Origin of the sequence: Burkholderia perseverans (assembly GCF_022870505.1) — a bacterium.
In the GTDB taxonomy this organism is placed as follows: Bacteria; Pseudomonadota; Gammaproteobacteria; order Burkholderiales; family Burkholderiaceae; genus Burkholderia; species Burkholderia plantarii.
This window is the reverse complement of the sequence record NZ_CP045094.1, coordinates 6514-61925: the sequence shown is the minus strand read 5'-3', so window position 1 is coordinate 61925 and position 55412 is coordinate 6514. Positions and strand designations below refer to the sequence as shown.

General features: G+C 69.3%; 53 protein-coding genes (1 of these 53 running past the window's edge). 31 read left to right on the top strand and 22 right to left on the bottom strand.

All coding sequences use genetic code 11. The features are described 5' to 3' along the window. The 4 genes from BpN12_RS14820 to BpN12_RS14805 form a co-directional block, all read right to left on the bottom strand. A protein-coding gene (locus BpN12_RS14820; RefSeq protein WP_246796348.1) for an ABC transporter substrate-binding protein crosses the window boundary here: on the bottom strand, positions 1-127 show its 5' end (the start). It extends 1082 nt beyond the left edge of the window; 127 of the gene's 1209 nt are visible here — the first part of the coding sequence; the start codon lies at positions 125-127; its stop codon lies off the left edge, out of view. An 83-nt stretch (positions 128-210) separates the two neighbouring features. Next, positions 211-1002: an ABC transporter ATP-binding protein gene (locus BpN12_RS14815; protein ID WP_246796347.1), complete on the bottom strand. Its 792-nt coding sequence runs from the start codon at positions 1000-1002 to the stop codon at positions 211-213. Beyond that, on the bottom strand, positions 999-1763 hold the full coding sequence (locus BpN12_RS14810) for an ABC transporter ATP-binding protein (protein ID WP_246796346.1): 765 nt from the start codon (positions 1761-1763) through the stop codon (positions 999-1001). Before BpN12_RS14810 ends, BpN12_RS14815 begins: the two co-directional genes overlap by 4 nt. A 403-nt stretch (positions 1764-2166) precedes the next feature. After that, positions 2167-3888, bottom strand: a complete 1722-nt coding sequence (locus BpN12_RS14805; RefSeq protein ID WP_246796345.1) for a GMC family oxidoreductase — start codon at positions 3886-3888, stop codon at positions 2167-2169. A 170-nt stretch (positions 3889-4058) separates the two neighbouring features. On the opposite strand from BpN12_RS14805, the gene BpN12_RS14800 reads away from it, so the two are divergent. Further along, positions 4059-4958 (top strand): LysR family transcriptional regulator, encoded by a 900-nt coding sequence (locus tag BpN12_RS14800; RefSeq protein WP_246796344.1) that lies wholly within the window; start codon positions 4059-4061, stop codon positions 4956-4958. 224 nt (positions 4959-5182) lie between these two features. Beyond that, positions 5183-5710, top strand: coding sequence for a class IV adenylate cyclase (locus tag BpN12_RS14795; protein WP_246796343.1), 528 nt, complete (start codon positions 5183-5185; stop codon positions 5708-5710). Positions 5711-5787: 77 nt separating this feature from the next. On the opposite strand, the gene BpN12_RS14790 is transcribed toward BpN12_RS14795, so the two are convergent. Next, complete coding sequence (locus tag BpN12_RS14790; protein WP_055137834.1) at positions 5788-6279, bottom strand: Lrp/AsnC family transcriptional regulator; 492 nt, start codon at positions 6277-6279, stop codon at positions 5788-5790. 139 nt (positions 6280-6418) lie between these two features. Between BpN12_RS14790 and phhA the strand changes: the two genes are divergently transcribed. After that, positions 6419-7324, top strand: coding sequence for a phenylalanine 4-monooxygenase (gene phhA, locus BpN12_RS14785; RefSeq protein ID WP_246796342.1), 906 nt, complete (start codon positions 6419-6421; stop codon positions 7322-7324). A 113-nt stretch (positions 7325-7437) separates the two neighbouring features. After that, a complete protein-coding gene (locus BpN12_RS14780; protein ID WP_198250672.1) occupies positions 7438-7749 on the top strand; it encodes a 4a-hydroxytetrahydrobiopterin dehydratase in 312 nt (103 codons plus the stop codon). A 261-nt stretch (positions 7750-8010) separates the two neighbouring features. On the opposite strand, the gene BpN12_RS14775 is transcribed toward BpN12_RS14780, so the two are convergent. Then, complete coding sequence (locus BpN12_RS14775; RefSeq protein WP_080937041.1) at positions 8011-8241, bottom strand: DUF3717 domain-containing protein; 231 nt, start codon at positions 8239-8241, stop codon at positions 8011-8013. A 110-nt stretch (positions 8242-8351) separates the two neighbouring features. On the opposite strand from BpN12_RS14775, the gene BpN12_RS14770 reads away from it, so the two are divergent. Together BpN12_RS14770 and BpN12_RS14765 are read left to right on the top strand one after the other, a co-directional pair. Then, positions 8352-9044, top strand: a complete 693-nt coding sequence (locus tag BpN12_RS14770) for a response regulator transcription factor (protein ID WP_012734156.1) — start codon at positions 8352-8354, stop codon at positions 9042-9044. A gap of 107 nt (positions 9045-9151) precedes the next feature. Beyond that, positions 9152-10708 carry a sensor histidine kinase gene (locus tag BpN12_RS14765; RefSeq protein ID WP_246796341.1) on the top strand — a complete coding sequence of 519 codons (1557 nt, stop codon included), beginning with the start codon at positions 9152-9154 and terminating at the stop codon, positions 10706-10708. A 97-nt stretch (positions 10709-10805) separates the two neighbouring features. Here BpN12_RS14765 and BpN12_RS14760 read toward each other — a convergent pair whose 3' ends face one another. The 8 genes from BpN12_RS14760 to mnmC all read right to left on the bottom strand — a co-directional run bounded on the left by BpN12_RS14760 (position 10806) and on the right by mnmC (position 20165). After that, positions 10806-11363: an SET domain-containing protein gene (locus BpN12_RS14760; RefSeq protein WP_246796340.1), complete on the bottom strand. Its 558-nt coding sequence runs from the start codon at positions 11361-11363 to the stop codon at positions 10806-10808. A 157-nt stretch (positions 11364-11520) separates the two neighbouring features. Continuing rightward, positions 11521-11700 carry a hypothetical protein gene (locus BpN12_RS14755; protein ID WP_246796339.1) on the bottom strand — a complete coding sequence of 60 codons (180 nt, stop codon included), beginning with the start codon at positions 11698-11700 and terminating at the stop codon, positions 11521-11523. A 39-nt stretch (positions 11701-11739) separates the two neighbouring features. Continuing rightward, entirely contained in the window at positions 11740-12852 is a 1113-nt protein-coding gene (locus BpN12_RS14750; RefSeq protein WP_246796338.1) for an NADH:flavin oxidoreductase/NADH oxidase, read from the bottom strand. Positions 12853-13057: 205 nt separating this feature from the next. Next, the gene (locus BpN12_RS14745) at positions 13058-13768 is read right to left on the bottom strand and encodes a glutamine amidotransferase (protein WP_246796337.1); all 711 of its coding nucleotides are present in this window, start codon (positions 13766-13768) and stop codon (positions 13058-13060) included. A 37-nt stretch (positions 13769-13805) separates the two neighbouring features. Beyond that, on the bottom strand, positions 13806-14447 hold the full coding sequence (locus BpN12_RS14740) for a MarR family winged helix-turn-helix transcriptional regulator (RefSeq protein ID WP_246796336.1): 642 nt from the start codon (positions 14445-14447) through the stop codon (positions 13806-13808). A 511-nt stretch (positions 14448-14958) separates the two neighbouring features. Continuing rightward, on the bottom strand, positions 14959-16074 hold the full coding sequence (locus BpN12_RS14735) for a YbdK family carboxylate-amine ligase (protein WP_246796335.1): 1116 nt from the start codon (positions 16072-16074) through the stop codon (positions 14959-14961). A gap of 50 nt (positions 16075-16124) precedes the next feature. Continuing rightward, positions 16125-17339, bottom strand: a complete 1215-nt coding sequence (locus BpN12_RS14730; RefSeq protein ID WP_246796334.1) for a cation:proton antiporter — start codon at positions 17337-17339, stop codon at positions 16125-16127. An 819-nt stretch (positions 17340-18158) separates the two neighbouring features. After that, positions 18159-20165, bottom strand: a complete 2007-nt coding sequence (gene mnmC / locus BpN12_RS14725; protein ID WP_246797909.1) for a bifunctional tRNA (5-methylaminomethyl-2-thiouridine)(34)-methyltransferase MnmC2/FAD-dependent 5-carboxymethylaminomethyl-2-thiouridine(34) oxidoreductase MnmC1 — start codon at positions 20163-20165, stop codon at positions 18159-18161. Between the two features lie 382 nt (positions 20166-20547). Between mnmC and BpN12_RS14720 the strand changes: the two genes are divergently transcribed. Continuing rightward, positions 20548-20826: an HU family DNA-binding protein gene (locus BpN12_RS14720; RefSeq protein WP_006401505.1), complete on the top strand. Its 279-nt coding sequence runs from the start codon at positions 20548-20550 to the stop codon at positions 20824-20826. Between the two features lie 169 nt (positions 20827-20995). Here the strand turns inward: BpN12_RS14720 and BpN12_RS14715 are convergent, their stop codons facing one another. Together BpN12_RS14715 and BpN12_RS14710 are read right to left on the bottom strand one after the other, a co-directional pair. Next, positions 20996-22345, bottom strand: coding sequence for a GTP-binding protein (locus BpN12_RS14715; protein WP_246796333.1), 1350 nt, complete (start codon positions 22343-22345; stop codon positions 20996-20998). Positions 22346-22734: 389 nt separating this feature from the next. Then, entirely contained in the window at positions 22735-23193 is a 459-nt protein-coding gene (locus BpN12_RS14710) for a lytic transglycosylase domain-containing protein (protein WP_246796332.1), read from the bottom strand. Between the two features lie 380 nt (positions 23194-23573). Here BpN12_RS14710 and gspD point away from each other — a divergent pair, with 380 nt between their 5' ends. From gspD to gspF, 3 genes are read left to right on the top strand one after another with little or no spacing between them, the layout of a single operon-like run. Then, on the top strand, positions 23574-25934 hold the full coding sequence (gene gspD / locus BpN12_RS14705) for a type II secretion system secretin GspD (protein ID WP_246796331.1): 2361 nt from the start codon (positions 23574-23576) through the stop codon (positions 25932-25934). Further along, positions 25931-27415, top strand: a complete 1485-nt coding sequence (gene gspE, locus BpN12_RS14700; RefSeq protein WP_246796330.1) for a type II secretion system ATPase GspE — start codon at positions 25931-25933, stop codon at positions 27413-27415. The genes gspD and gspE overlap by 4 nt, the downstream gene beginning before the upstream one ends. A 4-nt stretch (positions 27416-27419) precedes the next feature. After that, positions 27420-28637, top strand: coding sequence for a type II secretion system inner membrane protein GspF (gene gspF, locus BpN12_RS14695; RefSeq protein WP_055137824.1), 1218 nt, complete (start codon positions 27420-27422; stop codon positions 28635-28637). A 104-nt stretch (positions 28638-28741) separates the two neighbouring features. Here the strand turns inward: gspF and BpN12_RS14690 are convergent, their stop codons facing one another. Then, positions 28742-29152, bottom strand: a complete 411-nt coding sequence (locus BpN12_RS14690) for a type II secretion system protein N (RefSeq protein WP_246796329.1) — start codon at positions 29150-29152, stop codon at positions 28742-28744. Positions 29153-29301: 149 nt separating this feature from the next. On the opposite strand from BpN12_RS14690, the gene gspG reads away from it, so the two are divergent. From gspG to BpN12_RS14650, 8 genes are read left to right on the top strand one after another with little or no spacing between them, the layout of a single operon-like run. Further along, positions 29302-29754, top strand: a complete 453-nt coding sequence (gspG, locus tag BpN12_RS14685; RefSeq protein WP_042623457.1) for a type II secretion system major pseudopilin GspG — start codon at positions 29302-29304, stop codon at positions 29752-29754. 46 nt (positions 29755-29800) lie between these two features. Then, a complete protein-coding gene (locus tag BpN12_RS14680) occupies positions 29801-30292 on the top strand; it encodes a GspH/FimT family pseudopilin (protein ID WP_246796328.1) in 492 nt (163 codons plus the stop codon). Next, the gene (gene gspI, locus BpN12_RS14675) at positions 30289-30708 is read left to right on the top strand and encodes a type II secretion system minor pseudopilin GspI (RefSeq protein ID WP_425306364.1); all 420 of its coding nucleotides are present in this window, start codon (positions 30289-30291) and stop codon (positions 30706-30708) included. Before BpN12_RS14680 ends, gspI begins: the two co-directional genes overlap by 4 nt. Further along, positions 30686-31363, top strand: a complete 678-nt coding sequence (locus tag BpN12_RS14670; RefSeq protein ID WP_246796326.1) for a PulJ/GspJ family protein — start codon at positions 30686-30688, stop codon at positions 31361-31363. Before gspI ends, BpN12_RS14670 begins: the two co-directional genes overlap by 23 nt. Before the next feature lie 2 nt (positions 31364-31365). Then, on the top strand, positions 31366-32517 hold the full coding sequence (gene gspK, locus BpN12_RS14665) for a type II secretion system minor pseudopilin GspK (protein WP_246796325.1): 1152 nt from the start codon (positions 31366-31368) through the stop codon (positions 32515-32517). A gap of 24 nt (positions 32518-32541) precedes the next feature. Continuing rightward, the gene (gspL, locus tag BpN12_RS14660) at positions 32542-33954 is read left to right on the top strand and encodes a type II secretion system protein GspL (protein ID WP_246796324.1); all 1413 of its coding nucleotides are present in this window, start codon (positions 32542-32544) and stop codon (positions 33952-33954) included. Further along, complete coding sequence (gene gspM, locus BpN12_RS14655) at positions 33951-34454, top strand: type II secretion system protein GspM (protein WP_246796323.1); 504 nt, start codon at positions 33951-33953, stop codon at positions 34452-34454. Before gspL ends, gspM begins: the two co-directional genes overlap by 4 nt. 52 nt (positions 34455-34506) lie before the next feature. Then, positions 34507-35283 carry a type II secretion system protein N gene (locus BpN12_RS14650; RefSeq protein ID WP_246796322.1) on the top strand — a complete coding sequence of 259 codons (777 nt, stop codon included), beginning with the start codon at positions 34507-34509 and terminating at the stop codon, positions 35281-35283. Positions 35284-35420: 137 nt separating this feature from the next. Here BpN12_RS14650 and BpN12_RS14645 read toward each other — a convergent pair whose 3' ends face one another. Beyond that, a complete protein-coding gene (locus tag BpN12_RS14645) occupies positions 35421-36980 on the bottom strand; it encodes an efflux transporter outer membrane subunit (protein WP_246796321.1) in 1560 nt (519 codons plus the stop codon). Between the two features lie 313 nt (positions 36981-37293). On the opposite strand from BpN12_RS14645, the gene BpN12_RS14640 reads away from it, so the two are divergent. Next, complete coding sequence (locus BpN12_RS14640; protein ID WP_246796320.1) at positions 37294-37743, top strand: MarR family winged helix-turn-helix transcriptional regulator; 450 nt, start codon at positions 37294-37296, stop codon at positions 37741-37743. Between the two features lie 89 nt (positions 37744-37832). Here the strand turns inward: BpN12_RS14640 and BpN12_RS14635 are convergent, their stop codons facing one another. After that, complete coding sequence (locus BpN12_RS14635) at positions 37833-38786, bottom strand: LysR family transcriptional regulator (RefSeq protein WP_246796319.1); 954 nt, start codon at positions 38784-38786, stop codon at positions 37833-37835. 569 nt (positions 38787-39355) lie between these two features. Between BpN12_RS14635 and fliL the strand changes: the two genes are divergently transcribed. From fliL to BpN12_RS14590, 9 genes are all read left to right on the top strand, one after another. After that, positions 39356-39853 (top strand): flagellar basal body-associated protein FliL, encoded by a 498-nt coding sequence (gene fliL / locus BpN12_RS14630; protein WP_246796318.1) that lies wholly within the window; start codon positions 39356-39358, stop codon positions 39851-39853. A gap of 18 nt (positions 39854-39871) precedes the next feature. After that, the gene (fliM, locus tag BpN12_RS14625) at positions 39872-40870 is read left to right on the top strand and encodes a flagellar motor switch protein FliM (protein ID WP_198250699.1); all 999 of its coding nucleotides are present in this window, start codon (positions 39872-39874) and stop codon (positions 40868-40870) included. Then, entirely contained in the window at positions 40863-41315 is a 453-nt protein-coding gene (gene fliN, locus BpN12_RS14620; protein WP_042623446.1) for a flagellar motor switch protein FliN, read from the top strand. Before fliM ends, fliN begins: the two co-directional genes overlap by 8 nt. Next, a complete protein-coding gene (fliO, locus tag BpN12_RS14615; protein WP_246796317.1) occupies positions 41312-41941 on the top strand; it encodes a flagellar biosynthetic protein FliO in 630 nt (209 codons plus the stop codon). Before fliN ends, fliO begins: the two co-directional genes overlap by 4 nt. 2 nt (positions 41942-41943) lie before the next feature. Then, a complete protein-coding gene (gene fliP, locus BpN12_RS14610) occupies positions 41944-42744 on the top strand; it encodes a flagellar type III secretion system pore protein FliP (RefSeq protein ID WP_425306342.1) in 801 nt (266 codons plus the stop codon). 13 nt (positions 42745-42757) lie between these two features. Then, positions 42758-43030 (top strand): flagellar biosynthesis protein FliQ, encoded by a 273-nt coding sequence (gene fliQ / locus BpN12_RS14605; protein WP_198250703.1) that lies wholly within the window; start codon positions 42758-42760, stop codon positions 43028-43030. A 32-nt stretch (positions 43031-43062) separates the two neighbouring features. Then, the gene (gene fliR / locus BpN12_RS14600) at positions 43063-43842 is read left to right on the top strand and encodes a flagellar biosynthetic protein FliR (RefSeq protein ID WP_246796316.1); all 780 of its coding nucleotides are present in this window, start codon (positions 43063-43065) and stop codon (positions 43840-43842) included. Positions 43843-44284: 442 nt separating this feature from the next. Beyond that, positions 44285-46297 carry a site-specific DNA-methyltransferase gene (locus tag BpN12_RS14595; protein WP_425306341.1) on the top strand — a complete coding sequence of 671 codons (2013 nt, stop codon included), beginning with the start codon at positions 44285-44287 and terminating at the stop codon, positions 46295-46297. A 44-nt stretch (positions 46298-46341) separates the two neighbouring features. Further along, positions 46342-49389, top strand: a complete 3048-nt coding sequence (locus BpN12_RS14590; RefSeq protein ID WP_246797906.1) for a type III restriction-modification system endonuclease — start codon at positions 46342-46344, stop codon at positions 49387-49389. 123 nt (positions 49390-49512) lie between these two features. On the opposite strand, the gene BpN12_RS14585 is transcribed toward BpN12_RS14590, so the two are convergent. Beyond that, a complete protein-coding gene (locus BpN12_RS14585; protein ID WP_246796315.1) occupies positions 49513-50412 on the bottom strand; it encodes a LysR family transcriptional regulator in 900 nt (299 codons plus the stop codon). A 168-nt stretch (positions 50413-50580) separates the two neighbouring features. On the opposite strand from BpN12_RS14585, the gene BpN12_RS14580 reads away from it, so the two are divergent. After that, positions 50581-51510 (top strand): aromatic alcohol reductase, encoded by a 930-nt coding sequence (locus BpN12_RS14580; protein ID WP_246796314.1) that lies wholly within the window; start codon positions 50581-50583, stop codon positions 51508-51510. A 312-nt stretch (positions 51511-51822) separates the two neighbouring features. On the opposite strand, the gene BpN12_RS14575 is transcribed toward BpN12_RS14580, so the two are convergent. Both BpN12_RS14575 and BpN12_RS14570 read right to left on the bottom strand, forming a co-directional pair. Then, on the bottom strand, positions 51823-52611 hold the full coding sequence (locus tag BpN12_RS14575; RefSeq protein ID WP_246796313.1) for an anti-sigma factor: 789 nt from the start codon (positions 52609-52611) through the stop codon (positions 51823-51825). Beyond that, positions 52608-53123 carry a sigma-70 family RNA polymerase sigma factor gene (locus BpN12_RS14570; RefSeq protein WP_246796312.1) on the bottom strand — a complete coding sequence of 172 codons (516 nt, stop codon included), beginning with the start codon at positions 53121-53123 and terminating at the stop codon, positions 52608-52610. The genes BpN12_RS14575 and BpN12_RS14570 overlap by 4 nt, the downstream gene beginning before the upstream one ends. A 224-nt stretch (positions 53124-53347) precedes the next feature. Here BpN12_RS14570 and BpN12_RS14565 point away from each other — a divergent pair, with 224 nt between their 5' ends. Beyond that, positions 53348-54421 (top strand): catalase family peroxidase, encoded by a 1074-nt coding sequence (locus BpN12_RS14565; RefSeq protein ID WP_246796311.1) that lies wholly within the window; start codon positions 53348-53350, stop codon positions 54419-54421. After that, a complete protein-coding gene (locus BpN12_RS14560; protein WP_246796310.1) occupies positions 54418-54963 on the top strand; it encodes a cytochrome b in 546 nt (181 codons plus the stop codon). Before BpN12_RS14565 ends, BpN12_RS14560 begins: the two co-directional genes overlap by 4 nt. Positions 54964-55412: the final 449 nt, after the last annotated feature.

The following is a 55412-nucleotide window of genomic DNA, read 5'->3' as shown; positions in this document are numbered from 1 at the left end:
GCCCGGACAGATCGGTGATGAAGCCGATCTTCACGACATCGCCGGCCGCCTGCGCCGGAGCGGCCGCGACGGCGGCAACCGCAAGCGCGGCGCCGAAGCACGCGCGCGCAAGGATCTTCAGTTTCATTGACGTCTCCTGAGGTGCTGCGTTGTGGTTATGTCGTCGTGTCGTCCGGCGGGCGCCGTCGGCGGGCCGTTCGCGTGGCGCGCTCAGACGCCGAGCAGCGCGTGCAGCACCGGCATCTTGCCGTCGAGTTCCGACGCGCCGAAGTGCTCGACGACGCGGCCGTGCTCCATCACGTAGAAGCGGTCGGCGAGCGGCGCGGCGAAACGGAAGTTCTGCTCGACCATCACGATGGTGTAGCCGCGCGCCTTCAGCGCGACGATCATGCGCGCGAGCGTCTGCACGATCACCGGCGCGAGGCCCTCGGAGATCTCGTCGAGCAGCAGCAGGTTCGCGCCGGTACGCAGGATCCGCGCGACCGCGAGCATCTGCTGCTCGCCGCCCGAGAGCCGCGTGCCCTGGCTGTGCCGGCGCGTGGCGAGGTTCGGGAACAGCGCGTAGATCTCGTCGAGCGACATCGCGTGCTCGCGCGCGCCGACGGCGGGCGGCAGCAGCAGGTTCTCCTCGCACGACAGGCTCGCGAAGATGCCACGCTCCTCGGGGCAATAGCCGACGCCGCTGCGCGCGATGCGGTGCGTGGCCAGCCCGATCGTCTCGCGTCCGCCGAGGCGGATCGAGCCGCGCCGCCGGCCGGTCAGGCCCATGATCGCGCGCAGCGTGGTGGTGCGGCCCGCGCCGTTGCGGCCGAGCAGCGTGACCACCTCGCCGCGCGCCACGCGCAGGTCCACGCCGTGCAGTATGTGGGACTCGCCGTACCAGGCTTCCAGCTCGGAGATCGCGAGCGCCGGCACGTCGGCCGCGGCCCGCGCCGTGTTCAGCGCGGCGGTGGTCCGCTGCAGGCCGCCCGGTTCCGGTTCCATCCGCTCGCCGCCGCTCATCGGTGCGCTCCCGCGCTCCCCATGTAGGCCTCGATCACGAGCGGATTCTTCGATACTTCGGCATACGAACCTTCGGCCAGCACCTCGCCGCGCTGCAGGACGGTGATCGTGTCGGAGATGCCGGCGATCACGTTCATGTTGTGCTCGACCATCAGGATCGTGCGTCCGCTCGATACCTTGCGGATCAGCGCCGTCACGCGATCGACATCCTCATGGCCCATGCCCTGGGTCGGTTCGTCGAGCAGCATCAGTTCGGGCTCCATCGCGAGCGTGGTGGCGATCTCGAGCGCGCGCTTGCGGCCGTAGGCGAGCTCGACCGTCGGCACGTGCGCGAAATCGGTCAGGCCGACCTGGGTCAGCAGATCCATCGCGCGATCGTCGAGACGGCGCAGCGTGCGGGCGCTGCGCCAGAAATGGAACTCGCTGCGCAGGCTGCGCTGCAGGCCGACGCGCACGTTTTGCAGCGCCGTGAGATGCGGGAATACCGCGGAGATCTGGAACGAACGGATGATGCCGCGCCGCGCGATCTGCGCGGGCCGCTCGCGCGTGATGTCGATACCGTTGTAGACGATCTCGCCGGCGGTGGGCCGCAGGAATTTGGTCAGCAGATTGAAGCAGGTGGTCTTGCCGGCGCCGTTCGGGCCGATCAGCGCATGGATCGAGCCGCGCCGCACGCGCAGGTTCACGCCGCTCACGGCCGTGAATCCCCGGAACTCCTTGGTGAGCCCGTGCGTCTCCAGAATCGTGTCGCCGAGAATCATGCCCGCTTCCATCCGATGTGACGCGCCACACTCCCAATCTCGCGCGAGCGGCCACGATTCCCTCAGCCGAATGAGGGTTGCCCCCGAGCTCGATACCGGTGCGCCGACGATCCGGATCGAACGGCGCACGCTGCCTGCTGCGCGCATTGTCGCGCCGTTGATGCAGTGCATTCATCGGGATTTGCACTGAGGCTCCGCGCACCGCCGACGCGGGCATGTGCCGGCCGGGATTAGGCATGCGAAGCGATTTGCATTCCCCGCATGCGGCTCATCAGGGTTCATACCGACGCGCGCGCGGCGCAGGCGACGCGGGTATCCGGCAGCGCATCGCGCGTTCCGTCATCGCGCGGGCGCGCAATGCGGATCGGTCGGGGAATCGGCCAGGAACGGGACGCGCGTTGCATCAGGCCGCGGCCGTATCGCTGCGCGACGGCGCGTCGGTGTGAACCTGCGCGGCAGGCGCGATCACGGCGTCGGGCCGCCCCTGCCCCGCGCGCCGGTCGGCACGAATCATCTCGCTCGCGCGCTCGGCGATCATCAGCGTCGGCGAATTCGTATTGCCCGAGGTGATGGTCGGCATCACCGAGGCGTCGACGACACGCAGGCCGTCGACGCCGCGCACGCGCAGCCGGCTGTCGAGCACGGCGCGCGGATCGTCGGCGCGCCCCATCCGGCAGGTGCCGACCGGATGGAAGATGGTGGTGCCGACCGCGCCGGCCGCGATCGCCAGTTCCTCGTCGGTCTGGTAACGATGCCCCGGCAGCACCTCGTCGGGCCGGTAGCGCGCGAGCGCGGGCGCGGCCGCGAAGCGCCGCGTCAGGCGCAGCGCGTTGGCGGCCACGCGCCGGTCCGCCTCGGTGGCGAGATAGTTCGGCGCGATGCGCGGCGCCGCGAACGGATCGGGCGAATCGATGTGGATGCTGCCGCGCGAGGTCGGCCGCAGGTTGCAGACCGAGGCCGTGAACGCGTCGTAGCGGTGCAGCGGCTCGCCGAAGCGGTCGAGCGAAAGCGGCTGCACGTGGTATTCGAGATCGGCGCGCGTGATCGACGGATCGTGCGGATCGGACTTCGTGAACACGCCGAGCTGCGACGGCGCCATCGACATCGGCCCGCTCTGCCGCAGCAGGTATTCGGCGCCGATCCAGAGCTTGCCCCACCAGTGCGCGGACAGCGTGTTCAGGGTCCGCACGCCGGCCACGCGAAACGCCGTGCGCAGCTGCAGGTGGTCCTGCAGGTTCTCGCCCACGCCGGGCAGGTCGCGCACCACTTCGATGCCGAGCGCGTGCAGCCGCGCCGCGTCGCCGATCCCGGACAGTTCCAGCAGCGCCGGCGAATTGACGGCGCCGGCCGCGACGATCACCTCGCCGCGCGCCCGCGCGACGAACGGCTGGCCGCCGCCGCGATACTCGACGCCGGCGCAGCGCGCGCCGTCGAACGCGAGCCGCTCGACCTGCGCGCCCGTGATGATGGTCAGGTTCGTGCGCGACAGCGCCGGGCGCAGGAACGCCTTGGCCGCGTTCCAGCGCACGCCGCGCTTCTGGTTCACCTCGAAGTAGCCGACCCCGCTGTTGTCGCCGCGATTGAAATCGTCGGTGGCCGGGATGCCGCTCTGCTGCACGGCCTCGGCGAACGCGTCGAGGATCTTCCAGCGCAGCCGCTGCTGCTCCACGCGCCACTCGCCGCCGGCGCCGTGCGCGTCGCTGCCGCCGCCGTGGTGGTCCTCGCTGCGCCGGAACACCGGCAGCACGGCGTCCCAGGCCCAGCCCGCGTCGCCGGTCAGCTCGGCCCAGCCGTCGTAGTCCTCGCGCTGGCCGCGCATGTAGATCATGCCGTTGATCGACGACGAGCCGCCCAGCACGCGCCCGCGCGGATACGACAGCGCGCGGCCGTTCAGCGCCGCCTCGGGCTGCGTCTTGTAGAGCCAGTCGGTGCGCGGGTTGCCGATGCAGTAGAGATAGCCGACGGGAATGTGGATCCAGTGATAGTCGTCCTTGCCGCCCGCCTCGAGCAGCAGCACCGAGACCTCGGGATCTTCGCTGAGGCGGTTCGCGAGCACGCAGCCCGCGGTACCCGCGCCGACGATCACATAATCGAATTCGCCCTCGAGCGTGCGTTCGGATGTCACGATTCGTCTCCTTCCATGTCATCCCGGCATCGGTGGCCGGGCTATGTCCGGTTATGGTCGGACCGGGACGCGTCGCCCGGCCGGTATGGAATCGAAGCGTACCCGTGCCGCGCGCTCGCGATCCAATGAGTTATGCTCAAGCGCATCATAAGCCCGGCAAATGTTGCTCGATGGATCTGATCCTGCTCCGCGCCTTCGCCGCGGTGGCCCGTGAAGGCAACCTGACGCGCGCCGCCGCGCAGCTGCGCCTCACGCAGCCCGCGGTCAGCCTGCAGATCAAGCATCTGCAGCAGGTGCTCGGCGTGGTGCTGTTCGCGCGCAGCTCGCGCGGCCTGGTGCTGACGCGCGACGGGCAGGCGCTGCTGCCGCACGCCGAACGCGCGTTGTCGGCGGCCGGCGAGGTGTTGCGCGCGGCCAGCGCGCTGCGCCAGGAGGTGCGTGGCCGGCTGCGGATCGGCACGGTGCTCGATCCCGAATTCCTGCGGCTCGGCGGCTTTCTCAGGCAGCTCGTGGAAACCCATCCGCGGCTCGAGACCGAACTGCGGCACGGCATGTCGGGCTGGGTGCGCGACGCGGTCCGCGCGCACGAACTCGACGTCGGCTATTCGATCGGCCGCCCCGACGACGACGATCCACAACACGGTGCGCTGTTTTACACCCGCACGCTCACCCGCTACCAGTATCGCGTGCTCGCGCCGGCCGGCTGGAAGGAACGCGTGCAGCGCGCCCGCGACTGGCGCGCGCTGGCGGCGCTGCCGTGGATCTGGACGCCGCCCTCGTCGGCGCATCACCGGCTGCTGTCGCGGCGCTTCGCCGAGGCCGGCGTGCAACCGGTGAAGGTCGCCGAGGTCGATCAGGAACCGTCGATGCTCGATCTCGTGAAGTCCGGCGTCGGGCTCACGCTGGCGCGCGATTCGATCGCGCTGCGCGAGGCGCACGCGCATGCGCTCGTGATCGTCGAGCCGGTCACGGTGCCGACCGAGCTGACCTTCGTCACGCTGGCCGCGCGCCGCGAGGAGCCCGCGATCGCGGCCGCGCTGCGGCTCGTCGAGGCGCAGTGGGCCGACTGACGCCTGCATGCGGCCCCGGCCGCGTCTGCGCGGGCTTATCAACAGGTGGTACGTTTTTCGACGGTGAACCCGGCGTTTCGCGCACGATCACCGCACGGCATGCGGCCGGCACCGCGGCGCCATGCGAAGCGAAGCGCGCGCGTCACGCCACGGTCGCCGAGTTTTTGCTAGATTGGCTGACCCAACCCAAGCGATTTCGCATCGCCAAGACTGAGGAGAACGGCATGGCACGCAACATCGAGATCAAGGCTCGCGCCCGCGACTTTGACGGCCTGCGCGACAAGGCGGCATCGCTCGCCACCGAGGAACCGCTCTTTTATCGTCAGCAGGATTTCTTTTACGACGTGCCGCGCGGCCGCCTCAAGCTGCGCCGCTTCGAAGACGGCACGCCGGCCGAGCTGATCTTCTACCAGCGCGACGATCGCGACGGCCCGAAGGCGTCGTACTACACGCGCAGCCCGGTGACGAACCCGGAGGCAATGCATGCGCTGCTCGCCGCCGCGCTGACCACGCGCGGCATCGTCACGAAGGAGCGCCACGTCTACCTGGCCGGCCGCACGCGCATCCACCTGGACCGCGTGGACGGGCTCGGCGATTTCGTCGAACTCGAAGTGGTGCTGGCCGAGGACGACGACGAAGCGGGCGGCGAAGCCGAGGCGCACGAGGTATTCGCGAAGCTCGGCGTGGCGGGCGAGGATCTGGTCGCGGTAGCCTACGTCGACCTGCTGGCGCAGGAGCCGACGGCCGCTTGAGCCGCTTGAGCCGCCTGGCCTGGCCTGGCCCGGAAAGGAATCGCATCGTCCGCCCCGGCCCGCCATCCAGGCCCGGCTCAGGCCGGCGCCGCGCCCGGCTCCAGATGCGACAGCGGCAGCGGGCCGTTGCGCTTGAAGGTGGTCAGCACGATGTTCGAGCGCACGCTGTCCACGCCGGGCACGCGCATCAGCTTCTTCATCACGAACGACGACAGCGCGTTCAGGTCCGGCGCCACGATCCGCAGCAGATAGTCGGCGTCGCCCACCACCGCATGGCATTCGAGCACCTCGGCCAGCACGTCGATCTGCTGCTGGAACTGCTCGATGATCGAATCGCCATGATGCTTGAGCTTCAGGCTCGTGAACGCGGTCACGCCGAGCCCGAGCCGCTCCGGGCGCAGCACCACGCGATAGCCGTCGATCACGCCGGCCGCTTCGAGCCGCTGCAGGCGCCGGCCGATCTGCGACGGCGATAGCGGCACCTGTTCGCCGAGCTGCTGGTGGGTCGCGCGTCCGAAGCGCTGCAGCACGTCGAGCAGCGCCAGATCGAAGTGGTCGAGTTCCAACATGAAGATTCTCCGCGTGATTTTATTCATTGATGCGAGATTATCGCATTAATCAGGTTCTCGACGTCGAAATTGCGCCCTTCCCGCGCGTTACCCGCTCTACACTGGCAGGCATCGTCACCGCAGCCATTCAGAGCCAGCCATGTCCACCGTCGTCACCGCGATGCTGCAGGAGCAGTTCGACGCGGGTCTCGAGACTCGCCCGGATTTCACCATCGATCAGCCGCTCGAGCGCTATACGCGCGTCGATCATGCGGTCTGGTCGCAGCTCTACGCGCGGCAGACGGCGCTGCTCGAAGGCCGCGCGGCCGACGCGTTCGTGGCCGGCATGAAACGCCTCACGCTGCCGGCCGACCGCGTGCCGTCGTTCGAGGACGTGAACCGGCAGCTGAAGCCGGCCACCGGCTGGGAGATCGTCGCGGTGCCGGGGCTCGTGCCCGGCGACGTATTCTTCGCACACCTTGCGAATCGCCGCTTTCCCGTCACCTGGTGGATGCGCCGCCCGGACCAGCTCGACTACCTGCAGGAGCCGGACTGCTTCCACGACCTGTTCGGCCACGTGCCGCTGCTGATCGATCCGGTGTTCGCCGACTACATGCATGCCTACGGCCAAGCCGCGCTGGCCGTGTCCGACGATCCGTTCGCGTTGTCGCTGCTGGGCCGGCTCTACTGGTACACGGTGGAATTCGGCCTGATCCGCAGCCGGCACGACCCCGACCAGCTGCGCATCTACGGCGCCGGCATCGTGTCGAGCCGCGGCGAATCGGTCTACAGCCTCGAGAGCGACGCGCCGAACCGGATCGGCTTCGATCTCGACCGCGTGATGCGCACCGCCTATCGCATCGACACGTTCCAGAAGACCTATTTCGTGATCGACGATTTCGAGCAGCTGTTCGCGCTCGCGAAGGTGGATGCGCGCGCGCTGGCCAAACGGCTCGCCGGGCTCGTCGAGCATCCGGCCGGCGCCGTGCTGGCCGGCGACCGGGTCCTGCATCGCGGCACCGGCGAAGGCTGGGCCGCCGACGACGACACCACCGGCCGCTCCTGAATCAACGCCGTCCCGCGGCAAATATGAAAGAATGTGTCGATGGCGCGCCGCCGCTTCGCGAGGTTCGTGCGACGGCGGCCGGGCGCGCGTCACCCGCACACGAGGGCACTGTCATGATCCACAAACTCACATCAGAAGAACGCAAGACGCAACTCGAGACGCTGCCGCACTGGTCGGCCGTGCCCGGCCGCGACGCGATCCAGCGCAGCCTGCGCTTCGCCGATTTCAACGCGGCGTTCGGCTTCATGGCGCGCGTGGCGATCAAGGCGCAGGAAATGGATCACCATCCCGAGTGGTTCAACGTCTACAACCGCGTCGACATCACGCTGTCCACACACGACGCGAACGGGCTCACCGAACGCGACATCAAGCTCGCGCGCTTCATCGACGAAGTCGGCCGCGACGCCCACGCGCAGCTCGGCTGAACGGCCTGCCCGCGCGGGCACCTCGGCCATGCATGGCCCGCGGTCTTCGCATCGCGTCGCGCCGGCGCGATGCGGCCCGCTTTCCTATCCGCTCTCCACTCCACGCTTCGTTACGGCCCGCTCGTCACGCGCCGCTCTCGATTCGCCGCACGCTCGTAACAAACCGCAAAACAAATGGCCGCGGACAAACCCGCGGCCACGTCAACGCTTCGGCTCCGCCGCACGTTGCTTGATGCAGAACCTGGTTGACGGCGCGAGCCTTCAGCTTTCCAAGCCGTTCTTAAGGCGCGCGTAAGACTCCCAGGCACGACGTGCAATGGGGTCCAAACCTTCCAGTTTTAGCGCGCTTTGCCGCTGTACAATCAGCAACGCATACGGCTTGGAAAGCGCGCTCGCCTCTTCGCACAGCTTGAGTTCATCGCCGCTCGACGGTGAGCGGGCGCGCCAGAAATTGATCGCGGCTTCGAGTTCGTGGATCGAGATGTCGGACATATAGTTGGAATTTCGTTCGCTAGCCGCCTTGCCTGTCGTCGGCCACGCGACATGCTGTTGGAAACGGCGTCGTGATGTCCCAGCCAACCCATTGTACTTGAGCGAATCTCATGCGACTCCTCCTCATCGAAGACGACCGCCCCATCGCACGCGGCATCCAGAGCAGCCTCGAACAAGCAGGCTTCACCGTCGACATGGTCCACGACGGCATTTTCGCCGAGCAGGCGCTCGCGCAGAATCGCCATGAACTCGTGATCCTCGACCTGGGCCTGCCCGGCATCGACGGCATGACGCTGCTGTCGCGCTTCCGCCAGACGAATCGCCACACGCCGGTGATCGTGCTGACCGCGCGCGACGAACTCAACGACCGCGTGCAGGGCCTCAATTCCGGCGCCGACGACTACATGCTGAAGCCGTTCGAGCCGGCCGAGCTCGAGGCACGCATTCGCGCGGTGATGCGCCGCAGCGGCCCGCACAGCGACATGCCGCGTCCGGAAGTCTCGCTCGGTGGCGTGCGCCTGTCGGGCGTCGATCGCCGCATCTTCAACGACGACAAGCCGCTCGAACTCTCGCCGCGCGAATTCGCCGTGCTCGAAATGCTGCTGCTGCGCCATGGCCGCGTGGTCAGCAAGGCGCAGCTGCAGGACCACCTGACGCACTTCGGCGGCGATCTCGGCGACACCGCGATCGAAGTCTACGTCCACCGCGTGCGCAAGAAGCTCGAACAGTGCCGCGTGGAAATCGTCACGGTGCGCGGCTTCGGCTACCTGCTGCAGGAAATCCGCCAGCCGGCGAGCGTCTGAGGCCGCGCCCGGCGTCGCCCGGGCACCGCCAGACGGCGCACCGCGCCCGCACGTTCCACGTCTCGCCCGGCCCCGGCCGGGCGCTGCTTTTTTCGATGGTTGAAGCGATGTCCTCCGAACCGGCCGCCACCAGCCTGCGCCGCTCGCTGCTCAGGCGGCTCGCCGCGCCCCTGTCGATGCTCGCGCTGATGAGCGGCCTGATCGCCTACTGGCTCGCGTGGCAATACACGCAGCACGTGATCGATCGCTCGCTCGCCGATCTCGCCACCGCGATCTCGAAGCAGATCCAGATCGCCGGCCCCGACGCGCCGTTCACGGTGCCGCCGCTCGCGCAGGCGATGTTCTCCGACCCGGCCGAACAGCTGATCTACCGGATCAGCGACGGCGAGCACGAGCTGGCCGGCGACCCGAAGCTGCCGCTGCAGGGCACGAGCGTGCGACGCATGCATTACGCGTATGTGTTCGAGGCCGACTACGAAGGCCAGGCCGTGCGCGTCGCGCAGGTGCGCGTGGAGCAGACCGACGACGGCAACCCGATGATCGTGGAGGTGGCGCAGCCGGTGCGCCACCGCTACCAGATCGCGGCCGAGTTCCTGGTCGCGATCATGATGCCGCTGCTGTTGCTGCTGCTGGCCGGCTGGGGCATCGTCTGGCGCGTCGTGAACCAGCAGCTGGGGCCGCTCACGCACCTGGCCGATTCGCTGAACCGGCAGACCCACACCTCGCTCGAACCCGTCGATGAAACCGAGGTGCCGCTCGAGATCCGGCCGCTGACGAGCGCGATGAACGCGCTGCTCGGGCGGCTCAAGACCGCGCTCGACGCGCAGCGCAAGTTCATCGCCGATGCCGCGCACCAGCTGCGCACACCGCTGACGGCCGTGAAGCTGCATGCCGAACACGCCGCCGTGGCGCGCGATCCGCAGCAAACGCTGGCCGCCGTCCACGAGCTGCGCGCGGCCGCCGACCGCGCGGTGCGGCTCTCGAACCAGTTGCTGTCGCTCGCGCGCGCCGAGCCGGGCGAACAGGCCGCGCGCTTCGTCGACGTCGATCTGGCCGCGCTCGCGTTCGAGACCGGCGCCGAATGGGTGCCGCGCGCGCTGACCGCGCACGTCGATCTCGGCTTCCAGACCAGCGACGATCCGGGCAGCGCCGAATCGATCGCGAATCGCGCGAAGTCCGGCGACGACGAGCTGCCGCCCGACGATTTCGATCTCGCCAGCGTGCCGCCGCTGGTGGTGCGCGGCAATCCGGTACTGTTGCGCGAGGTGATCGCGAACCTGCTCGACAACGCGCTGAAGTACGTGCCGCTGGCCCGCCCCGAAGGCGCGCGGATCACCGTGAACGTTTCGCAGGTGATGCTCGACAATGGCCGCGAGGCCGGCGAGATCGTGGTGGAGGACAACGGCTCGGGCGTGCCGCCGGGCCAGCAGGCGGACCTCTTCAAGCGCTTCTTCCGCGGCGACGCGCAAAGCGGCAACGGCGTGGAGACGGGCGCGGGCCTTGGCCTCGCGATCGTCCACGACATCGTCGCGATGCACGACGGCGACGTGCTCTATGCCGATGCGCCCGAAGGCGGCTCGCGCTTCATCGTGCGGATTCCGCTGGCCGCGAAGCCGGCCGATGCGGCGCCCAACGCGTCCGAACCCTCGACGCTGCACGCCTGACGGCACCGGGGGCCGGGTCGAAGCCCGGAGGCTGGACGCCGCCGCAATGGCGGCCGGCGCGATCGCTCTCACGCAGCGGATCGCGCCCGCCGCGGCCTCATTTCTTCTTCCTGCCGTCCTTGTCCTTGCGGTCGGCCTTATCGGCCTTCGCGGCTTTCTCGCCCTTGCCGTCCTTGCGGGCCTTCTTCTTTTTCTTCTTGTCGGACTCGTCGCTGACGGCCAGCATCGTGCCGCGGCAGGTGCTCGCGCCGCAATGGCAGGCGTAGTCGCGCTTCAGCTGCCTGGTCAGCTTCGCGTCGATCACGAGCCCGTAGTCGTAGAACAGCTCCTCGCCGGCCTCGACGTCGCGTAGCGCGTGAATGTGTACGCGGCCCGCGGTTTCCTCGGCCTCGCAGTTCGGCGCGCACGAGTGGTTGATCCAGCGCGCGCTGTTGCCGTCGACCTTGCCATCGATCACGCCGCCTTCTTCGAGCGCGAAATAGAACGTGTGATTCGGATCGTTCGGGTCGTGCGGATGGCGGCGCAGCGCCTCCTTCCAGGAGATCCGCTCGCCCTTGTATTCGACCACGCGCTCGCCCGCCTTGATCGGCGCGGCCGCGAATACGCCCTTGCCGTGAACGCCGGAACGGCGCACCACGATCCTGCGTGAACTCATCGATGAATCCTTGTGAAGACGATGGGATGGCGCGATACCGGCGGCCAGCACGGCGCGGTTCGCTCAGCGACGCGCGCGATGCCGCGCGCGTGCGGGGACGTCCGGGCACGCACCCGCGACGGATCAACCGAATGCTACACGCTCGGCAATGCTTCGTTCAACCGATCAGGTGCAGGAACGGTGGATTTCCCGACAGATCCGGTGAAGAAATCGGCGGAAACGGGCCGAAATCGCCGGAATGCGGCCGGCTCGAGCCAGGGAAGGTGTCGCGCGACCGGATCGGTGCATCGCGCGGCGGCGGCGGACGGGCCGCCGCCGGCCCGTCACTGATCGTCATTCATCGTCGAACGCGGGCCGTGCGCCCGGAGCGAACACCTCAACGCTGGCCGAACGACACCTCGCCGAACAGCGCTTTTTGTTCGCGCGGCTGCGAGCGCCAGTATTGCGGCGGCGCCGTCACCGTCGCACCGAGTTCGGCCGCCGCATGCCACGGCCAGCGCGGGTCGTAGAGCATCGCGCGGGCCAGCGCCACGCAATCGGCGTCGCCGTCGGCGATGACCTTCTCGGCCTGCGCGGGTTCGGTGATGAGGCCCACCGCGAACGTCGTCAGCTCGACCGCATGGCGCACCGCGCGCGCGAACGGCACCTGGTAGCCGGCCGACAGCGGGATCTTCTGCAACGGCGAGACGCCGCCCGAGGACACGTCGATCCAGTCGCAGCCGCGCGCCTTCAGTTCCTTCGCGAACGCGATCGTCTCGTCGAGCGTCCAGCCGCCGTCGACCCAGTCGGTGGCCGACACGCGCACGCCCACCGGCCGCTCGGCCGGAAACGCCGCGCGCACGATCTCGAAGATCTCGAGCGGAAAGCGCAGGCGGTTCTCGAGCGAGCCGCCGTACTCGTCGGTGCGATGGTTCGCGAGCGGCGAGAGAAACTGGTGCAGCAGGTAGCCGTGCGCGGCATGCACCTCGAGCGCGTCGATACCGAGCCGCGCGGCACGCTTCGCGGTCGCCTCGAACGCGCGCCGCAGCCGGTTCAACCCGGCCGCGTCAAGCGCGAGCGGCGGCGTCTCGCCGTCCTTGTGCGGCACCGCCGACGGCGCATGGGGCAGCCAGCCGCCATCGGCCACCTCGATCTGCGAGCCGCCTTCCCACGGCGAGCGGCTCGATGCCTTGCGCCCCGCGTGGCCGATCTGCATCGCGACGCGGATCGGCGAATGCCGGCGGATCGCGGCGAGCAGCGGCTCATAGGCGGCTTCGGTCGCGTCGTCCCACAGTCCGAGATCGCCCGGCGTGATGCGCCCGTCCGGCTCGACGGCCACCGCTTCGGTGCAAAGCAGCGCGGCGCCCGACAGCGCGAGATGGCCAAGGTGGATCGTGTGCCAGGCGGTCGGCTCGCCGCGCTCGGCCGAATACTGGCACATCGGCGATACGACGATCCGGTTCGGCAGCGTCAGGCTGCGCAGCGTCAGGGGGGAAAACAGGGCGCTCATCTCGTGTGGCTCGCTACAAGGGGGAACGGGAGCGGACGAGGTTAGCACGCGGTGCGCAACGCTGCTGACGGCGCGCACGGCCCGGTCGCGCCGGCGGTTCGCGCGATGGGTACGGGAAAACAAAAACGGCACGCCAGGCGTGCCGATCGATATTTCCACATTTTCCGCGCGCAGGGAACGGGCCCCGCAGCGTCCGCGTTTCCGCTCAGAGCCCGACCGAGGCGAGCCACTCGCCGAACATCCGCGCGGCGGCCGGCTCCAGCTGCGGGCCGTGGCGCGCGGTGTCGGCGCGCAGCTGCCGCGCATCCACCCCGGGCGTCGCGGCGATCTCGCCGGCATGGCCGATCAGCCAGGCCTCGAAGCGCTCGACCGCCACTTCGGGATGGCATTGCAGCGCGAGCACATGCTGGCCCCACGAGAACGCCTGATGCGCGCAGTCGGGTGTCGAGGCGAGGTGGATCGCGCCGGGCGGCAGGTCGAAGGTATCGCCATGCCAGTGCAGCATCGAGGTGGCGGTGCCCGCCAGATGGCGCAGCGGCGAGGCCTGGCCGGCCGCGGTCAGCGTGAGCGGGGTCCAGCCGAGTTCGCGGGTCTTGCCGGCGTAGACGCGCGCGCCGAGCGCACGCGCGATCAGCTGCGCGCCGAGGCAGATCCCGAGCGTGGGCAGCCCGGCGTCGATGCGCCGGCGGATCAGTTCGACGAGCGGCGCGGTGGTCGGATAGAGCGCGTCGTCGTAGGCGCTGATCGGGCCGCCCAGCACCACCAGCAGCGACGGCCCGCAGGCGTCGAGCACCTCGACGCGCGACGTGCCGACGTCGACGTAACGCACGCGCCGGCCGCGTTCCCCGAGCACGCGCTCGAAGCTGCCGAGATCCTCGAAGTGAACGTGGCGGATCGCTACGACTTCTGCATTCATCAACCAGACTCCGTCTGACGCGCCACGCGCGGCGAATTTACAGCTGCGCGAAAACCTTCCAGGTCTTCTTCTGCGTCAGCGCATCGGCTTCCTCATGCACCGAGCAGTCGAGGCGCAGGTCGCTGTCGGCCATCGTCAGATCGAGCAGCGAGCAGCGGTACGACGGCTTCCTGACCGACTTGCCGGGCTGGAAATGCTTGCAGGTCACGCACATGCGGTGCTGGGGCGCCTCGCCGGCCACCTGCAGCTCGCGCAGCACCTTCAGCAGCGAGCGGTACAGCGCGCCCTGCTCGTCGTTGCCGAGCACGCCGACCGCCTTCGACAGGAAATCCGGCCATTGCAGCGCCTTCTTCGCCGCGGTACGGCCGCGGGCGCTCAGGCGCACCGCGAGCGCACGGCCGTCGTCGAGCGCGCGACGCTTTTCCACCAGGCCCTTGCCCTCGAGCGTGCTGACCGCATCGCTGGTGGTAGCCGCGGTGAGCTGGGTTTCGCGTGCGATCTCACCGAGCCGCATCGGCCCCCTGCGCTGGAGCAGCAGCACCAGGATCTCGCCCTGCGTCGGCGTCAAGCCGGCACCTTCCGCCCAATCCCATGCCTGGCTCCGCATGGCCGTACTTAATCGCAACAGGCTGTGGGTCACACGACCCGCCGCCTCGTTCCCGTAAACGCCTTCGCTCATAGTCTTTTCGCTGTTGCCGGCCTCGGATCCATCCGACGGCCTTTGTGGGGAGATCCGTGTCCGGTCTCTGTCATCAAAATGCAGTACCCGGAACGGCGCACCGACGCCCGTTCACCGTGACCTGATTCGCCACGAACCGGCATGCGAGCGCGGCACTATCCGGTGCCGTCGATCGCAAAGCCGACATTCTAAGCGAGAGCGGAAAATCGCACAGCTAAGTTATCCAAATAAGTCTGTGGATAAACGCGGGATAAGCGAGTGTTTTCGCTGTGCTTTTCAGTAACGAATCTCATGTACGGCCGCCGCCACGCTTTCATTCGACAAACAATTTCACGCTGGCGGGCCGGCGCGGCGCCCCGGAGAATCATCCCAGGCCTTTGACTTTGCACGTAAACCTATGGTTATCCACAGCGGCGGATCGGCAATTGTTTGCGACTACTATGTTTGTTCGCGCCGGCCGGCTGATCGATGGCAATTCGACCAGTGCCACCGGCGCGGGAAATAGTCTTTTTCATTCGCGCCAGCGCAGGCACTGCTGGCGGACCGTCTCGTTCAGCGATTTTTCCTGTTTGAAAACGGTGCGCAGCCATGAGGCGTCGTTCACGCGCGCCCGGGCCAGCGAACCGATCTCGTCGAGCGCCGCGCGCGAGCCGAGCGCGGCCGCGTGCGGCGCGAGCCGGTCGAGCGTGGCGAGGATGTCCTCGGCGATGGTACGGCGCTCGCCCGTCTGCGGGTTCACGCAGGTGCCGTCCAGCCCGAAGCGGCAGGCCTCGAAGCGGTTGAAGGTGTAGACCAGGTAATCGTCCTCGGACAGCGTGAGCGGCTTGTCGAGCAGCAGGTAGCGCGCGAGGGTCTGGATGTAGCAGGCGATCGCGGCCGCGCGGTCGACCGACAGTGGCGTGTCCATCACGCGCACCTCGATCGTGCCGAAACCGGGCTTCGGCCGGATGTCCCAGTAGAAGTCCTTCATGCTGTTGACCACGCCGGTGTTGACCATCTTCGAGAAATACTCCTCGAAACCGTCCCAGGTCAGCGTATACGGCGCGCGGCCCGACATCGGGAACGCGAACACCGAATTCAGGCGTGCCGAATGAAACCCGGTGTCGACGTTCTGCACGTAGGGCGAGGACGCCGACAGCGCGATGAAGTGCGGGATGTAGCGCGACATCGAATGCAGCAGGAACAGCGCGCTGTCCGCGTCGGGGCAGCCGATGTGGACGTGCTGGCCGAACACCGTGAACTGCTTGGCCAGATAGCCGTACAGCTCGGACAGGTACTGGAAGCGCGGCGCGTCGTAGATCTGCCGGTCGCTCCACTGCTGGAACGTATGGGTGCCGCCGCCGCACAACCCGACGTTCAGATGATCGGCCGCTTTCACGAGCACGTCACGAATCGCGTGCAGCTCGCCGAGCGCCTGATCGTGCGAATGGCAGATGCCGGTCGACAGCTCGATCATGCTCTCGGTGATTTCCGGCGTGATGTTGCCGGGATGCGATTCGTTCTCGACCAGCCGCATCAGGTCGGAGGCGGCCTTGGTCAGGTCGTAGTTGTGGGTGTTGACGATCTGGATTTCCAGCTCGACGCCGAACGTGAACGGCTCGGAATTGTTGAAGGTTTCGAGTGCCATGGCGAATTCCGGATAACGGGTGGGACGCCGCCGCGCAAGGGCGGCGCCGGTCAGCTCTCGTCGCGTCGTTCGCCGACGGCCGACAGGCTGCGGTAGACGAACAGCGGTCCGACGATCTGCAGGATCACGATCGCGCAGAGCACGGCCGAGCGCAGATGCGGATCGAAGTTGGGATAGAGCTGATAAGTATCGTCGACGAGCAGGTAGGCGAGCGCCGACATGGGCGCGAGCGACAGGCCGAGCGCCACGCCCTGCTTCACGCCGATGCCGCTCTTCTTCGCGAACGCCACCACCCCGATCAGCTTCGCCACGATCCGCGTGACGATCAGCACGATCGCGATCAGGCCGCCCGCGGCGAGGTCGTGCCAGCTGAACGAGGTCAGCGTCAGCACGAACAGAATCACGGTCAGCAGCCAGCCGGCGGTGCCGAAGTGCTCGGGCCAGAGCTGCGGGCGCACCTCGAGGTTCTTCACGATGATGCCGGCCAAGAGCAGCGTGAGCACGGTGGAGAGCTTGAGCGCCTGGGCGATCGCGATGGCCAGCACGACCAGGCCGAACAGCGCGACGAACGAGTGCTCGTCGCGCATCACCGGGGCGATGTGGCGGAACAGGTAGTTGCAGGCGCGCGCGAGCAGGTAGGCGAGGATCAGCGAACCGGCGATCAGGTAGACGGGCTGCAGGATGGTGGCGAACACATTGCCGTATTCCTCCTGATGCAGCCAGCTGGTGAGCAGCTTGGTCAGCACCACCGAGTAGACGCTGTTGAGCGCGGTGAGCGTCAGCAGCCGCTGCGACACCTGCCCTTCCGCGCGCAGTTCGGTCTTCAGCTGGATCGCCATGGCGGGCGAGGTGGCCACCGCGATCGCCGCCAGCACGATCGACACCATCGCCGGCACGCCGAGCACCAGCAGCACGGTCAGCACCAGCGCGAAGGTCAGCACCGCCTCGGCCACGCTGCTCGCGATCAGCCAGGGGTTGCGCCGGATCCAGCGCAGGTCGAGCCGGCTACCCAGCTCGAACAGCAGCAGGCCCAGCGCGACGTTGATCAAGAGGCGCGCGGTGTCGCTGGTGCTCGCGTCGATCGCGCCGAACCCGGCCGAGCCCGCGATCAGGCCGATCACGCCGTAGCCGGTCACGCGCGGCAGACGCCAGGCGCGATAACACAGTTCGCCGCACAGGCCCGCCGCGAACAGCGCAATGCCGGCCCAGAACACGGCGTCGGGCACGAACGGCCAATTCGGTAGAAACGAGAATGCCGACTTCATCGTGGTGACTGCTCCTTATTCGAAGACAACCGGCAGCGACGCAGGGTCGAGCATCTCGAACGAGTTGGCGCGCGCTGGCTGGCTGTGGTCGCCCCGTCGTGAGGATTCGCTGGTCTAAGGCTTCAGGACGCGGGGCAGCCCGATTCGCGGCTGACTGACATGCCGCTCGGGCCATGGCCGATCTGGACGTCGGCCTGAGGTGTGACGGAAACAGCGCGATCTCTCATCCTCGGATTCTGATACGCACGAACTGTTCCAGGGGTGCCGCCCCGATAACGGACCGGGGTGGCGCGAAGGTGTTCGATTGTGCCACATCTATTTCGCTCCGGATCGTATTTCTCCGGGGGCCTGGCCGGCTGGCCGATGCGCTGCCGTTCGGTTTTATAGGTTTACCTGTATGTATACGTAGTAGAAGTTAACAAGGGCACGGGCTTTCTGTGGATAACTGCTGTAAACACTGAAAATTCAACGGTTTGAGAAATGCGTAAACGGTCGCACAGACTGTGCGGACCCACAGGGATTCACAGAACAACTTTTGCCCTCCTGTGCAGCGAGCCCGAGTTACCCCGTTTACGTCCACTGTGGTTGCACAGAGAATTCGCAGGCAATCCGCGCGCTTATCCACAGATTCCGGTGGATAAAAACCTGTGCCCTGCCCGGCTGGCTGACGACGGTGGGAAACGATCGGAGGCGCGGCGGACGCGCTCAGGGCACGTCCGCCGGTGGCGGCAACAGGTAAAAAGGTGAAAGGCGGGACAAATTGAAGCAATAAGGGAGGCAGCACGTGCCGCTTCCCTCATGGCGGATCGGCGGACCGATTCAGCCGGCGCGGCCCTGGCGCAGCGCGCGCAGCAGGAAACGCGCGGGATCGATCGCCTCGGCCAGTTCGCGTTCGACCGGCCACGGTTCGCCCTCGATCTGCGAGGCGATCAGCTCGGCGCAGAGCGAAGCCCAGACGAAGCCGCGCGAGCCGAAACCGAACGCGCCGTAGAGGCCGGCCGCGCGCGGCAGGTCGCGCGCCTGCGCGCCCGCCAGGCTTCGCGCGTCGGCCGCGGCGGCGGTTTCGTCGCCGAGCGCGCCGGCCATCGGCAGGCGGTCGCTGGCGACGCAGCGGAACGCGACGCGTCCGCTGAGCGTTCCGGCGTCGAGTCGCGCACCGGACGTATCGACCGCGTTGGTCGCGGCGTCGAAGCGCGGCAGCAGCGTCGCGAGCCGCGCGAGATTTTCCCGGTGGCCGGCTTCGCATAGTTCGGAATCCGTAGCGTCGGGCTCGTAGGTCGCGCCGGTCAGCAGCGTGCCGTCGGCAAACGGGATCAGGTAGCCGTCACCGATTGCGGGCATCGTGACCGCCGGGGCGACGCCGGGCGGCAGCATCGTCAGCTGGCCGCGCACGCGCTGCACCGGCGCATGCCGCAGGCCGGCGACGCGCGGCGCGTCGGCCGCGTTAGCGACGATCGCGATCGCGGCGCTCGCCAGCGTGTTGCCGGCCGCGTCGAGCGCGAGCCAGCCGCCGCCCTCGCGCGGCGCGAGCCGGGCCACCTCGATGTCGGCCAGCCGCGTGAGCCGCTCGCCCGCCGCGGCGCACCACGCTTGCGCGAGCGCGGCCGGATCGAGCGAGCCGGCCTGCGGATACCACCAGCCGCCGTGCGCGACCTCGCTGCCCAGGCGCGCGGCCGCCGCGTCGCGCGACATCAGCACGGCGAGTGATTCCGGCATCGCGAGCGCGTCGGCGGCCGCCTGCATGCGGGCGAATTCGTCGTCGTCGCAGGCCAGCTGCAGCAGGCCGTCGCGGCTGCGCGCGAAGTCATGGCCGGCCGCTTCGAGCGCGCGCCAGCGCGACAGCGCATAGAGATAGCCGGCGCGCGACAGCCGCGCGCCGAAATTGTCGTCGCGCGCGATCAGCGGATGAAACACGCCGGCGGGATTGCCCGACGCCTCGCTGGCCGGCCGCGCGTGACGCTCGATCAGCGTGACGTGCCAGCCGCGCGCGCTCAATCGCTCGACGAGCGCGCAGCCGGCCAGGCCCGCGCCGATCACGATCGCATCGCGCGTCGCGACCTCGGCTGCGCGCGGCGGCTCATGGCGCCGCACCTTCCAGCGCGGCGCGAACTCGCCGGCCAGCATCGCGCGCTTGCCGGCGAAACCGTCCACCTTGCGCCACGCGAAACCGGCCGCCTCGAGCGCGCGTTTCACGTCGCCGGCGCTGGTGTAGGTGGCGAACGTCGCGGCTTCGTCAGCCAGCTTCGCGAGCGCGCGGAACATCTCCACGGACCAGGGCCCGGTGTTCTTCGTCGGCGCGAAACCATCGAGATAAAACGCATTGGCGCGCAGCACGAGCGAGGGCAGCAGTGCGAGCGCGTCGCCGAACGCGAGCGTCAGCACCACGCGCCCTTCGTCGAATTCGAGACGATGCAGACCGGGCGTGAGCATCGGCCACGCATCGACGAGCGAATCGATCAGCAATGCGAAGGATTTCGCATCAGTCGTTGCGTGAGCAACGAGATGGGCGGCTGCCGCGCGCAGGTCTTCTCGCGAGAACGGATGCTTTTCGATCGACACGAAATGCAACCGTTCGCCGCGCGCCGGATCGGCGCGCCATGCGGCCCAGGTCGCGAGGAAGTTGCAGCCGATGCCGAAGCCGGTCTCGACGATCGTGAAGCAGCGCCGGCCGCGCCAGCGTTCCGGCAGTCCGTTGCCGTGCAGGAATACGTGCTCCGCCTGGGCCAGCGCGCCGGCCGCGCTGTGATGGATGTCGCCGTAGGCGGGCGAGACGAGCGTGCCGTCGTCACGGAATACGAGCGAGGCGGGAACGATTCGGTCGGTCATGCGAACTATTCGAAAAAGCCGGTTGACGCCGCCGGAGGCCCGCCCCGCCTGGGCGTTGGCAAAAACCAACGTCATTGCGAAGCGGCGGCGCCGCATGCTTGACAACGTTGGTGGCCACGCGGCAAAAATGCGGGCGACGGCTCGGAGATCCGGCGAAATCCGGATGAAAATCTTTGAAACCCTTGTCGTTATTGGGTTTGCGCTGCGCTATCATAGCAAGCGCCGTACTGCGGAAGCGCCTCAGGGCTCACCCGCAGGTACGAGGCGCGGCGCGCACCGAGTGCGCCCTGCCGTCGCCGCGAACTGCGTTGCAACGGCTTGCGCACGTATAATCGGCGCGTCTGCGCTGTTCGTGTCAACTTAACCTGAGAAAGGAACCTTAATGAACAAACAGGAACTGATCGACGCCGTCGCCGCACAGACGGGCGCCAGCAAGGCTCAAACCGGCGAAACGCTGGACACGCTCCTCGAGGTGATCAAGAAGGCCGTGTCGAAAGGCGACGCGGTTCAGTTGATCGGCTTCGGCAGCTTCGGTTCGGGTAAGCGTGCAGCACGTACCGGCCGCAACCCGAAGACGGGCGAAACCATCAAGATTCCGGCAGCCAAGACCGTCAAGTTCACGGCTGGCAAGGCATTCAAGGATGCAGTGAACAAGCGCTGAGCGACGCGCTTGTGAGCGAAAAACCCGCCTGTCGGCGGGTTTTTTTTCGTCCATGCGGCCGGTGGCCGGCGTCGCCGTCGCGGCGGTTTCGCGACCGGCGCGGCCGTCTTGACGAAGCTTCACAGTCTTCAACCGGCCGTGCGCGGTGCGTCGCGCGCGGCGATCATGCTCAGTGGCGATGGACGATTTCGTCGTCACCGTCGTCACCGTGATGGCCGTCGTGATGGTCGTGATGGTCGTGGTGGTGCTCGTCATCGTGATCGTGTTCGTCGAGGTCCCAGGCCGGGAACGGATCGGGCAGCGCGCGCCAGGCCGCTTCGCCCGCCGCGTATTCGGCATCGTCGAGCAGGCACGCATCGAATTTCGCGCGCCACGCGTCGGAGTCGAGGCCGATGCCGATCAGCACCAGCTCCTGGCGGCGGTCGCCGATCGTGGTGTCGTCGGGCTCGCCATGCCAGTCGGCGGCAATCTCGTCGAGCAGCGCGGGATCGTCCTCGGGCCATTCCGCGCGATCCTGCGCGGCCCACCAGAGTCCGGCCGGTCCGTGCCGGCAGACGCCACCCGCCTGCGACAGCGAGCCGCCGATGTCGTGGCGCGTCGCGAGCCAGAAAAAGCCCTTGCTGCGCAGCACGCCCTGCCATTCCTCGTGCAGCAGCGTCCAGAAACGTTGCGGATGGAACGGCCGCCGCGCGCGATAGACGAAGCTGCCGATGCCGAATTCGTCGGGCGTGCCGTGCGCGTGATCGGCGCCGCCATCGTGATCGCGATCGTGGCGATGCTCGAGCGAGGCGAGCCAGCCGGGCGCATTCGCCGCCGCTTCGAAATCGAAGCGCCCGGTATCGATCACCTCGGCGATCGGCACCTCGCCGAAGCGGCTCACCACCTGCCGTGCACGCGGATTGAGGCTCGCGAGGATCCGTTGCAGCCGCGCGAGCTGGTCGGCGTCGACGAGGTCGGCCTTGTTGATCACCAGCACGTCGCAGAACTCGATCTGCTCGATCAGCAGCTCCACCAGCGTGCGGTCGTCCTCGTCGCCGCTGACGAGGCCGCGATCGGCGAGGCCCTCGTCGGAGCCGTAGTCGCGCAGGAAATTGAACGCGTCGACCACGGTGACCATCGTGTCGAGCCGCGCGACGTCCTCGAGCGCGACGCCGTCGTCGTCGACGAACGAGAAGGTTTCGGCGATCGGCATCGGCTCGGCGATGCCGGTCGATTCGACCAGGATCGCGTCGAGCGGACGCTCGGCGCGCCCGGCGGCGAGCCGGCGGATCTCGACGAGCAGATCGTCGCGCAGCGTGCAGCAGAGGCAGCCGTTCGACATCTCGATGAACCGCGCCTCGACATGCGACAGGTCGGCCGCGTCCTTGACGAGCGACGCGTCGATGTTGACGTTGGCGAGGTCGTTGACGATCACGGCCACCCGCAGGCCCTCGCGGTTCGCGAGGACGTGGTTCAGCAGCGTGGTCTTGCCGGCGCCGAGGAAGCCGGACAGCACGGTGACGGGCAGCGGCGAGTTCATGGCGGTGCGGTCCCAGGGAAATTGACGGAAGCGGCGCCGCCGGTGCCCGGCAACCGTCGGCGGCCCGGGCGCGGCGGCGCGAATGCCGCACATTGTGCATCAAACGGGAAAACCGTCGCGCGCATCGGGCCGCCGCGGCGGCGCCGGTGGACGGCGGCGTGCGCGGCGCAACGAATGTCACCGGTGTCTGGTGGCCCGCGACGGAGCGTGATGAACCGCGACCAACCGGATCGGCGGCAACACGCGGCGCGGTGCCGGGCACGGGTTCAGGAGAGACGGAAAGTCAGGTCGCCGCGGTGGCGGCCGCACCGGGAAACCATGCGCCGCGATGCGTCGAAGCGGCTCGGCGCGCCGAACCAAATCCAGGCGAATCCGCCGGCTTCACGCTTTCAGTGCGGCTCGTTCTCTTCCGGCAGCAGCCGCCATTTCGACAGGATCGCGGCGATTTGCCTTGCGTACTTGTCTCGCAGCGACGGCGTTTCCGAATGGTAGGAGCCGATCGCGGCCCAGGTGTTGCCGTACTTGTTCATTTTCTGGCGCAGGTGCCAGGCGGCGATGTAGACGTTCTTGCACGGCTGCATCAGCGTGTCTTTCGTGATGCCGTATTGGGCGAGCCGGGACAGGTGGATCGAGTTGATCTGCATGATCCCGTAATCGGTCGATCCGTTCGCATTCCGGTTGATCGCGTCGGGTGTGTTGTGGGATTCCTGCCACGCGATCGCCCGCAGGATCAGCGGATTGACCTTCTGGTATCTGGCCGCCTCGTCATAGCAGTCGGCGTGTGCGGGCGCGCTGACCGCGCCGGCGGCCAACAGCGAGAACGCGAGGAGAACAGGCCTAATTCGCATTAGGAAGCCATCCAAAGACGGGAGAAGACAGTGATTCAGGGTGGGAAAACCCGCACACGGTTTTTGCGCCGGGACCGCGCGCCGCCCGTATCATACCGGTGCCTCATTGCATTGCGCCACCGTCCGCGGGCGCGCGGGCGGCGCCCCGGACGGCGGTGCTTTCTGACTTTTTATTCCGATTTCTTGCAAAGTCTTTCCGAATCAAACGTCGCGGACATCGGCCGGGTTCGGGAATGGCGCGCGCGGCTCGAAAAAGTGAGAAAGCTCTCGGTCCGATGTGATATTTCGGACACGAAAAGCTGCTAATGTCCGTTTTTCGCTCAATGTCATCACGCTCTACCGTCGGATACGGCCATACCCCGGCATCGATCACCCACCTCATGACAACCATTCGTTTTGCTATGCGGCGCGCCGCCAAGGCGCTCGTCGTCGCCGGAATCGTCGCCTCGCAGGCCGCGCACGCCCAGGTGACGCTCAACTTCGTCAATGCCGACATCGACCAGGTCGCGAGGGCGATCGGCGCCGCGACGGGCAAGACGATCATTGTCGATCCGCGCGTGAAGGGCCAGCTGAACCTCGTCTCCGAGCACTCGGTGCCCGAGGAGCAGGCGCTCAAGACCCTGCAGTCGGCGCTGCGCATGCAGGGCTTCTCGCTGCTGCAGGATCACGGCGTCCTCAAGGTGGTGCCCGAGGCCGACGCGAAGCTGCAGGGCGTGCCGACCTTCGTCGGCAACACGCCGCGCGCCAACGGCGACCAGGTCGTCACGCAGGTGTTCGAGCTGCACAACGAATCGGCCAACAACCTGCTGCCGGTGCTGCGTCCGCTGATCTCGCCGAACAACACCGTGACGGCCTACCCGGCCAACAACACGCTGGTGGTGACCGATTACGCCGACAACGTGCGGCGTATCGCGCAGATCATCGCCGGCATCGATAACGCGGCCGGCACCCAGGTGGTGGTGGTGCCGCTCAAGAACGCCAACGCGATCGACATCGCGAGCCAGCTCGGCAAGCTGCTCGACCCGGGCGCGATCGGCAACACCGACGCGACGCTGAAGGTCAACGTGAGCGCCGACCCGCGCACCAACTCGATCCTGCTGCGCGCCTCGAACGGCTCGCGCCTCGCCTCGGCGCGGCACCTGCTCGCGCAGCTCGACGCGCCGAGCGCCACGCCCGGCAACATGCACGTGATCCGGCTGCGCAACGCCGACGCGGTGAAGCTCGCGAAGACGCTGCGCGGCATGATGGGCAAGGGCGACAGCGGCAGCAGCTCGGCCTCCTCGAACGACGCCAACTCGTTCAACCAAGGCAACTCGGGCGGCAGCAGCTTCTCGACCGGCACGTCCGGCACCGCGCCGCTGCCGTCGGGTTCGTCGTCGCTGTCGTCGTCGGGCTCGGGGTCGAGCACCGGCTACGGCAGCGGCAGCGGCGGCAAGAACGACGGCTTCCTCAGCAGCGACAAGGACAAGAGCGACGACAACCAGCCCGGCGGCATGATCCAGGCCGACGCGGCCACCAACTCGCTGATCATCACCGCCTCGGACCCGGTCTACCGGAACCTGCGCGCGGTGGTCGACCAGCTCGACGAACGGCGCGCGCAGGTCTACATCGAGGCGCTGATCGTCGAACTGAACTCGACCACCTCGGCGAACCTCGGCATCCAGTGGCAGGTCGCCAACAACGCGCTGTACGCGGGCAGCTCGCTCGGCACCAACGTCTCGGGCCTCGGCAACACCATCACCGGGCTGACGGCCGCGGCGGCCACCGGCTCGACCGGCGGCGTCAACGGCGCGGCCGCGGCGGCGGCCTCGCTGACGCCGGGCCTCAACATCGGCTGGCTCAAGAACATGTTCGGCATCACGGGCCTGGGCGCCCTGCTGCAGGCGTTCTCGGGCTCCAGCGACGCGAACGTGCTGTCCACCCCGAACCTCGTCACGCTCGACAACGAGGAAGCGAAGATCGTGGTGGGCCAGAACGTGCCGATCGCCACCGGTTCGTATTCGAACCTGACGAGCGGCACCTCGAGCAACGCGTTCAACACGTTCGACCGCCAGGACGTGGGCCTCACGCTGCACGTCAAGCCGCAGATCACCGAAGGCGGGATCCTCAAGCTGCAGATCTATACCGAGGATTCGGCCGTGGTGCCGACCACCACGTCGTCGACCACGGTCGGCGTGCCGACCTTCAGCAAGCGCTCGATCCAGTCGACCGTGCTCTGCGACAACGGCGAGATCATCGTGCTCGGCGGCCTGATGCAGGACAACTACCAGATCGGCAACAACAAGGTGCCGCTGCTCGGTGACATCCCCTGGATCGGCCAGCTGTTCCGCTCGGAAGGCAAGCAGCGCCAGAAGACCAACCTGATGGTGTTCCTGCGTCCGGTGATCCTGACCGACCACGCCACCACGCAGGCCGTCACGGAAAATCGCTACGACTACATCCAGGGCGTGCAGGGCGCGTACCGCTCGGACAACAACCTGATCCGCGACAAGGACGATCCGGTCGCGCCGCCGATGCCGCTCGGCCCGAGCGAAGGCGTCGCGCCGGCCGCGAACCTGTTCGACCTGACGCGCATGACGCGCACGCCCGGCTATCCGCAGGCGCCGGCCAACGCCCCGGCGAACGCGCCGGCCGGCACCCAGCCCGCGCCCGCGGTGGTCGCGCCGACCCCGTCGCCGGCGCCGGCCGTGACGACGCCGGTGCCCACGCCGGGCCTCACGTCGCCGGGAGCGCAGCCGTGAGCGAGCTCGCCAGCGCCGCGCCGGGCGAGCCGGCGGCACCGTCCGCGGTGGCCGCGCGGCTGCTGCCGTATGGCTTCGCGCGGGCCGGCCAGATCCTGATCGCGCAGCAGGAAGGCGACGCGCTCGAAGTCTGGATCAGCGAGCGCACCACCGACGCGGCGCTCGCCGAGGTGGCGCGCAATTTCGGCGCGCTGACGGCGCGCCGGCTGCCCGCCGACGAACTGGCGCAGGCCATCAACACCGCCTATGCGCGCCAGGACGGCAGCGCCGCGCAGGTGGTCGGCGAGGTCGAGGGCGAGGTGGACCTGTCGCGGCTGATGCAGGACATCCCCGAGGTCGAGGACCTGCTCGAATCGGAAGACGACGCGCCGATCATCCGCATGATCAACGCGCTGCTGACGCAGGCCGCGCGCGAACAGGCCTCGGACATCCACATCGAGCCGTTCGAGAACGCCTCGGTGGTGCGCTTCCGCGTGGACGGCACGCTGCGCGACGTGGTGCGCCCGAAGAAGGCGCTGCACGGCGCGCTGATCTCGCGGATCAAGATCATGGCGCAGCTCGACATCGCCGAGAAACGCCTGCCGCAGGACGGCCGCATCACGCTGCGCGTCGGCGGCCGGCCGGTGGACGTGCGCGTCTCGACGCTGCCGACCGGGCACGGCGAGCGCGCGGTGCTGCGTCTGCTGGAAAAGGATGCGCAGCGCCTGAACCTCGAGGCGCTCGGCATGGGGCGCGACACGCTGGTGCAGTTCGACAAGCTGATCGCGCGCCCGCACGGCATCGTGCTGGTCACGGGCCCGACCGGTTCGGGCAAGACCACCACGCTGTACGCGTCGATGTCGCGGCTCGAGACCGCGACCACCAACATCATGACGGTCGAGGATCCGATCGAATACGACCTGTCCGGCATCGGCCAGACCCAGGTCAACGAGAAGATCGGCATGAGCTTCGCGCGCGCGCTGCGCTCGATCCTGCGCCAGGATCCGGACGTGATCATGATCGGCGAAATCCGCGACCTCGAGACCGCGCAGATCGCCGTGCAGGCCTCGCTGACGGGCCACCTGGTGCTGGCCACGCTGCACACGAACGACGCGGCCTCGGCCGTCACGCGTCTGACCGACATGGGCGTGGAGCCGTACCTGCTCGCCTCGTCGCTGCTCGGCGTGCTCGCGCAGCGGCTGGTGCGCCAGCTGTGCCCCGTCTGCAAGGCACCACGCGAGGAAGAAGGACGCACCATCTACCACCCGGTCGGCTGCGAGAAGTGCGGCCATTCCGGCTATACGGGCCGGCGCGGCGTGTACGAGCTGCTGGTGGTGGACGACGCGATCCGCACGCAGATCCACAACAACGCGCCCGACTCGGAAATCCTGCGCGCGGGCCGCGAGAACGGTATGCGCACGCTGCGCGACGACGCCGAGCGCTGGCTCGCGGCCGGCAACACCTCGCTCGAGGAAGTGCTGCGCGTGACGGGAGGCGCATAGCGCGATGCCGGCATTCCGTTTCGAAGCGATCGACGCAGGCGGCCGCGCCCAGAAAGGCGTGATCGAGGCCGACAGCGCGCGCGCCGCGCGCGGCCAGCTGCGCGGCCAGGGGCTCACGCCGCTGGTGGTCGAGCCGGCCGCGCATCGTTCGCGCGGCGAGCGCAAGCAGCGCCTGTCGATCGGCCGCAAGCTCTCGCAGCGCGAGCAGGCGATCCTCACGCGCCAGCTGGCGAGCCTGCTGACGGCCGGGCTGCCGCTCGGCGAGGCGCTCGCGGTGCTGACCGAGCAGTCCGAGCGCGACTACATCCGCGAACTGATGGCGGCGATCCGTGCCGAGGTGCTCGGCGGCCATTCGCTGGCGAGCGCGCTGGCCGAGCATCCGCGCGACTTCCCCGAGATCTATCGCGCGCTGGTGGCCGCGGGCGAGCACACCGGCAAGCTCGGCATCGTGCTGTCGCGCCTGGCCGACTACATCGAGCAGCGCAACGCACTGAAGCAGAAGATCGTGCTGGCGTTCACCTACCCCGGCATCGTCACGCTGATCGCGCTCGGCATCGTCACGTTCCTGCTCAGCTACGTGGTGCCGCAGGTCGTCAACGTGTTCGCGAGCACCAAGCAACAGCTGCCGTTCCTGACCATCGTGATGATGGCGCTGTCGGCGTTCGTGCGGCACTGGTGGTGGGCGATCCTGCTGGGCGTGGCGCTCGGCGCCTGGCTCGTCAAGGCGACGCTGTCGCGTCCCGGCCCACGGCTCGCGTTCGACCGCTGGCTGCTCGGCGCGCCGCTCGCCGGCAAGCTGGTGCGCGGCTACAACACGGTGCGCTTCGCCAGCACGCTGGCGATCCTGACCGCGGCCGGCGTGCCGATCCTGCGCGCGCTGCAGGCAGCCGGCGAGACGCTGTCGAACCGCGCCATGAGCGTGAACATCGACGACGCGATCGTGCGCGTGCGCGAAGGCACCTCGCTGTCGCGCGCGCTCAATCACGTCAAGTCGTTCCCGCCCGTGCTGGTCCACCTGATCCGGTCGGGCGAGGCCACCGGCGACGTGACCACCATGCTCGACCGCGCGGCCGAGGGCGAGGCGCGCGAGCTGGAGCGGCGCACCATGTTCATGACGAGCCTGCTCGAACCGCTGTTGATCCTCGCGATGGGCGGCATCGTGCTGGTGATCGTGCTGGCGGTGATGCTGCCGATCATCGAGCTGAACAACATGGTGCAGTAAGCGCCGCGCAATGCGAACGGGCCGCCCGAAGGCGGCCCGTGGCAACGGCGGCGAAACGGATGGGAAGTCCCGCAGACGGGAAGTCCCGCGCGGCGCGACCCGCTTCAGCGGACGTAGATCGCGGGGCCCGGCGTGTTGGCGGGAAGGAAGATTTCGGTATGCGCGCCGTTGCGGTCGATGACGATCGAGCGGGCGCGGACCTCGGCGAGCTTCGTGCCCTGCGCGATCTGGTCGCCGATCGTGATGGTGCGGGTGGGATTGCCACCGACGCCGACGATCGCGGCGGCGCCCTGGCGCAGCGCGAGGATGCCGAACAGGTGGACGTCCTCCACCGGGTTGTGCGTGAGCTGCCCGCCGAACAGCGCGGCGGCGTCCTCGGTGCGCAGCGGTGCGCGCACGGCGGCGGCCGGCAGCGGGGCCTGATGCGCGGACAGCGTGATGGCCCAGTAGGTGGCCGTCGCGCACAAGGCCGCGAAGAGGGCAAGGGAAAGGATCCGGATCGAGAGCGCGTTCATGCGGGCTATTGTACGGATGATTATGAAATTTGCGTTGAGTGAATGCCCTCGGCGAGGCCCGTCTTACAATGCGGCTTCGCCGGGCGGGCCAGCGTGTCCGCCGGGCCTCGTCAACGTTATCGATGGTTTTTGAAAGAGAGGTTTCACTCATGCAAACGTGGATCAATCGACGCACGCCGGTCGCGCGCCGCCAACGCGGTTTCACGCTGATCGAAATCATGGTCGTGATCGCGATTCTCGGCATTCTCGCGGCGCTGATCGTGCCGAAGATCATGAGCCGCCCCGATGAAGCGCGCCGCGTCGCGGCCAAGCAGGACATCGGCACCGTGATGCAGGCGCTGAAGCTGTACCGCCTCGACAACGGCCGCTACCCGACCCAGGAGCAGGGCCTGCAGGCGCTGATCGCGAAGCCCACGGTGGACCCGGTGCCGAACAACTGGAAGGACGGCGGCTATCTCGAACGCCTGCCGAACGATCCGTGGGGCAACCCGTACAAGTACCTGAACCCGGGCGTACACGGCGAGATCGACGTGTTCAGCTACGGCGCCGACGCGAAGGAAGGCGGCGAGAACAACGACGCCGACATCGGCTCCTGGCAATAGGCGTTCGCCCCGCCGCCTCCGATCGTCCGCGCGCCGCCCATCCGTCATGCGAACCCCCGGCACCACCGCGCCGCGTCATCCGCCCTCGCGGATGCGCGGCTTCACGCTGCTCGAGATGCTGGTGGTGCTCGTGATCGCGGGGATCCTCGTTTCGGCGGCGACCCTGACGATGCACCGCAACCCGCGCACCGACCTGCGTGAAGAGGCGCAGCGCGTGGCGCTGCTGCTCGAGAGCGCCGGCGACGAGGCGCAGGTGCGCGCGCGGCCGATCGCCTGGCAGCCGACCGACCAGGGCTTTCGTTTCGACATCCGCGGCGAGGACGGCTGGCGCACGCTGCGCGACGACCTCTATCGCCCGCGCCACTGGGACGGCGGCGTGACCGGCGCGTCGATCGACTACCCCGGCTCCGACACGCCGGTGAAGCGGATCATATTCGGCACCGAACCGGTCGACGTGCCGGTGCGCATCACGCTCTATTCCGAGATCGGCAGCGCGACGATCGTCGGCACCGGCAACGGCCGCTACGAGGTGCGCTGACGATGGCCGTGCCGCTCACCTTCGCGCGCCGCGCCCCCCGGGCCGCCGCGCATGGCTTCACGATGATCGAGGTGCTGATCGCGCTGGCGATCATCGCGGTCGCGCTGGCCGCCTCGATCCGCGCGGTCGGCACGCTCGCCAGCAACTCGGGCGCGCTCAACGACCGCCTGCTCGCGAGCTGGAGCGCCGACAACGCGCTCGGCCAGCTGCGGCTCGTGCACGCGTGGCCCGACGTCGGCGAACAGCAGTTCGACTGCTCGCAGGGCAACGTCGCGCTGACCTGCACCGAGCGCGTCAGCAGCACGCCGAATCCGACATTCCGCCGCGTTGAAGTCGCGGTACGCAAGACGGGCGAAGCCAGCGTGCTCGCCCAGATGGTCACGGTGGTCGCGAATGAAACCAACCGCTCGCTCTGAGCGCCGCGCCGCGCGCGCCGATCGCGGCTTCACGCTGATCGAGATGCTGATCGCGATCACGATCCTCGCCGTGCTCGCGCTGCTGTCGTGGCGCGGGCTCGACCAGGTGATCCGCGGCCGCGACCGGGTGGCCGCCGTGATGGAGGACGAGCGCACCTTCGCGCAGATGTTCGACCAGATGCGCATCGACGCGCGCCGCGCCGTGACCGACGACGAAGCCGGCCAGCCGCCCGTGCGCGTGGTCGGCAACACGCTGCAGATCGTGCGCGGCTTCGACACGCCGGGCGGCCCGCCGCGCATCCAGGTGGTGCGCTATCTGATTGCCGGCGGCCGCGTGGTGCGCTACGCCTCGCCGCTGATCTCCGACGTCCGCGTGTTGCGCAGCACGCTCGGCGACAGCAGCGTCGACGGCTGGAACGCCGTGCCGCTGATGCGCGGGGTGGGCCTGATCACCGCGCGCATCTACGTGCCGAAGATCGGCTGGACCATCAACATGCCCACCGCCGACGACGCGCTCGCCAAGCACAACCAGGCGCTCAAGCAGCCGGTGGTGGGCAGCGCGCCGCCCGAGCGCTCGGTGACGGGCCTCGAGGTCGGCATCGGCGCGACCTCGCTGCGCGTGCCGGTCAAGCGCATATTCATGGTCGGGGAATGACGATGCGCGCGCGCTTCCCCTTCCGTGATCTTTCCTTCCGTGATCCGCGTCGCGCCGGCCGCGGCCCGCGGGTGCAGCCAGCGCCGGCGCGCCAGCGCGGCGTGGCGATCATCAGCGCGCTGCTGGTGGTGGCGCTGACCGCGATCCTGGTGTCGGGCATGCTCTGGCGCCAGCAGATCCAGATCCGCCGCATCGAGAACCAGCGGCTGCTGATGCAGGCGCAGTGGATCGCGCGCGGCGCGCTCGACTGGACCCGCATGATCCTGCGCTCCGAGGGCGACACGGCGCCCGGCATCACCTATCTCGGCGGCATCTGGGCGGTGCCGATCGCGAAGACGAAACTGTCCGACTTCCTCGGCCGGATCGGCGTGACCGACACCTCGGGCGACGACGACACCTACCTGTCAGGCGACATCGAGGACGCGCAGGCCAAGTACAACCTGCGCAACCTGGTGTCGACGCCGGCGCCGGGCGTGCTGCAGATCAGCGCCAGCCAGGTCGCCACCTTCAAGCGGCTGCTGGTGTCGCTCGGCATCGACTCGCAGCTCGCGCTGCGCATCGCGCGGCAGATCCGCGCCGGCCTGCGCAACTCGGCCACCCGCTTCCAGACCGCCACCGTGCCCGGCTCCGGCAGCGTGCCGATCCCGCAGGGCGACAGCGGCGGCAACACCGGCCGCGGCGACCCCGGCTTCGACGACGGCGACGACACCGACGCGAGCTCGGGCGCCGCGCCGCTGGTGCCGAGCAGCCTCGATTCGCTGCTCGACGTGAACGGCGTGACGCCCGAGATCATCGAGACGCTGCGCCCGTTCGCGACCGTGCTGCCCACCGTCACGCCGGTCAACCTCAACACCGCGCGCCCCGAGGTGATCGCCGCGCTGATGCCGGGCCTGTCGGTGTCGTCGGCGCAGACCATCGTCGCGCATCGCGACACGGCGTTCTTCCGCAACGTCGGCGACGCGCAGCTCGCGATGCAGGCCACCGGCGTGCCGAACGTGATGCTCGATCCGACCCAGATCGACGTGACGACCAGCTATTTCATCGTCCACGGCCATATCCAGCACGGGCGCGCGGAAATCGACCGCACGTCGCTCGTGTATCGTGATCCGACGACGCATACCACGCGTATCGTCCGGGTTGCCGATCAGCTATAACAACGCCATTCGGGAGAGGAGCTCTTGAGCACGTTGATCGTTGTACTGCCGCCGCGCGAACCCGCCGTGCCGCTGCCCGAATGGCAGTGGCCCGAGCTGTCGTTCGCGCTGCTCGACAAGAGCGGCCATCCGCAGCGCGCCGGCCGCAGCTCGCTCGCGACGCTGCCGCAGGCGGCCTCGACGGTGCTCGTCGTCGCCGCGCGCGACCTGCTGCTGCTGGCCGCCACGGTGCCCGCCGTGAAGGGGCCGAAGCTGCGCCAGGCGCTGCCGAACATCGTCGAGGACTACCTGATCCAGGATCCGCAGACCTGCCACATCGCCGTCGATCCGGTCGCGCTGCCGGACGGCCGGCGCGTGCTGGCGGTGATCGACCGCGAGTGGTTCCGCTTCGTGGTGGAGGCGTTCAAGGCGGCCGGCCATCGCGCGATCCGCGCGGTGCCGGCCACGCGCTGCCTGCCGGTGCCGGCCGAGCTCGCGCTGGCGGCCGACATGGTCGAGCCCGCACCGCTGCCGATTGGCGAGGCGGGCGAGCCCGGCGCGGTGGAGGCCGTCACCGAAGCCGCGGTGATCTCGCCGGCCGAGCCGCCCGCCGACGGCCTGCAGCCGGCGCGCACGCCGATCATCGCCGCGGTCATGGCGCGCATCGACGCGGTGCCGCTCGACGGCGAGATCGCGCTGGCCACCGCGCCGCGCGTCGAACTCGCGATCGCGCGCGGTGCGCTCGGCGAAGGGCTGACCGCGCCGGCCGCCTCGGCCGGCTCGACGCTGGCGGCGCTGACCGCGGGTGCGCCGTTCGAGCTCTACACGCTCGGCGTGCCCGGCGCGGAGCCGCAGCTCGCCTCGATCACGCCGCAGGCCGACCCCGACGCGATCCCCGGCACCACGCCGCTGCCGTTCGACGCGTTCGCGCGGCGCGCGCTGGAGACGCGCTTCAACCTCTGCCAGTTCGATTTCGAAGTGGTGCCGTGGCGCTTCGACCGTGCCACGCTCACGCGCCTGAAGCTGCCGGCCGCGCTGGTGGCGGCCACCCTGGTGGTGGCGGTGATCGGCGTGAACCTGCACTGGTGGCGGCTCGCGCGCGAGCGCGACGCGATCTCCGCGCAGATCACCGAAACGCTGCTGACGGCGTTCCCGAAGACCACCACGGTGCTCGATCCGCCCGAGCAGATGACGCGCCAGATCGACCAGCTGCGGATCGCGGCGGGCGAGCTTTCGCCGAACGATTTCCTCGCGCTGGCCAGCGGCGTGGCGCGCTCGCTCGGGCCGCTGCCCGCCAACGGCATCGCCTCGCTCGACTACCACGACCGCCGGCTCGACGTCGGCTTCAAGCCGCAGGTCAAGGTCGACGCCGATTTCGGCACGCGCCTCGCGCGCAACGGCCTGACCGGCGCGATCGACAGCAGCACGGGCAAATGGACCATCCGGAGCGGATCATGAAGTCGGAGTTGAACGAAACGCTGGCGCAGTTCTGGGACGAGCGCAACCCGCGCGAGAAGCTGCTGCTCGGCTGGGGCGGCGCGATCCTCGTGCTGGTGGTGCTCTATTCGGTGCTGTGGTCGCCCGCCCAGGAGAACAGCGGGAAGATCGCCACCGCGCTGCCGGGCATGCGGCTGCAACTCGCGCAGATGACCGAGCAGGCCAACGAGGCGCGCTCGCTGGCCGCCGCCGCGCAGGGCGTGGCGCCGACCGGCGTGGCGCTGCGCGACGCGCTGACCACTTCGTTGTCCGATCACGGGCTGCAGGCCGCGCAGCTGCAGGTGGTGGGCAGCGGCGTGCAGGTCCAGCTGAAGAACGCGTCGTTCCCGGTCTGGACCCAGTGGCTCGACGACGTGCGCAAGCAGTTCAAGGTGCAGGTCGGCGAGCTGCACGCGACCGCGCTGAAGGACGACGGCCAGGTGGACCTGAGCGCCGTGATGCAGCCGGCGGGCGCCAAATGAGCGGCGTCGTGCGAATCACCGCCGGGCCTGCCGCCGCGCGGCCCGGGGCGGAGTGCCGATGACGTTCTGGATGCGATTGCGCGCGACCCTGCCGTGGGTCGTGACGGGCGTGCTGGCGGTGGCCGTGGTGATCGTCGCGCTGCTGCCGGCGGCCTGGGTGACGCCGCAGTTCGCGCGCGCGAGCGGCGGCCACCTCAACCTGGTCGACGCCGACGGCTCGCTCTGGCACGGCTCGGCCACGCTGCTGCTGGCGCCGGGGCACGACCGCAGCGCCTCGACGCTGCTGCCGGGCCGGATCGAATGGCAGACCTCGTTCTGGTCGCTGTTCACGGGCCACGTGCGGATGACGATGCGCCAGACCGAGGCGATGCCCGACCCGATCACCGTCGATGCGACGCTGCGCGGCGCGCTGGTGTCGTCCGGCGCGATGGCGGTGCCGGCCTCGCTGCTGGCCGGGCTCGGCACGCCGTTCAACACGCTCGACCTGCAGGGCGACGTGCGGATCGGCTGGAGCGACTGGCGCCTGTTCGGCCAAGACGTGTTCGGGCAGCTCACGCTGACCATCACCGACATGACTTCGCGGATCTCGATCGTCAAGCCGCTCGGATCCTATCGCGCGGTCTGGCAGGCGCAGGGCGCGAACGCGACGCTCGACCTGTCGACGCTGAAGGGGCCGCTGTTCCTGCAGGGGCACGGCACGTTCGCGGGCCGCACCTCGTCGTTCAACGGCACCGCGCGCGCCGACGACGCGCAGCGCGAGAACCTGCTCGGCCTGCTGAACCTGCTCGGCCGCCCGATCGGGCCGGGCCTCGTGTCGCTGACGTTCTGAGCTGTCGAGCCTGCGCGGTTCGTCCGCGCGGCGGGATCGGCGCCGCGCCGATCCGATCGATGCCGGTGCGCGCCGTGCGGCGCATGACGTCGACCACCAGGTCGGCCGCCGGATCGGCAGCCGACCGTACCGCGGGATCAGCGCTGCGCGAGCGGCGCGGCCGCCGCCGGCAGCGCCGACACGGCCGCCGGCACCGAAGCGGCAGCCGGTGCCGAGGCCGGCGCGGGCGCCTCGATGTCGCCGGTCTCGCGCGCCATCTGCGAGGCATCCCAGCCGCCGCCGAGCGCCTTCACCAATCCCACCGACGACACCATCCGCTGCCCGTCGATCTGCACCAGCTTCTGCTCGGCCGTAAACGCCGTGGTCTGCGCGGTCAGCACGCTCAGGTAGGCGACCGTGCCCGATTTGTACTGGTTCGTCACGATGTCGAGCGCGCGCTCGGCCGAATCGACGGCCTGCCGCTGCACCACCACTTCCTGATCGAGGATGCGCAGCGAGGCGAGATTGTCCTCCACGTCCTGGAACGCGCTCAGCACCGTGCCGCGATACGAGGCGACGTTCTGGTCGTAGGTCGCGCGCGCGGCGTCGGTCTGCGCGGCGCGCAAGCCGGCGTCGAACAGCGTGGCGGCCAGCTGCGGGCCGACCGTCCAGACCCGCGACGGCAGCGAGAACAGCTGCGACCATGCCGAGCTCTGCACGCCGCCCGTGGCGGACAGCGTGAGGGTCGGGAAGAACGCCGCGATCGCCACGCCGATCTGCTCGTTGGCCGAGGCCGCGCGCCGCTCGGCGGCGGCCACGTCGGGGCGACGCTCGAGGATCGCCGACGGCACCGTGGCCGGCATCGCCGGCGGCTCGGCCGCGAGCGGCATCGGCGGCAGCGAGAAGCTCGAGGCCGGCACGCCGATCAGCGTCGCGATCGCGTGCTCGTACTGCGCGCGCGTGATGCCGTTGTCGATCGCCGAGGCCTGCGCCGATTGCAGCTGGGTCTGCGCCTGGATCACGTCCGAACGCGCGGCCACGCCCTGCGCGTACTGGTTCTGGGTCAGCTGCAGCGAGCGCTGGAACGAGGCCACCGTCTCGTCGAGCAGCTTCTGCGCCGAATCGGCCGCGCGCAGCTGGAAGTAGGTCTGCGCGAGCGTCGATTGCGCGGACAGCCGCGCGTTGGCGAGATCGGCCGCGGCGGCCTGTTCGCTCGCGCGCTCCGAGCTGACGTTGCGGCTCACCTCGCCCCACAGGTCCACTTCCCACGACGCGTCGAGCCCGGCGCTGTAGGACGTGGTGTTCGAGCGGCCGGTCGAGAACTGCGAGTTCGAGGCGCCCGGGCTCGACGAGCGCGTGCCGCCGGCGGTCACGCCGAGCGTCGGGAAATACGCGGCGCGCGCCTGCGCGACGAGCGCGCGGGCCTGCCGGTAGGCGGCCGCCGATTGCGCGACGGTCTGGTTCGAGGCGTTGAGCTTGGCGACCAGGTCGTCGAGCTGCGGGTCGTGGTAGATGGTCCACCACTGGCCGCGGTCGGCGTGGTCGTCGGGCTGCGCGACCTTCCAGCCGTCGGGGGCTTCCTTGTAGGCCGCCGGCACCGCCACGTCGGGCCGATGGTAGTCGGGGCCGACCGCGCAGCCGGCGACGAGCGCCGCCACGGCGGCGGACACGGCGACGCGCAGCGCTTGCGGTGCGCGCAACGGAAGAACTGGCTGCATGACTGAATTCCTGTCTGGGCGCCGCCCGCGCGCGGGCTGACGAACGATGCGGCCGCCGGCGCGAGTGCGGGCGGCGTGGCCGGAATGGTAACTGACGAACGCGGGAAAAACGAACGGGACAGCCGTAAGGGTAAGGCGCGCCGGCGACGCGATGTGTTACTGGCATCGGGCGACCGGTTACGGACGTTTACGGCCCCGAAAGCCGGCGGGCCGCGTCCACCGCGAAACGCTTGCCTTAATGAATATTGACCAAGCAAGCAATTTTCAAGATACTGGCGCGGTTTTCCCTCGGAAACGACAGATCGTCCGCGCGATGAACGGCCCCTACGACACCGGCAGCAGCGACCTCGAAACGAGCGTCGGTTATTACCTGACGCGCGCGCGGCAGGCTTTCGTCGAGCGCATGGACCAGGCGCTCGCGCCGCTCGGGCTGACCGCGCAGCAGATCGGCGTGATGCTGCTGCTCGCGCGCGGCGAGGCGCACACGCCGCTCGAACTGTCGCGCCGGCTCGCCTACGACAGCGGCTCGATGACCCGCATGCTCGACCGCCTCGAACGCAAGGGGCTGCTCGAACGCAACCGCAGCGAGGCGGACCGGCGCGTGATCGAGATCGGGCTGACCGGGCGCGGGCGCGACGCGGCCGACGCGCTGCCGGGGCTCGTGGCCGGCGAGATGAACGCGCAGCTGGCCGGCTTTTCGGCCGACGAGGTGCGCACCATGACGGCGCTGCTGCAGCGCTTCATCGCCAACACGCCGGCCTGAGCGGCGCCCTGCTCCGTTTTTCCGGTCGCGGCCGGGATTGCCGCGACCTCGATGACGCGGGCATCCAGGCCAGGATTGATTCGACGGATTCAACGGATCTGACGGCGCGAGGCGTCCGCGCTCCAGGCGCGCAGATTGTCGAACGCCAGATCGTCGTCGGGATCGACCGGCCCCACTTCACGCACCACCTCGATCCAGGCGCGCGCCGCGTGCGAAAGGTAGCCGCGCCGCAGCCAGCCGAGCGCGATCGACCATTCGATCTCGGGCTCGACGATCGGCCGGCAGCTGAACTGCGCGGGATCGAGCCGGCGGCAGTACGGCGCCGGCAGCAGCGCGATGCCGACCCCGGCGTGGACCAGCGCGGCCATGAAATCCCAGTGGCCGCTGCGGCTGACGATCGCCGGCGTGAAGCCGGCCTTCGCGCAGGCGTCGAGGACGGCCTGGTGCAGCGCCAGCGATTCGGCATAGAACACGAACGGCTCGCCGGCGAGGTCGGCGAGCGGCACGCTGTCCTCGCCGTCCCAGCGCGCGCCGCGCCGCGACACGAGCCACAGCGGCGCATGCACCATCCGCAGCACCTCGAACACGGCCGGATCGACCGGCTCCAGCACCCCGCCCAGTTCGAGTTCGCCGCGTTCGAGCGCGGCCTCGATGGTGCGCGCGCCCTCCTCGAACAGCTTCAGCTCGATGTTCGGATAGCGACGCCGGAACACGGCGATGGCCGGCGTGAACGCGGCGCCGCCGAGCGGCGGGATGCCGATCGTCAGCTCGCCGCGGCCGAGTTCGGCCAGGTCGTCGAGCTCGGCCTGCAGCTGCGCCTGCGCGGCGAGCACGTCCTGGCCGCGCTGGAACACGATCCGGCCCGCATCGGTCAGCACCATCTGGCGGCTGTCGCGCAGCAGCAGCGGCGAGCCGATCTCGTCCTCGAGCGCCTTCACCATCTTGCTGATGGTCGGCTGGGTCACGAACATCTGCTCGGCCGCGGCCGTGAAGCTCTGCTGGCGGACCACCTCGACGAAATAGCGCAGCGCGCGCAGTTCCATGACGCCTCCGGAATCGGGAGAAAGTCCCGCCGCCGGATTCCGGCCGGGAATGGGTTCGACCCAGACGAGTCGTTTTATTTATGAGACAGCGGCCATCGTAGCGCCGCCGCGTCGTCGCGGGCAAGCGCCGCGCGGCGGTCGTCGCTGGCCGGGGCCGGGGCGGGGTGCTCGCGGCGAACGGCCGGCCGCCCGGCGTCGATCCCGGCACCGACGTCGGCGCCGCGCGGCCGCGCCGCCGTCGCGTGGCGGATTCGCCACCCTCGCCACTCCCATCGCTGCGCCGCGGCCGCCCGGCGCGAGGCTCCGGCCGGCCTGGCCGCTCCGCATCCGGCCCGGGTTTTTGCACGAAACGGCGTCGCGCCGGGTGCCGCCAAGCCACCGGCCGGCCCGCCCCCGGCGGCGCCCGCACTGTGCCGGCGGCCCGCCGCGCGGCCCGTTTGCCGCGCGCCGCGTGCGTTCCCCGCCTCGACAAACCGGCGAGATGGATGCAAATCCCCCCTCTGTTCTCCCCATCGCAACCGGCGCCGCCCCCCGACAATCAGGCTACAAGTCATCACGTAAGCAAGCACATGGCCACCACGACCGCTTCCGCCGCACCCGAACGTCCGCCGACCGGCAAGTTCAAGCGCATCTTTTTGTTCGCGCTGATCGGCCTGCTGATTGCCGCCGCCGGCGGCGCCGCCGCCTGGTTCTTCCTGCTGCACCGCGAAGCGCCGGCCAGTGCCGCGCATGCCGCCCCGCAATCGATGTCGACGCCGGTGTTCTTCCCGCTCGAGACGATGACGGTGAACCTGCAGTCCGACGACGGCCTGCACTACCTGCGCATCGGCCTGACGCTGAAGCTGACCGACCCGACCGCGCAGGATTACCTGACGCAGCACATGCCGGAGATCCGCAGCCGGATCCTGCTCGCCCTGTCGAACAAGCACCCCGAGGATCTCGCGACGCTCGACGGCAAGCGCGCGCTGGCCGACGAGCTGCGCGCGCTGATCGAGCAACCGACGCAGCCGGGCAATCGCAGCGCGCGCGTCGACGCGGTGCTGTTCACCGATTTCGTCGTCCAGTAACGCCGCCAAGGGAGCGCCATGGGCCACGAAGAATTCATGTCGCAGGAGGAGGTCGATGCCCTCCTCAAAGGTGTCACGGGCGAGATCGACGCGAGCGACGAGCCGGTCGAGCAGAAAGGCGTCCGCCCGTACAACCTCGCGACGCAGGAACGGATCGTCCGCGGCCGGATGCCCGGCCTCGAGATCATCAACGACCGCTTCGCGCGGCTGTTGCGCGTCGGCATCTTCAACTTCATGCGCCGCACGGCCGAGATTTCGGTCAGCCAGGTGAAGGTGCAGAAGTACAGCGAATTCACGCGCAACCTGCCGATCCCGACCAACCTGAACCTGGTCCACGTCAAGCCGCTGCGCGGCACCTCGCTGTTCGTGTTCGATCCGAACCTGGTGTTCTTCGTGGTGGACAACCTGTTCGGCGGCGACGGACGTTTCCACACGCGCGTGGAAGGCCGCGACTTCACGCAGACCGAGATGCGCATCATCAGCCGGCTGCTGCATCTGGTGTTCGAGCACTACACGGTGGCCTGGAAGAGCGTGCGCCCGCTGCAGTTCGAGCACGTGCGCTCGGAGATGCATACGCAGTTCGCCAACGTCGCCACCCCCAACGAGATCGTGATCGTCACGCAGTTCTCGATCGAGTTCGGGCCGACGGGCGGCACGCTGCACATCTGCATGCCGTACTCGATGATCGAGCCGATCCGCGACGTGCTGAGCTCGCCGATCCAGGGCGAGGCGCTCGAAGTGGACCGCCGCTGGGTGCGGGTGCTGTCGCAGCAGGTGCAGTCCGCCGAGGTCGAACTGACGGCGAACCTCACCGAGATGCCGACCACCTTCGAGAAGATCCTCAACCTGCGGGTCGGCGACGTGCTGCCGATCGACGTCGAGGAATCGATCATCGCGAGGGTCGACGGCGTACCGGTGATGGAATGCGGCTACGGGATTTTCAATGGGCAATATGCGCTGCGGGTGAACCGGATGATCAGCGCGAGCGATACGATGAAGGAAGGTGGATATGACTGAGCTGAACCCGACGCCCGACGGCACGCAACCCGGCGCCGACAAGGCCGCCGGCCCCGGTGAAGAGTCGGCGCTGGACGATTGGGCCGCCGCGCTTGCCGAGCAGAACGACCAGCCGCTCGCCTCCGGTGCGGGTGGCGCGGGCGTGTTCCAGCCGCTGTCGAAGGCGGCCTCGAACGCGACCCACAACGACATCGACATGATTCTCGACATCCCCGTCAAGATGACCGTCGAACTGGGCCGCACCAAGATCGCGATCCGCAACCTGCTGCAGCTCGCGCAGGGCTCGGTGGTGGAGCTCGACGGCCTGGCCGGCGAGCCGATGGACGTGCTCGTGAACGGCTGCCTGATCGCGCAGGGCGAAGTGGTGGTGGTGAACGACAAGTTCGGTATCCGCCTCACCGACATCATCACGCCGTCCGAGCGGATCCGGAAGCTGAACCGATGAGTGACGCCGTGCGTCGCGCCGGGCCGGCGCGCGTATCACGCATTGCTCGCGTAGCGCGCCCGGCCGCCGTGACGACAGCGCCCGCCGCCGCGGGCCTCGCATTCTCGCTCGCGCTCGCCCCCGCGCTCGCGTTCGCGGCCGACATGAACGCGGTCAACCATGCCTCGCACTACGCCTCGGGCGTGGTGGTCGGCTCCGCGGTGCCCTCGCTCGGCGTCGGCGCGGTGATGCAGACGCTGGTCGGGCTCGCGGTCGTGATCGGCCTCGTGTTCGGCTGTGCCTGGCTCGCGCGCCGCTTCGGGTTCCAGCCCGCGAAGCGCGGCGGCGCGCTGAAGGTGGTGGCCAGCGTCGCGGTGGGCGGCAAGGAAAGCGCGACCGTCGTCGAGATCGGCGACACCTGGCTCGTGCTCGGCGTGGCGCCCGGCAACGTGCGGCTGCTGCATACGCTGCCGGCCGGCAGCCCGGGCATCGCATCGGCCACGTCCACCCCGTCCGGCCCGGCCGACGGCGGCGCGCCGGTGCCCGGCGACGACACGCTGCCCGGCAGCTTCGGCGAGCGCTTTCGCAGCGCCCTGTCCGGCGAAGTCGCGAAGCGGCTCGGCGGCCGCCACCGCAAGGATTCCTGACGATGACGTCGTACCGACCGGGCGCGCGCGACGCGCGCCGTTCCCGCGTGGCCGCGCTGCTGGCCGTGCTCGCGCCGCTGGCGATGCTGGCCGCGCTCGCGCTGCCCTCGCTCGCGCATGCGCAGGCCGCCGGCCTGCCCGCCTTCAATTCGAGCCCCGGCCCGAACGGCGGCACGACCTATTCGCTGAGCGTGCAGACCATGCTGCTGCTCACGATGCTGTCGTTCCTGCCGGCCATCGTGCTGATGATGACGAGCTTCACGCGCATCATCATCGTGCTGTCGCTGCTGCGCCAGGCGCTCGGCACCACCACCACGCCGCCGAACCAGGTGCTGGTCGGGCTCGCGCTGTTCCTCACGCTGTTCGTGATGTCGCCCGTCATCGACCGCGCCTACAACGACGGCTACAAGCCGTTCTCGGCCGGCACGCTGCCGATGGACCAGGCCGTGCAGCGCGGCCTCGCGCCGTTCAAGACCTTCATGCTCAAGCAGACCCGCGAGGGCGACCTCGCGCTGTTCGCGAAGATCGCCAAGGCGCCGCCGATGCAGGGCCCCGAGGACGTGCCGCTGCCGCTGCTGGTGCCGGCGTTCGTCACCAGCGAGCTGAAGACCGGCTTCCAGATCGGCTTCACGATCTTCATCCCGTTCCTGATCATCGACCTGGTGGTGGCGAGCGTGCTGATGTCGATGGGGATGATGATGGTCTCGCCCACCACCATCTCGCTGCCGTTCAAGCTGATGCTGTTCGTGCTGGTGGACGGCTGGCAGCTGCTGATCGGCTCGCTCGCGCAGAGCTTCACCTAGGAGGGCAGGCCCGATGACACCGGAAACCGTCATGACCCTGGCGCACGAGGCGATGATGATCGGCCTGATGCTGGCCGCGCCGCTCTTGCTCGTCGCGCTGGTGGTGGGCCTCGTCGTCAGCCTGTTCCAGGCCGCCACGCAGATCAACGAATCGACGCTGTCGTTCATCCCGAAGCTGCTCGCGATCGTGGTGACGATGGTGATCGCCGGGCCGTGGATGCTGACCTCGATGCTCGACTACACGCGCAACATCCTGATGCACGTCGCCACGCTCGGCACCAGCTGAGCGGCGCGCCGGCACGCCCTTCCCGCCTTCCGATGGTTTCCGTCACCTACGCGCAACTGAACGTCTGGCTGACCGCGTTCCTCTGGCCGTTCGTGCGGATTCTCGCGCTGGTGGCCGCCGCGCCGCTGGTCGGCAACGCGGCGGTGCCCACCCGCATCAAGATCGGCCTGTCGGCGCTCACCGCGATCGCCGTGGCGCCGGCGCTCGGCCCGCTGCCGCAGGCCACCGTGTTCTCGGCCGAGGGCATCTGGATCCTCGTCAACCAGTTCCTGATCGGCGTGTCGATGGGCTTCGTGATGCAGATCGTGTTCGCCGTGGTGGAAGGCGCGGGCGACTTCATCGGCCTGCAGATGGGCCTCGGCTTCGCCACCTTCTTCGATCCGCACGCCGGCACCACGCCGATGATTGGCCGAGTGCTGAACGCCTTCGCGATGCTCGCGTTCGTCGCGTTCGACGGCCACCTGCAGCTGATCGCGGTGCTGGTGGAATCGTTCGCGAGCGTGCCGATCTCGTCCGACCTGCTGCATCCGGCCGGCTGGCAGATGCTGGCCGGCGCCGGCATCAACGTGTTCGCGATGGGGCTGCTGCTGGCGCTGCCGGTGGTGGCCGCGCTCCTGATCGCCAACCTCGCGCTCGGCATCCTGAACCGCGCGGCCCCGCAGATCGGCATCTTCCAGGTCGGCTTCCCGGTGCTGATGCTGGTCGGGCTGCTGCTGGTACAGCTGATGGTGCCCAACATGATCCCGTTCTTCTCGCGCCTGTTCGACGACGGTTACGAGATGATGGGCCGCGTCGCGGCGAGCTTCCGTTAAAATCCGCATCGCGTTGCGCGAACCGGCCACGGCGCCGGCCGCGCCGTCGCCGCTTCACGCGCCCCTCGCCTCGCGGTCCCACCGGCCCGCGCCGGGCGCATCCGGCGCGCCGAAGCGCCGCTGACGGCCCTGCCGCCGCCGCCGCGCCTCCGGCTCCGCCGCCCGAGGCCGCGCCGGCAACCGGTTCCGCGCCCCCGAAGGTTTCGTCCGGCCGCCCGTCCCGCCGCGCGTCGCCCGCCATCGCCCGTGACGTCAGGCGGTGCGCCGCGGCGGCGCCGGACGCGGCCCGTGGTCCTCCGTTCCCCTCGCGACCCGCCATGCCCGTGCGGCCCGCGCCGGTGCCGTTCGGCTTGGCGCGAGGCGCCGGCGTCGCCCGCGAGCGGCACGGCCGGCGACGGCACCCGGGGCCGACGCACCGATCATGCTTTACATGGAAGACACGATGCGAAAGATCGAATCCGCCAGTCCCGAGGCCCGCTCCGCGGATCTCGCGGCGGACAACCTCGAACGGCTCAAGGCGCTGTTCCCCGAAGCCGTGACCGAAGGCCCCGACGGCGCCGCGCTCGACCTCGACGTGCTGAAGGCACTGGTCGGCGACCGCACGCTCGGCGAGGCCGACGAAAAATACGGCCTGGCCTGGCACGGCAAGCGCCGCGCGCGCCAGCTCGCGCTCACGCCCTCCACCGGCACGCTGCGGCCCTGCCGCGACGAGAGCCTGGGCTGGGACGGCACCCGCAACCTGATGATCGAGGGCGACAACCTCGAAGTGCTGAAGCTGCTGCACAAGAGCTACGCGGGCTCGGTGAAGCTCGTCTACATCGATCCGCCGTACAACACCGGCAAGGAGTTCGTCTATCCCGACAACTTCACCGACAGCCTGCGCCACTACCTCGCGCTGACGGGCCAGGCCGCTGGCGGCGTGAAGGTCAGCAGCCATACCGAGGCGAGCGGCCGGTTCCACACCGACTGGCTCAACATGATGTATCCGCGCCTGAAGCTCGCGTTCGACCTGCTCGCGCGCGACGGCCTGATCGCGATCCACATCGACGAGCACGAGCTGCCGGCGCTGGTGCTGGTGATGCGCGAGATCTTCGGCGAGGAGAACGAGCTCGGCGTGGCGGTCTGGGACAAGCGCAACCCGAAGGGCGACGCGCGCGGCGTGGCCTACCAGCACGAGTCGATCGTGCTGTTCGCGCGCGACGCCGAGTGGCTGTTCGAGCACGCGCCGCTGAAGCGCCTGAAGCGCAACGCGCAGCGCATGCTCGACGCCGCCCACGACGCGATCGCCGACACCGCCACCATCGCCGAGGCTACCCAGGCCTACCGCGCCTGGCTGCGCGCGCAGACCACGCTGTCGGGCGGCGAGGCGATGTACGACCGGCTCTCGCCGGACGGCCGCGTCTACCGTCTCGTCTCGATGGCCTGGCCGAACAAGAAGCGCGCGCCCGACGACTACTTCATCCCGCTGGTCCACCCCGTCACCGGCAAGCCGTGCCCGGTGCCCGAACGCGGCTGGCGCAATCCGCCCGCCACCATGCGCGAGCTGCTCGAGCGCGGCCTGATCGAGTTCGGCACCGACGAGACCACGCAGCCGCAGCGCATCTATTTCCTCGACGAGAACCGCTACGAGAACGTGCCGTCGATCCTGCCGTTCGGCGGCTCCGACGACGCGCGCCTGAAGTCGCTGGCGATCCCGTTCGACCTGCCCAAGCCGACCGACTTCGCGGCCGCGCTGATCGGCTGGCTGACGGGCGGCGAGGATCTGATCGTCGACTGCTTCGCCGGCTCCGGCACCACCGCCCACGCCACGCTGGCGGCCAACGCGGCCGACGGCGCGCGGCGCCGCTACGCGCTGGTGCAGCTGCCCGAGCCGCTCGACGCGTCGAACAAGGACCAGAAGGCCGCCGCCGATTTCTGCGCGAAGCTCAGGCGCCCCGCCAACCTCGCCGAGATCACCAAGGAACGGCTGCGGCGCGCGGCCGAACGGATCGCCGCCGAGCATCCCGAGGCCGCGCTCGACGTCGGCTTCCGCGTGTTCCGGCTCGATTCGACCAACGTCGTCGAATGGGACCCGCGCGGCGCCAACGTGCAGCAGTCGCTGCTCGACGCGGTCGAGCACATCAAGTCCGGCCGCACCGACGCCGACCTGCTCGCCGAGCTCGCCATCAAGCTCGGCCTCGACCTGTGCGCGCCGATCGACACGCTGCCGGTCGCCGGCAAGGAAGTCCACGTGATCGACGGCGCGATCGTCGCCTGCTTCGCCGCGCGCATCGATCGCGCCGAGGCCGAGGTGCTCGCGCTCGGCATCGTCGGCGTGCTCGACGCGGTCGATGCGCCGCCTGCGCACGACGTGACCTGCGTGTTCCGCGACGCCGCGTTCGTCGACGACGTCGCGCGCGTGAACCTGTCCGCGATCCTCGAGCAGCACGGGATCCGCTCCGTGCGGAGCCTCTGATGACGCGCCGGGAATTCGACGCGAAGGTGGCGGGCGCGCCGCTCATGGAACTGCATTTCGAGGCCGATCTCGACTACCAGCGCGAGGCCGTGGACGCCGTCTGCGACCTGTTCCGCGGCCAGGACGCGCCGCGCGCCGCGTTCAGCGTGAGCGCCGCTGACGGCAATCAGGACGGCGATGGCGACGGCGACACCAGCGCCGCGCGCCAGATGCCGCTCGGCGTGGCCGAGACCGCGCTCGCGGTCGGCAACCGGCTCGCGCTCGAGCCCGCCGCGCTCGCGCGCAACCTGGCCGAGGTGCAGGCGCGCGGCGGCCTCGCGCCGTCGGGCGCGCTCGCCTCCACCGACTTCACGGTCGAGATGGAGACCGGCACCGGCAAGACCTACGTCTATCTGCGCACGATCTTCGAGCTGCACCGCCGCTACGGCTTCACGAAGTTCGTGATCGTGGTGCCGTCGGTCGCGATCAAGGAAGGCGTCCACAAGACGCTCGACGTCACGCGCTCGCACTTTCGCCGGCTCTACGACGGCGTGCCGTTCGACTACTTCCTGTACGACTCGACGCGGCTCGGCCAGGTGCGCCGCTTCGCGACCAGCGCGACCGTGCAGATCATGGTGGCCACGGTGGCCGCGATCAACCGCAAGGACGTCAACAACCTCTACAAGCCGAGCGAGAAGACCGGCGGCGAGAAGCCGATCGACCTGATCCGCGCCACGCGGCCGATCCTGGTCGTCGACGAGCCGCAGAGCGTGGACGGCGGGCTCGACGGGCGCGGCAAGGAAGCGCTCGAGGCGATGGCGCCGCTCTGCACGCTGCGCTATTCGGCGACCCACGCCGACCTGCACCAGATGGTGTACCGGCTCGACGCCGTGGACGCCTACGAGCGGCGCCTCGTCAAGCAGATCGAGGTGGCCTCGGCCACCGTCGAGGACGCGCACAACAAGCCCTACGTGCGGCTCGTGTCGGTCAGCAACCGGCGCGGCACCATCGCCGCGCGCGTCGAGCTCGACGTGGCCACGCCCGCCGGCGTCGAGCGGCAGACCGTCAGCGTCGGCGACGGCGACCTGCTCGAACGCGTGACGCGCCGCGCCGTGTACGGCGACTACCGGATCGGCGAGATCGACACCACGCGCGGCGGCGAATTCGTCGAGCTGCGCTATCCCGGCGGCGAGACCTTCCTGGCCGTCGGCGACGCGCACGGCGACGTCGATCCGCTCGCGATCCAGCGCGAAATGATCCGCCGCACGATCCGCGAGCACCTGGACAAGGAGCTGCGCCTGACGCCGCTCGGCGTGAAGGTGCTGTCGCTGTTCTTCGTCGACAGCGTCGAGCGCTACCGGCGCTACGAACCGGGCGGCCACGCCGTGAAGGGCGCCTACGCGGCGATCTTCGAGGACGAGTACCGGCGCGCCGCGAAGCTGCCCGCCTATCGCGCGCTGTTCGCCGGCTTCGACGCCGAGCGCGACGTGGCGGCCGTCCACGACGGCTATTTCTCGATCGACCGCAAGGGCGGCTGGACCGAGACCAGCGACAGCAACGCCAGCGGCCGCGAGAACGCCGAGCGCGCCTACGGCCTGATCATGCGCGAGAAGGAGCGGCTGCTGTCGTTCGCCACGCCGCTGCGTTTCATCTTCTCGCACTCGGCGCTGAAGGAAGGCTGGGACAATCCGAACGTGTTCCAGATCTGCACGCTGCGCGACATCCGCACCGAGCGCGAGCGCCGCCAGACCATCGGGCGCGGGCTGCGGCTCGCCGTCGACCAGCGCGGCGAACGGGTGCGCGGCTTCGACGTCAACACGCTCACCGTGATCGCGACCGAGAGCTACGAGCAGTTCGCCGCGCATCTGCAGAAGGAGATCGAGGCCGACACCGGGATCCGTTTCGGGGTGGTCGACACGCATCAGTTCGCGGCGCTGCCGGTGACGCGCGACGACGGCACGCTCGCCCCGCTCGGCGTCGAGCGCTCGGCCGCGTTGTGGACGCATCTGCACGAGGCCGGCTTCGTCGATGCGCAGGGCAAGGTGCTCGACGCGCTGAAGATCGTGCTGAAGGGCGGCGTGCTGCCCCTGCCGGCCGCGTTCGAGCCGCTGCGCCAGCGCATCGTCGAACTGCTGCGCAAGCTGTCGGGGCGGCTCGACGTGCGCAACGCCGACGACCGCCGGCAGCTCGAACCGCGCCGCGGCGCCGACGGCGAGCCGGTGCTCCACGGCGAGGCGTTCCGCGCGCTATGGGCGCGCGTGCAGGCGCGTACCACCTATCGCGTGAGCTTCGACGACGCCGCGCTCGTCGCGGCCTGCGTCGAGGCGCTGCGTGCCGCGCCCGAGGTGCCGCGCGCGCGGCTGCAATGGCGCAAGGCCGACATCTCGATCGGCAAGGCCGGCGTGGAGGCCACCGAGACCGCGTCGGCCGGCACCGTGGTGCTCGACGAGGGTGATCTCGCGCTGCCCGATCTGCTCACCGAGCTGCAGGAGCGCACCCAGCTCACGCGCCGCACGCTCGCCGCCGTGCTCGCCGACAGCGGCCGGCTCGACGATTTCCGCGTGAACCCGCAGGCGTTCATCGCGCTGGTGGCCGATTCGGTCAACCGCTGCAAGCGGCAGGCGCTGATCGACGGGATCGCCTACCAGCGGATCGGCGACGGCGTGGTGTGGCCGCTCGCGCGCTTTATCGAGGAGCCCGTGATCGCCTATCGCAAGGACCTGCGCGAGGATCTGCGCAAGTCCGTGTACACGGCGGTCGAGGTGCGCACGGTGGCCGAGCGCGCGTTCGTGGACGCGCTGGAGGCGACCGACGCGGTCACGCTCTACGCGAAGCTGCCGGCGTGGTTCCGGATTCCGACGCCGCTCGGCGACTACCGGCCCGACTGGCTGGTGCTGGTGGAGACGCCGGGCGCGCCGAGCCAGTGCTATGTGGTGGAGATGGACAACCGCGCCGACGACGCCGAGCTGCGCGGCCGCGAGCGGCGCAAGGTGCAGTGCGGCGAGGCGCATTTCCGCGCGATCGCGGGAGCCGACGCGCCCGTGCATTTCGTGCGCGCGCGTACCGTCGATGCGCTGCTCGGGTCGACGGGGCAGACGTCGTTTGCGTTCTAGGGCGCTTTCTCGCGGCGTTCAGAGGATCGGCGCGGGGCGGGATCGCCTCGCGGCCCGATCCCGCCTCGCGCCGGCTCACAGCATTTCATACCGTTTTCTCGCCCGGTTATCCACAGCCGGCGCTCACTGCGCCAGTTCCCCCCTCGCCACCTCGACGATCCATTCGACGAACGCCGTCAGCGCCGCCGTCGCGCGCGGTTGCGGATAGACGATCGACACCGGCACGGGCGCGCAGCGCGCGTCGGCCAGCACTTCCTTCAGGCGCCCGCTGCGCAGATACGCAGCCACCGCGAACGCCGACAGCTGGATCAGCCCGAGCCCTTCCAGCGCGCATTGCAGATAGGCCTCGGTCTCGTTGACGGAGAAGCGCGCCGGCAGCGTCAGCGCGCGATCCTCGCCGTCCACGCGAAACCGCCATTCCATCGGCCGCCCCGTCGCCCCGGACAGATAGTTGACGACGCGGTGCCGTCCCAGCGCCTCCACCGCTGCCGGCTCGCCGTGCCGCTCCAGATAGCGCGGCGACGCGCAGGTGATCCAGGTCAGCTGGCCGAGCCGGCGCGCGACCAGCGACGAATCGGCCAGTTCGCCCGTGCGGATCACGCAGTCGATGCCTTCGTGGATCAGGTCCGCGGGCCGGTCGCTCATGCCCAGCACCAGCTCGATGCCGGGATGGCGCGCCTCGAATTCGGCGAGCCGCGGCACCACCAGCGCGCGGCCGAGCACGCCGGGCATGTCCACCCGCACGCGGCCGCGCGGCGTGCCCGCGTCGGCCGACAGGTCGCGCTCGGCCGCGGCGATCTGCGCGAGGATGGCCCGGCATGACGCGAGGTAGCGCTCGCCCGCCTCGGTCAGGCTCAGGCTGCGCGTGCTGCGCCGGAGCAGCGGCGTGCCGAGCTGCGCCTCCAGCTGCTTGATCGTGGTGGTCACCGACGAACGCGGCATCGACAGCGTCTGCGCGGCCTTGCTGAAGCCGCGCGCCTCGACCACGCGCACGAACGTCGCCATCGCCTGAAGTTTGTCCATGCCGGTGCGTCCCGCAAGAAAGATCCGCTCACTCTAGCCGAAGACGGCCGCCGGTTCGGCGCGTGCGCGTTCTGCATTCAGGCACCGCGAACAATGGCGGCCCGCCGCGCCACTAGACTGCCCTTCATCCGATCTCCATAACGATTCCATTCCCGAAGGAGAACCGCCATGACAAACCAGGAAACCCTTCTCGTGCTGGGCGCCGGCGAACTCGGCATGGCCATGGTCCGCGGCCTCGCGCGCCGTGCCGGCGCTGCCGGCCGCGTGTCGATCTCGGTCCTGCTGCGGCCGTCCACGCTCGCCTCCGACGATCCGGCCAGGCGCCGTGACATCGCCGAACTGCGCGCGCTCGGCGCCGAGCCGGTGGCCGGCGACCTGGCCGCGCAATCCGTCGACGAACTCGCCGCGCTGTTCGGCCTGTTCGACACCGTGATCTCGTGTACCGGCTTCGTCGGCGGCCCGGGCGTGCAGCGCAAGCTCGCGCAGGCCGCGCTGGCGGCCGGCGTCAAACGCTATTTCCCCTGGCAGTTCGGCGTCGACTACGACCTGATCGGCCGCGGCAGCGCGCAGGACCTGTTCGACGAACAGCTCGACGTGCGTGACCTGTTGCGCGCGCAACGACGCACCGACTGGGTGATCGTCTCGACCGGCATGTTCACGAGCTTCCTGTTCGAGCCGTCGTTCGGCGTGGTGGATCTGGCGCGGCGACGGGTCAACGCGCTCGGCGGCTGGGACAACGCCGTGACGCTGACCACGGCCGACGACATCGGTGCGCTGACGGCCGGGATCGTGTTCACCGAGCCGCGCATCGCGAACCAGGTGGTCCATGTGGCCGGCGACACCGTCAGCTATCGCGAGGTGGCCGACACGCTGGAGCGCTTGCTCGGCGGCACCTTCGAGCGCCACGAATGGCGCGTGCCCGAACTCGAGCAGCAGCTGGCCGAGGCGCCCGACGACGCGCTGCGCAAGTACCGCGTGGTGTTCGCGCAGGGGCGCGGCGTGGCCTGGGACAAGACGCGGACCTTCAATGCGCGGCACGGCATCGAGGTCTGCACGATGGCGCAGTGGGTTCGGGACAATCTGCTTGCGCCGGCCTGAAGCCGGTCTCACAGCATTCGAAACCGGTTATGCACGCAGTTATCCACGCACGGCGCTATCCCCACCAGTTTTGGCTGACGCGTATACGCAAGTAGTAGTAGTTAACAACAGGCGGTCACTTCTGTGGATAACTGCGATTCCGCCTTATCGATCAGCGCTGTGCGATCCGCATAACCGGGCGGGAACCGGGCGAACAAGCGCGGCGAGCACAGAACAACTTTCCGCACAGCCGGTGGATCGTCGTGTTTTGCCCAAATTGTCCACAGCGAATCCTCTGTGTTGCGCTGTGCGGCGGGCGGACGGGATGGCGGCCTAGCTGCGCGTGACGGCCAGCGCGTTCGCGAGCGCGGCGTCGTCGACGCCGTCGGTCGGTGCGACGAGCGCATAGTTGTAGCCGCGCTGCGAGCCGTATTGCGCGACGAGCGCGCCGTCGCGGCGCGAGCCGTCCTTCAGCAGCAGGCGCTGGCCGCCCGGCGGGCGCACGTAGAAGCTGACCGCGTGGCCGGCGTCGTCCTCGTAGAGCACCATCGCCGCCGGGCCGTCCTCGGTCGCGAACAGGCGCCCGCCCACCGGCGTGAAGCCAGCCCCGCTCAGGTCGGGCAGCCGCACCGTCTTGCCGACCGCGCGATCGAGCCACGCCTGCAGATCGGCCGCCTGATGCGTGGCCAGATCCACGCGCGCGCTGCGGTCCACCACCATCCGGTAGGCGGCCAGCGCGTCGCCCATCGGCGCCACCGGCATCGCGAGCGAGGCGAGCGCCTCGGACCCGGCGCCCTGCATCTGCCAGCCGCGCATCTGCCAGCCGGCGCCGCCGCCGAGTCCGACGCTCAGCACCAGCGCGGCCGCGATCGCGAAGCGCGTGCGCCGCCGCGCGTCGCGCCGCTCGCGCAGCGCGGCCGGATCGAGTTCGCGCGTGGCCGTCGGCAGCGCGAGGCCGTCGAGTGCCGCGCGCAGCTGTTGCGCGTCGCGGCGCCACTGGCGCACCTGTCCGGCGCGTTCGGGATGATGGTCGAGCCAGCGCTCGACCGCCGCGCGCTCGTTCGCGTCGAGGCGGCCGTCGACGTAGGCATGGAGATCGTGGTCGTCGGGCGGAATGTTCATTTCATCAATCGCAGCGAGGGAGCGGGAGATTCGCCGTCGCCGAGCGCGCGCAACGCGGCGCGCGCGCGCGACAGGCGCGACATCACGGTGCCGATCGGCACGTCGAGCAGTTCGGCCACCTCGCGATAGCTGAAACCTTCCACCGCCACCAGCAGCAGCAGGCTGCGCTGCTCGGCCGTCAGCTTGCCGAAAGCATCGAGCATCGAGCGCGCCACCACCTGATCCTCGGCCGACGGCCACTGCGGCTCGTCGTCCTCGCGGATCCGGCCGAGCAGCCCGGCGTAGCGCTTCGCGCTGCGCCGCGAATCGAGGAACTGGCGGTACAGGATCGTGAACAGCCAGCTGCGCAGCGCGTCGTCGTCGCGACGCTCGCTCCAGTGGGTCAGCGCGCGTTCGAGCGAGGCCTGGACCAGATCGTCGGCCGCATGGACGTCGCGGGTCAGCCACAGCGCGAAGCGCCGCAATCGCGGCAGCAGTTCACGCAGGCAGTCGTCGAGGTCGGCTGAGGACATGGTGGGCCGCCGGGCGGCACGGGTGGATGTCGAGGTGAGACGCCGGTCAGCGCAGTTTATTCCCGAAGTGCAAGCTTGGCGTCGTGTGATCAGCCGGATGGTTGGCTTGATCGTCGGCCATGCGCCTGCCGGGGCGGAGAAATCTGCGGCGACGATGGAATAAACCGCCGGGCCGGTCGTCTCACCCAAGTCCCCTCAACGACCGAAGGTCAGGAGCGAATTTCATGACGCATCCTCCCCCATCCAGCCCGCGCGGCGGCCACGCCTGGCGCTGGGCCGTGATCGGCGGCACCGTCGCGGTCGCCGTCGCCGCGTTCGGCTATACCGCCGGCTGGTTCGCGCCGCACCGGCTCACGCCGCAGCGCATCGTCAGCGCGCTGCAGGCCAGCGGCGGCGTGCATCCGGGCTTTCGCCGCAATCACGCCAAGGGCATCTGCGTGACCGGCTACTTCGAGAGCAACGGCGACGGCGCCGCCTGGTCCAGCGCGCCGTTCTTCGGCGCCGCCGTGCGCACGCCCGTGGTCGGTCGCTTCGCGCTGCCCGGCGGCAATCCTTACGCGCCCGACACCAGCGTGCCGATCCGCAGTCTCGCGCTGCGGCTGACCGCGCTCGATGGCCAGCAATGGCGCACCGGCATGAACGCGATGCCGGTGTTCCCGGTCGCGACGCCGAGCGCGTTCTACGAGCAGACCGTGGCGACGCGGCCCGACCCCGCCACCGGCAAGCCCGATCCGAAGAAGGTCGGCGCGTTCTTCGCCGCGCATCCGGAGACGGCCGCGTTTCGCGCCTGGGTGAAGACCGCCAAGCCGAGCGCGAGCTTCGCCACCGAGACCTACTACGGCATCAACGCGTTTTATTTCGTGGACGCGCAGGGCATGAAGCACGCGGTGCGCTGGCGCGTGGTGCCCGAGCAGACCGTCGGCGCCGGCGTGGCGAGCGGCGCGAACGTGCTGCAGCCCGATCTGGTCGAGCGGCTCGGCAACGGGCCGCAGCGCTGGCACTGGCTCGTGACGTTCGCGAACCCCGACGACCCCGTGAACGACGCGACGCGCACCTGGCCCGACGATCGCAAGACGATCGACATCGGCACGCTCGTGCTCGATCGCGCCGAGGCGCAGGACAGCGGGCCGTGCCGCGACATCAACTACGACCCGACGGTGTTGCCGACCGGCATCGAGCCGTCCGGCGACCCGCTGCTGGCGGCGCGCTCGGCGGCCTATGCCGATTCGTACAAGCTGCGCACCAGCGAGGAAGCCGGCGTGCCCGGTTACGCCCACGCCGCGACGGAGGCACGATGATGAACCACACTTCTTCTCCTTCGGGATTCAGCCCGCTCGCGCGGGCGCTGCACTGGCTGATGGCCGCGATGATCATCGCGATGCTGTTCATCGGGGTGGGCATGGTGGGCTCGGTGTCGGCCCGGCACGCGGTGCTGGTGGCGATTCACAAGCCGCTCGGCGTGGCGATCCTGGTGCTGGTGATCGTGCGGCTGGTGGTGCGGTTCACGCGCAAGACGCCGCCGCTGCCGGGCGACCTGCCGATCTGGCAGAAGGCGGCCGCGCATCTGTCGCATTGGGTGCTGTACGGGCTGATGCTCGTGATGCCGTTGATCGGCTGGGCGATGCTGTCGGCCGGCGGGTATCCGGTGGTGCTGGGCGGCGGGGTGCAGCTGCCGGCGCTGGTGGCGGCGGACCCGGTGACGTTCGCGTGGCTGCGCAACGCGCATGAGGTGCTGGCGTTCGTGCTGTTTGCCACCGTGGTGGTGCATCTGGCGGCCGCGTTGTTCCATGGGCTGATCCGGCGCGATGGCGTGCTGGGGAGCATGGCTCGGGGGCGGTGAATTTGCCCCGGCCTTGGCTTCGGCCCGGGTGGATTCGATGTGATGGCACGCCCGCGGATGCGGGCGTGTTTTTTGAATTCGAGCGCCTTAAAACCGGATGAATACGACGCTGTGGGTTGAGGTCATCAATGTTTCTTGTCGCGACGAATGTCATCCAAGGCGAAGTACAGGCGTTTCGGTGAAGACAGCGATAATAAATAGGCATACCGGATATTCTGATAGGTACCGCTTCGACCTAGGCTATCCAGCGTGTCACTGACGCACAAGAACTGGTCGCTGCCTTCACTCGCCAACAACCACACTGAACCACACCGGATTTGGTGGAGGCTCCAACTCTTGAGAGAATGGAGCGATGAACAAGAAACCAAGCAAGTTTTCCCCGGAAGTCCGGGAGCGCGCAGTGCGCCTGGTACGCGAGCAGCGTAGCGAACACCCGTCGATGTGGGCGG

What these genes read in the sequence shown, in the direction of transcription:
- BpN12_RS14810 (WP_246796346.1), bottom strand. Translation starts at nt 1,763, where the DNA reads ATGATTCTCGGCGACACGATTCTGGAGACGCACGGGCTCACCAAGGAG.
- BpN12_RS14580 (WP_246796314.1), top strand. Translation starts at nt 50,581, where the DNA reads ATGACAAACCAGGAAACCCTTCTCGTGCTGGGCGCCGGCGAACTCGGC.
- BpN12_RS14715 (WP_246796333.1), bottom strand. Translation starts at nt 22,345, where the DNA reads ATGAACTCGCCGCTGCCCGTCACCGTGCTGTCCGGCTTCCTCGGCGCC.
- gspG (WP_042623457.1), top strand. Translation starts at nt 29,302, where the DNA reads ATGCAAACGTGGATCAATCGACGCACGCCGGTCGCGCGCCGCCAACGC.
- BpN12_RS14740 (WP_246796336.1), bottom strand. Translation starts at nt 14,447, where the DNA reads ATGAGCGAAGGCGTTTACGGGAACGAGGCGGCGGGTCGTGTGACCCAC.
- gspM (WP_246796323.1), top strand. Translation starts at nt 33,951, where the DNA reads ATGAAGTCGGAGTTGAACGAAACGCTGGCGCAGTTCTGGGACGAGCGC.
- BpN12_RS14560 (WP_246796310.1), top strand. Translation starts at nt 54,418, where the DNA reads ATGATGAACCACACTTCTTCTCCTTCGGGATTCAGCCCGCTCGCGCGG.
- BpN12_RS14585 (WP_246796315.1), bottom strand. Translation starts at nt 50,412, where the DNA reads ATGGACAAACTTCAGGCGATGGCGACGTTCGTGCGCGTGGTCGAGGCG.
- BpN12_RS14735 (WP_246796335.1), bottom strand. Translation starts at nt 16,074, where the DNA reads ATGGCACTCGAAACCTTCAACAATTCCGAGCCGTTCACGTTCGGCGTC.
- fliM (WP_198250699.1), top strand. Translation starts at nt 39,872, where the DNA reads ATGGGCCACGAAGAATTCATGTCGCAGGAGGAGGTCGATGCCCTCCTC.
- BpN12_RS14720 (WP_006401505.1), top strand. Translation starts at nt 20,548, where the DNA reads ATGAACAAACAGGAACTGATCGACGCCGTCGCCGCACAGACGGGCGCC.
- BpN12_RS14795 (WP_246796343.1), top strand. Translation starts at nt 5,183, where the DNA reads ATGGCACGCAACATCGAGATCAAGGCTCGCGCCCGCGACTTTGACGGC.
- gspK (WP_246796325.1), top strand. Translation starts at nt 31,366, where the DNA reads ATGCGCGCGCGCTTCCCCTTCCGTGATCTTTCCTTCCGTGATCCGCGT.
- BpN12_RS14745 (WP_246796337.1), bottom strand. Translation starts at nt 13,768, where the DNA reads ATGAATGCAGAAGTCGTAGCGATCCGCCACGTTCACTTCGAGGATCTC.
- BpN12_RS14570 (WP_246796312.1), bottom strand. Translation starts at nt 53,123, where the DNA reads ATGTCCTCAGCCGACCTCGACGACTGCCTGCGTGAACTGCTGCCGCGA.
- BpN12_RS14590 (WP_246797906.1), top strand. Translation starts at nt 46,342, where the DNA reads ATGGAACTGCATTTCGAGGCCGATCTCGACTACCAGCGCGAGGCCGTG.
- BpN12_RS14755 (WP_246796339.1), bottom strand. Translation starts at nt 11,700, where the DNA reads ATGACGATCAGTGACGGGCCGGCGGCGGCCCGTCCGCCGCCGCCGCGC.
- fliO (WP_246796317.1), top strand. Translation starts at nt 41,312, where the DNA reads ATGAGTGACGCCGTGCGTCGCGCCGGGCCGGCGCGCGTATCACGCATT.
- gspF (WP_055137824.1), top strand. Translation starts at nt 27,420, where the DNA reads ATGCCGGCATTCCGTTTCGAAGCGATCGACGCAGGCGGCCGCGCCCAG.
- BpN12_RS14790 (WP_055137834.1), bottom strand. Translation starts at nt 6,279, where the DNA reads ATGTTGGAACTCGACCACTTCGATCTGGCGCTGCTCGACGTGCTGCAG.
- BpN12_RS14690 (WP_246796329.1), bottom strand. Translation starts at nt 29,152, where the DNA reads ATGAACGCGCTCTCGATCCGGATCCTTTCCCTTGCCCTCTTCGCGGCC.
- fliP (WP_425306342.1), top strand. Translation starts at nt 41,944, where the DNA reads ATGACGTCGTACCGACCGGGCGCGCGCGACGCGCGCCGTTCCCGCGTG.
- BpN12_RS14760 (WP_246796340.1), bottom strand. Translation starts at nt 11,363, where the DNA reads ATGAGTTCACGCAGGATCGTGGTGCGCCGTTCCGGCGTTCACGGCAAG.
- gspD (WP_246796331.1), top strand. Translation starts at nt 23,574, where the DNA reads ATGACAACCATTCGTTTTGCTATGCGGCGCGCCGCCAAGGCGCTCGTC.
- fliR (WP_246796316.1), top strand. Translation starts at nt 43,063, where the DNA reads ATGGTTTCCGTCACCTACGCGCAACTGAACGTCTGGCTGACCGCGTTC.
- BpN12_RS14770 (WP_012734156.1), top strand. Translation starts at nt 8,352, where the DNA reads ATGCGACTCCTCCTCATCGAAGACGACCGCCCCATCGCACGCGGCATC.
- BpN12_RS14635 (WP_246796319.1), bottom strand. Translation starts at nt 38,786, where the DNA reads ATGGAACTGCGCGCGCTGCGCTATTTCGTCGAGGTGGTCCGCCAGCAG.
- fliN (WP_042623446.1), top strand. Translation starts at nt 40,863, where the DNA reads ATGACTGAGCTGAACCCGACGCCCGACGGCACGCAACCCGGCGCCGAC.
- BpN12_RS14575 (WP_246796313.1), bottom strand. Translation starts at nt 52,611, where the DNA reads ATGAACATTCCGCCCGACGACCACGATCTCCATGCCTACGTCGACGGC.
- mnmC (WP_246797909.1), bottom strand. Translation starts at nt 20,165, where the DNA reads ATGACCGACCGAATCGTTCCCGCCTCGCTCGTATTCCGTGACGACGGC.
- BpN12_RS14800 (WP_246796344.1), top strand. Translation starts at nt 4,059, where the DNA reads ATGGATCTGATCCTGCTCCGCGCCTTCGCCGCGGTGGCCCGTGAAGGC.
- BpN12_RS14640 (WP_246796320.1), top strand. Translation starts at nt 37,294, where the DNA reads ATGAACGGCCCCTACGACACCGGCAGCAGCGACCTCGAAACGAGCGTC.
- BpN12_RS14780 (WP_198250672.1), top strand. Translation starts at nt 7,438, where the DNA reads ATGATCCACAAACTCACATCAGAAGAACGCAAGACGCAACTCGAGACG.
- BpN12_RS14565 (WP_246796311.1), top strand. Translation starts at nt 53,348, where the DNA reads ATGACGCATCCTCCCCCATCCAGCCCGCGCGGCGGCCACGCCTGGCGC.
- BpN12_RS14680 (WP_246796328.1), top strand. Translation starts at nt 29,801, where the DNA reads ATGCGAACCCCCGGCACCACCGCGCCGCGTCATCCGCCCTCGCGGATG.
- BpN12_RS14775 (WP_080937041.1), bottom strand. Translation starts at nt 8,241, where the DNA reads ATGTCCGACATCTCGATCCACGAACTCGAAGCCGCGATCAATTTCTGG.
- fliL (WP_246796318.1), top strand. Translation starts at nt 39,356, where the DNA reads ATGGCCACCACGACCGCTTCCGCCGCACCCGAACGTCCGCCGACCGGC.
- BpN12_RS14730 (WP_246796334.1), bottom strand. Translation starts at nt 17,339, where the DNA reads ATGAAGTCGGCATTCTCGTTTCTACCGAATTGGCCGTTCGTGCCCGAC.
- BpN12_RS14645 (WP_246796321.1), bottom strand. Translation starts at nt 36,980, where the DNA reads ATGCAGCCAGTTCTTCCGTTGCGCGCACCGCAAGCGCTGCGCGTCGCC.
- BpN12_RS14750 (WP_246796338.1), bottom strand. Translation starts at nt 12,852, where the DNA reads ATGAGCGCCCTGTTTTCCCCCCTGACGCTGCGCAGCCTGACGCTGCCG.
- BpN12_RS14765 (WP_246796341.1), top strand. Translation starts at nt 9,152, where the DNA reads ATGTCCTCCGAACCGGCCGCCACCAGCCTGCGCCGCTCGCTGCTCAGG.
- fliQ (WP_198250703.1), top strand. Translation starts at nt 42,758, where the DNA reads ATGACACCGGAAACCGTCATGACCCTGGCGCACGAGGCGATGATGATC.
- phhA (WP_246796342.1), top strand. Translation starts at nt 6,419, where the DNA reads ATGTCCACCGTCGTCACCGCGATGCTGCAGGAGCAGTTCGACGCGGGT.
- BpN12_RS14595 (WP_425306341.1), top strand. Translation starts at nt 44,285, where the DNA reads ATGCGAAAGATCGAATCCGCCAGTCCCGAGGCCCGCTCCGCGGATCTC.
- BpN12_RS14670 (WP_246796326.1), top strand. Translation starts at nt 30,686, where the DNA reads ATGAAACCAACCGCTCGCTCTGAGCGCCGCGCCGCGCGCGCCGATCGC.
- BpN12_RS14710 (WP_246796332.1), bottom strand. Translation starts at nt 23,193, where the DNA reads ATGCGAATTAGGCCTGTTCTCCTCGCGTTCTCGCTGTTGGCCGCCGGC.
- BpN12_RS14815 (WP_246796347.1), bottom strand. Translation starts at nt 1,002, where the DNA reads ATGAGCGGCGGCGAGCGGATGGAACCGGAACCGGGCGGCCTGCAGCGG.